The organism is Achromobacter sp. D7-1 (assembly GCF_059760445.1).
Window position 1 is genome coordinate 1 of the sequence record NZ_JCBAMT010000062.1, and the last position, 42,964, is coordinate 42,964.

Sequence of the window (42,964 nt, forward strand, 5' to 3'; positions counted from 1 at the left end):
CCTAAGCGCGCCAGCCGGCCATGCGCGTGACGCCAGGTCCGCGCATGGCCGCGCCGCTTACTTCCTGCGGCGCAGCAGGGCGTACAGGATGATGGCGCCGAAGGTGGCGGTGCCGATGCCGCCCAGCGTGAAATTGCCCAGCTTGACCGTGAAGTCGCCTGCGCCCAGCACCAGCGTGACCGCGGCCACGATCAGGTTGCGGTTGTCGCTGAAGTCCACCTGGTTGACCACCCAGATGCGGGCGCCGGCGATGGCGATCAGACCGAACACCACCACCGACATGCCGCCCAGCACGGGCGCGGGGATCATCTGGATCAGCGCGCCGAACTTGGGCGAGAAGCCCAGCACGATGGCGATCAGGGCCGCCACCACGAACACCAGCGTCGAGTAGATACGTGTGACTGCCATCACGCCGATGTTCTCGGCATAGGTGGTGACGCCCGTGCCGCCCACCGCGCCGGACACCATGGTGGCGACCCCGTCGCCGACGAAGGCGCGGCCCAGGTAGCGGTCCAGGTCCTGGCCGGTCATGGCGCTGACCGCCTTCACGTGGCCCAGGTTCTCGGCCACCAGGATGATGGCGACGGGCACGATCAGGCCCATGGCCTCGGCCTTGAACACCGGCGCGGCGAAGTGCGGCAGGCCGAACCAGGCCGCGGCGGCCACGCCGGAGAAATCGATGGGCTTGCCCAGGCCCATGCCGTTGGCGAGGATGCCGTACAACACGCAGGCCAGGATCATGCCGACCAGGATCAGCAGGCGCTGCACCATGCCCTTGGTGAACACGGCGATGCCGCCCACGCAAAGGATGGTCACCATGGACATCACGCTGTCGAAGCCCGACGCGCCCATCGCGCCCTTGGCGGCGATAGGGGCCAGGTTCAGGCCGATGACCGCGACCACCGCGCCGGTGACCACGGGCGGCATCAGGGTGTCGATCCAGTTCGCGCCGCCCCCGGCCCTCGCGTTGACGAACCAGACGATCAGGCCGATCAGCGTGTAGGCCAGGCCGCAGGCGATGATGGCGCCCAGGGCCACGCCGATATTGGCGTTGGCGCCGCCGCCGGCATAGCCGGTCACCGCGATCACGCCGCCGATGAAGGCGAAGCTGGAGCCCAGGTAGCTGGGAACGCGGCCGCCGACGAACAGGAAGAAGATCAGGGTGCCGATCCCTGACATCAGGATGGCGACGTTCGGGTCAAAACCCATCAGCAGCGGCGCCAGCACGGTGGAGCCGAACATGGCGACCACGTGCTGCGCGCCCATGGCCACGTTCTTGGGCCAGGACAGTCTTTCGTCGGGCGCGATGATGACGCCAGGCTCGGTGTCGTCGGCCAGGCGCCAGCGCGGAAAGTAGGAATTGGACATGGATATCCCAAAGTAAGTGTTGGGTGTGAGCGGGCGCCAGTGTAAAGGGGGCCGCAAAGGGGCGGCAATGCTTAAGTTCACCGTCAGAATGCCGTACTAGTGAAAACCCCGAAATCCTCATAGGCGGCAGGAGCAATCATGGCGATCGATCCCATCAGCGGCAGTTCCCGAATCAACAGCCTGGCCGACCTCTGGGCCCAGAAGATCCAGGCCAACAAGGAAGCCAAGAGCGCCTCGGACGCGGAAGCGAGTACGGTGTCCGCGGACGGCAAGATCCGCGTCAACGCCCCCGGCGGCCTGAAAATGGGCAACGTGCAGGAAACCAAGGAAACCGAAGACTCCAGCAACGACGACGCCTACACGCGCCAGATCAAGGAACTGCAGAAGCAGCTCAAGCGCGTGATGGACCAGATCGCCAAGGTCAAGGCCAGCGGCATGCCGGCCGAAATGAAGGCCCAGCAACTGATGGCGCTCAATGCCCAGGCAATGCAGATCCAGCAGCAGATCACAGCAGTGATGGACAAGCAGGCCCGGGCCATGCAAGGCGGCGTATCCGCCACCGCCTAGCGGGCAAGGCACGGCGCCCCGCGCGGCCGGGGCGCCCGCATTGATGGCGCGCATCAAAATTTCTGATTGGACGCTGTCCAGGCCGGCCAGTACTGTCTCCGGACAAATCTAAAACCACGGAGACAAACCATGCATGCAATGCGCACAGCCCTTGCAGGTGCGGTGCTGGCCGTTTGCGCGGCCCCTGCCCTGGCAGGCACCGTCACGGTGATCACGTCGTTCCCCAAAGACCTGACCCAGGCCTACAAGACGGCCTTCGAAAAGGCCAACCCCGGCATCACGCTGGAAATCCTGAACAAGAACACCGTGTCGGGCATCGCCTATGTGCGCGAAACGCCCGCCGGCCAGCGTCCCGAGGTGTTCTGGGCCAGCGCGCCCGACGCCTTCGAAGTGCTGGGCCGCGACAAGCTGCTGGCGAACTCCGCCGACGTGGCCAACAAGCAGGTGCCGGACAAGATCGGCAACTACCCCATCAACGATCCGGGCGGCATGTACCTGGGCCAGGCCCTGGCCGGCTACGGCATCATCTACAACACGCGCTACATCGCCGCGCACAAGATCCCCGCGCCGGTCGAATGGAAGGACCTGCTGTCGCCGCAATGGTTCGGCCACGTCGGCATCACTTCGCCGTCGCGCTCGGGCACCATGCACCTGACCGTGGAAACCATCCTCCAGGGCGAGGGCTGGGATGAGGGCTGGAGCACGCTGCTGCGCATGTCGGGCAACAGCAGCGCGGTCACCGAGCGCTCGTTCGGCGTGCCCGATGGCGTGAACAACGGCCAGTTCGGCGCCGGGCCGGTGATCGACTTCTTCGGCCTGTCCAGCAAGTATTCCAAGTTCCCGGTGGAATTCGTCTACCCCTCCGAAACCGCCATCGTGCCGGCCAACATCGCGTTGATCCAGGGCGCGAAGAACACCGAGGAAGGCAAGAAGTTCATCGCCTTCACGCTCAGCCAGGCCGGGCAGGAACTGCTGCTGGAGCCCAAGATCTCGCGCCTGCCGGTGCTGCCCTACACGGCGCTGGCCGGCAAGATTCCCCAGGGCTATCCCGACCCCGCCGAAATCGCCAAGCGCAGCAAGGTGCAATTCAACGCCGACCTGTCGCAGTCGCGCTACTACGTGGTGCAGTCGCTGTATGACCAGACGGTGACGTTCCGCCTGAAGGAACTGCAGGCCGCCACCAAGGCCATCTACGACGCCGAAGCCAAGCTGGGCGACAAGGCCAAGAGTGGCAAGGCTGCCGAGCTGCTGGCACAGGCCCGCAAGCTGACCTGGGCGCCGCTGGTCGACGGCAAGAAGGCCGCGGATCCGGCCTTCCTGGCGATCTTCGCGGGCAACAAGAAGGACGCCGCCGTGAACCAGCAGATCACCCAGCTGGAAGGCGAGTGGAACGGCCGTTCCAAGGCGAACTACGAAGAAGCCGTGAAGCTCGCCAAGCAGGCTGCCGCGCTCTAGGCCGCCACACCCGCAGGACGCGCGCGGGCCGGACGGGACCAGTCCCGTCCGCCGCCGCGGTTTTCCCCTGGCAACGATTTCGGGAATCTCGATGAATTCTTCGGGCCACTCGCGCCTGCCCGTCGGCCCCTTGCTGACGGCGCTATTGGTGTTCGGTTTTCTGCTGCTGTTTTTGGCCGTGCCAGTGGGCACGGTCTTCTACAGCGCCTTCGTGAACGCCGACGGCAGCTTCACCATGGGCCATTTCGGCGCCTTCTTCAACCAGCCGCTGATGAAGGAAGCCTTCTTCAACAGCCTCTACGTGGCGGGCTGGTCGGCGCTGCTGGCATCGCTCATCGCCGTGCCGCTGGCGTACTTCACCGTGCGCTTCGATTTCCGCGGCGCGCTGCTGATCCAGACCTTGGGCGTGCTGCCGCTGATCATGCCGCCCTTCGTGGGCGCGGTCGCGATGCAGCTGATCTTCGGCCGCTCGGGCAGCGTGAACCTGCTGCTCAACGATTGGTTCGGCTTCACCATTCCCTTCATGGAAGGCTTGAACGGCGTCATCTTCGTGGAGTCGCTGCACTACTTCCCGTTCATCCTGATGAACCTGGTGGTGGCGCTGCGCAATATCGACGGTGCCATGGAGGAAGCGGCCTTCAACCTGGGCTCGCGGGGTTTCCGCCTGTTCCGCCGCGTGATCTTTCCGCTGGCCCTGCCCGGTTACGTGGCCGGCGCGTCCCTGGTGTTCGTCAAGGTGTTCGACGACCTGGGCACGCCGCTGGTGCTGGGCACCACCAACATGCTGGCGCCGCAAGCCTATCTGCGCATCACGCAGGTCGGTCTGGAAGACCCGCTGGGGTATGTGATCAGCGTCATCATGGTCGGGTTCTCGATCCTGGCCCTGTGGTTGTCGGCGCGCGTGCTCAAGGGCCGCGACTATTCCACCCTGCAGAAGGGCGGCAGCTCCATCCAGAAGCGCAAGCTGCGGCCGATGGAAAGCGTGCTGGCCTATGGCTGGATCATCCTGGTGCTGCTGCTGGTGCTGTCGCCGCACATGGGCGTGCTGCTGCTGTCGCTGGCCAGCGTCTGGAGCTTCGCGCCGCTACCGGACGGCTATACGCTGGCGCATTACTCGGCGGTGTTCTCCGAATCGCAGGGCATGATTGCCAACACCCTGCTCTATTGCGGCCTGGCCGCGGGCGTGGACGTGATCCTCGGCACCGCCATCGCCTATCTGATGCTGCGTACCCGCCTGCCGGCGCGCCAGTGGCTGGACTTCCTGGCCTCCGCCGCGCTGGCGATCCCGGGCATCGTGCTCGCCATCGGTTTTCTGCGCACCTTCCGCGGCATCGAACTGCCGGGCACCGGCACCCTGCTGACCTCGTCGTGGATCATCATCATGATCGCGTACTCGGTAAGGCGGCTGCCTTACGCGCTACGTTCCTGCGTAGCGTCACTGCAGCAGATCAACATCTCGTTGGAGGAAGCCGCGCAATCGCTGGGGGCGACCCGCATGAGCACGATACGCCGCGTAGTCGTGCCGCTGATGGCCGGCGGCATGCTGGCAGGCTTCGTCACCAGCTTCGTGACGGCGGCGGTAGAGCTTTCCGCCACCATCATGCTGGTGACCAAGGACAGCCAGGCGCCCATGAGCTACGGCATCTATCTGTACATGCAGAGCGCGGCGGGCCGGGGCCCGGGCGCTGCGCTCGGCGTCCTGGCGGTGGCCGCAGTGGCCATCGGCACGTATGTATCGCACCTGCTGGTGGAGCGCGCCCAGTCGCGCCAGCGGCCGGCTCGCAATGAAGGGGAATCCGCATGAAGAAAGTCAGCGTCGAATGCCGCAACATCCGGCTGTCCTACGGCAAGACGGAAGTGCTCAAGGACGTCAACATCAGCATCGAGCCCGGCGAGTTCTTCGCCTTGCTGGGACCGTCTGGCTCGGGCAAGTCCACGCTGCTGCGCCTGATCGCCGGCTTCAACCGGCACAGCGCCGGACAGCTGCTGGTGGACGGCAAGGACATCAGCGGCACGCCGCCCTGGAACCGCAATATCGGCATGGTGTTCCAGAACTACGCCCTGTGGCCGCACATGACGGTGTGGGACAACGTGGCCTTCGGCCTGGTCGAACGCAAGCTGCCGCGCGCCGAGATCCGCGCCAAGGTGGAAGCCGCGCTGGACCTGGTCGGCCTGTCCCAGTACGGCAAGCGCCGGCCCAACCAGCTTTCCGGCGGGCAGCAGCAGCGCGTGGCCCTGGCCCGCACCATCGTCATCGAGCCCCAGGTGCTGCTGCTGGACGAGCCGCTGTCCAACCTGGACAAGAAGCTGCGCGTGCAGATGCGCCAGGACTTGCTCAGCCTGCAGCGCCGGCTCGGCATCACCACCATCTTCGTCACCCACGACCAGGAAGAAGCCATGACCACCGCCGACCGCATGGCGGTGCTGGACCATGGCGTGGTCCAGCAGATCGGGGCGCCCAGCACCTTGTTCGACTATCCGGTCAACCGCTTCGTCGCCAACTTCGTGGGCACGATGAACGTGCTGGAAGGCGATGTGCGCGAACGCACCAGCGGCAGCCTGGTGCTGGCGGTGGAAGGCGTGGGCGACCTGCGCTTGCCGCTTGCCGGAGAAGCGCCGGCCGCGTCGCGGTTGGCGGCCAGCTTCCGTCCGCATACCGTGCAGATCGAAATGGCGGACGGGCTGGGCGACGCGCGCTACGTCTGGCTGCCGGGCATCGTGGAAAGCAGCGAGTTCCTGGGCGAATTTACCCGCTATCAGGTGCAGATCGGCGAACAGCGGCTGACGGCGGACCAGTCGCATCTGGCGGGGCTGTCGCCCTTCCCGATCGGCGCCCCGGTCTCCATCGGGCTGGAACCTACCCAAGTGCGGCTGCTGGCGGCCTAAACTCTGGCCCATGGAAATCTATCAGATCCGCGCCTTCGTCACGGTCGCCCGGCTGGGCAACCTGACGAAGGCGGCCGAGGCGCTGTCGCTGACCCAGCCTGCCGTGACCGCCCAGATCAAGGCGCTGGAGCAAAGCCTGGGCGTGGCGCTGTTCGACCGCAGCGGCGGCCGGCTGGCCCTGGCCAAGGCCGGCGAGGTGTTGCTGCCCACCGCCGAATCGCTGCTGGTGCTGGGCGCGCAGTTCAAATCCGAGGCCCAGCAGCTGCAGGGCAGCCTGCATGGCGCGGTCGAACTTGGCGTGCCCAGCGAGAAGCCGGACTTCCTGCGCCTGGGTGAACTGGCCTCGGCCGTCACCCAGCGCCTGCCGCTGGTCGAACTCAAGACCCAGACCCTGCCCGCCGCCGCGCTGGCCGAGCAAGTCAGCACCGGCCGCCTGCCGGCGGCGCTGATCATCGCCGCCAATCCGCCGCGCGGCGTGCTCTGGCAGCCGCTGCGCAGCGTGCGCTACCGCATCGCCATGCCCCGCGAGCACGCCGCGGTGCTCAAGCGCGGCGGCTGGCGCGAGGTGGCGCAATTGCCCTGGCTGGACGGCCCCGCTGGCAGCCACACGCACCTGCTGCTACGCGATATGTTCGAACGCCATGGCCTGTCGCCGCGCATCGTGATGCAGAACGACGACCAGGCCAACCTGGACGCGCTGGTGCGCGCGGGCGCCGGTTGCGCCCTGCTGCGCGAGGAAGCGGCGCTGGCGGGCGCGGCCTCGAACGACTTCATCGTCTGGGGCCAGGCGCGCGTCGACGCCATGCTCGGATTCATCCTGCCCTACGAGCGCGCTAGCGAGCCCGCGCTGGTCGCGTTAAGCTCGATCATTCAAACCATCTGGAAACCGCGCGCGCCCATCGCGCCGGCCCAGCTTTAATTCTGCATCAAGATCGTAATGACTGAAATCTGGTTCATCCGCCACGGCGAAACCGACTGGAACCGCCAGCGGCGCCTGCAAGGCTGGCAAGACATCCCCCTGAACGAATTCGGCGTCAACCAGGCCAGCCTGCTGGCCGCGCGCATGCGCGAGGAAGCCCGCCACACGCCCATCCACGCCATCTACAGCAGCGATCTGCAGCGCGCCCACGCCACCGCCGTACCCGTGTCCGAACAGCTCGGCCTGCGCGTGCGCGTGGAGCCGGGCATCCGCGAGCGCGGCTTCGGCGTACTGGAGGGCCTGGACCACGAACGCATCGACGTGCTGGCCCCCGAAGCTGCGGCCGCCTGGAAAAGCCGCGATCCGCTGCGCCCGCTGGACGGCGGCGAAACGCTGGGCCAGTTCCAGTCCCGCGTCATCTCCACCGTGGACGACATTGCCAGCCGCCACGACGACGAGCGCATCCTGATGTTCACGCACGGCGGCGTGCTGGACATCATCTGGCGCCATGCCTCGGGCGTGCCACTGAACGGGCCGCGCGACGCCTCGCTGCTGAATGTCAGCATCAACCGCGTCGGCGTACAGGGCCGCAAGTGGCAGGTGCTGGACTGGGGCGACGTGGGCCACGTGACCGACGAGGTCGGCAACGACGTGGTGCCCTGAGACTTCAGCGCGCGCGGCGCGGCTTGCGCGGCGCGTTGCGCGCCAGCCTGTCGTAGACGGCGTTGGGCAGAAGCCGCATCAGCTTGGCCACGATGCCCATCTGCCACGGAATCACCACATAGGACGCGCCCCGCCCGATCGCGCTGCGCGCGCGGCGGGCGAAGGCATCCGCCTCCATCAGGAACGGCATGGAATACGGATTGTGCGCCGTCATCGCCGTCTTGATGTAACCGGGCGCTATGGTCACCACGTCCACGCCTTCGGCGGCCAGTTCCAGCCGCAGGCTTTCGCAGTAGGTCACCACCGCCGATTTGGACGCGCTGTAGGCGCCCGCTCCCGGCAGCCCCCGCACCCCCGCCACGCTGGCGATGCCCACCAGGCGGCCTGATCTGGCCGCGCGCATGGACGCGATGAAGGGTTCGAAAGTCGCCACGGTGGCCAGCAGATTGGTATCGACGATAGCCTTGAACACGTCGTAGTCCTCGCCATGCTCGGTCAAGGTGCCTGCGCTGATGCCGGCGCTGGCGATGACCACGTCCACCCGCCCCTGGCAGAAAGCAATGAAATCCTGGGCCGCGGCATGCAGGGCCTGGCGATCGCGCACGTCCACCGCATAGCAGCGGTGCTCGCCCGGCAGGCTGTCGGCCAATTCCCGCAAGGCGTCCTCGCGCCGGCCCAGCAGGCCCAGGGTGGCGCCGGTAGAGGCGTACTGCTGCGCCAGGGCGCGTCCCAGGCCGCTGCTGGCGCCGGTGATGAAGACTCTTTCCATGTGTGCCTGATGCCTGTAGTGGCGTTGCGGAATCGCGTTGCAAAAAAATAGGGCACGCTCTCGCGTGCCCTATTGTGTCGCTTGCCGGCTTAGCCTTGCAAGGAAGCGTGCAGCTCCTGCAGCGGATACACCTGCAGGCCCAGGCCTTGGCGCAGATACTGCATGCCTTCGACCGCGGCGCGGGCGCCGGCGATGGTCGTGAAGAAGGTCACGCGGGCGGCCAGCGCCTGGGTGCGGATGGTGCGCGAATCAGCGATGGCGTTGCGGCGCTCTTCGACGGTGTTGATGACCAGCGCGATCTCGCCGTTCTTCACCATGTCGACGATGTGCGGACGGCCTTCGTTGACCTTGTTCACCAACTGCACCGGGATGCCGGCGGATTCAATCTCGGCAGCCGTGCCGCGCGTAGCGACCAGCTTGAAGCCGAGCGCGTGCAGGCCGCGCGCCACTTCCACCGCCAGGGGCTTGTCCTGGTTCTTGACGCTGATGAACACCGTGCCGGATTCCGGCAGGCGCACGCCCGCGGCCAATTGCGACTTGACGAAGGCTTCACCGAAGCTCGTGCCCACGCCCATCACTTCGCCGGTCGACTTCATTTCCGGACCCAGGATGGTGTCCACGCCCGGGAACTTCACGAACGGGAACACGGCTTCCTTGACCGAGAAGTAAGGCGGCACGACTTCCTTGGTGATGCCCTGGGCGGCCAGGGTCTGGCCTGCCATGGCGCGCGCGGCGATCTTGGCCAGCTGCAGGCCGGTGGCCTTGGAAACGTAAGGCACCGTGCGCGAAGCGCGCGGGTTCACTTCCAGCACGTAGACGTCGCCGCCCTGGATCGCGAACTGCACGTTCATCAGGCCGCTGACGTTCAGCGCCTTGGCCATCATCGTGGTCTGGCGCTTGATCTCGGCGATGACTTCCGCCGACAGCGAGTACGGCGGCAGGCTGCAAGCCGAGTCGCCCGAGTGCACGCCTGCCTGCTCGATGTGTTCCATGACGCCGCCGATGAAGACGGTTTCGCCGTCGGCCAGGCAGTCCACGTCCACTTCGGTGGCGTTGTTCAGGAAGCGGTCCAGCAGCACGGGCGAGTCATTGCTGACCTTCACGGCCTCGCGCATGTAGCGCTCGAGGTCTTGCTGCTCGTGCACGATTTCCATGGCACGGCCGCCCAGCACGTAGCTGGGGCGGACCACCAGCGGATAGCCGATTTCGGCGGCGTGGGCCAGGGCCTCGCCTTCCGTGCGCGCGGTGCGGTTGGGCGGCTGGCGCAGGCCGAGCTTGTTGAGCAGCTTCTGGAAGCGCTCGCGGTCTTCGGCCACGTCGATGGATTCGGGGCTGGTGCCGATGATGGGCACGCCGTTCGCTTCCAGGGCGCGCGCCAGCTTCAGCGGGGTCTGGCCGCCGTACTGGACGATCATGCCGACCGGGTTTTCCTTGTGGACGATTTCCAGCACGTCTTCGAGCGTCAGCGGCTCGAAGTACAGGCGGTCGGAAGTGTCGTAGTCGGTGGACACGGTTTCCGGGTTGCAGTTGACCATGATGGTCTCGTACCCGTCGTCGCGCAGCGCCAGCGCGGCATGCACGCAGCAGTAGTCGAACTCAATGCCCTGGCCGATGCGGTTCGGACCGCCACCCAGCACCACGATCTTCTTGCGGTCGGTGGGCGCGGCTTCGCACTCTTCCTCGTAGGTCGAGTACATGTAGGCCGTGCGGGTGGCGAATTCAGCGGCGCAGGTATCGACGCGCTTGTAGACCGGACGCACATTCAACTGGTGGCGCAGCTTGCGCACTTCGGATTCCGAGGAATCCAGCAGGAAAGCCAGGCGGCGGTCGGAGAAACCGCGGCGCTTGAGTTCCCACAGCGTGGCGTAGTCCAGGTCGGCCAGCGTCTTCTGTTCCAGCGCCAGTTCGATGTCGACGATTTCCTTGATCTGCGACAGGAACCACGGGTCGATGTGCGTGATGTTGTGCACTTCGTCCAGCGTGAAGCCCTGCGCGAAGGCGTCGCCCACGTACCAGATGCGTTCCGGACCGGGTTCGCCCAGTTCGACCTGCAGCTTCTCGCGGTCGGTGGTCTTCTGGTTCAGGCCGTCGACGCCCACTTCCAGACCGCGCAGCGCCTTCTGGAACGATTCCTGGAAGGTGCGGCCAATGGCCATGACTTCACCCACGGACTTCATCTGGGTAGTCAGGCGCGCGTCGGCGGTGGGGAATTTCTCGAAGGCGAAACGCGGCACCTTGGTGACGACGTAGTCGATCGAGGGTTCGAACGAGGCGGGCGTGGCGCCGCCGGTGATTTCGTTCTTGAGTTCGTCCAGCGTGTAGCCCACGGCCAGGCGCGCGGCGACCTTGGCGATGGGGAAGCCGGTGGCCTTGGAGGCCAGCGCCGACGAACGCGACACGCGCGGGTTCATCTCGATGACGATCATGCGGCCGTCGCGGGGGTTGACCGCGAACTGCACGTTCGAGCCGCCCGTATCCACGCCGATCTCGCGCAATACCGCGATCGATGCGTTACGCATGATCTGGTATTCCTTGTCGGTCAGCGTCTGAGCCGGCGCCACGGTAATGGAGTCGCCCGTGTGCACGCCCATCGGGTCCAGGTTTTCGATGGAGCAGACGATGATGCAGTTGTCCGCCTTGTCGCGGACCACTTCCATCTCGAATTCCTTCCAGCCCAGCAGCGACTCTTCGATCAGCAGTTCGCTGGTGGGCGAAGCTTCCAGGCCGCGGCGGCAGATGGTTTCGAATTCTTCGGCGTTGTAGGCGATGCCGCCGCCCGAACCGCCCATGGTGAAGCTGGGGCGGATCACGGCGGGGAAACCGGAAGTGCCGACTTCGGCCGCGATGCGGCGCTGCACTTCCCAGGCTTCGTCCATGCTGTGGGCCACGCCCGACTTGGCCGATTCCAGGCCGATGTCGGTCATGGCCTGCTTGAACTTCTGGCGGTCCTCGGCCTTTTCGATGGCGTGCTCGTTGGCGCCGATCAGTTCCACGTTGTGCTTCTTCAGCACGCCGTGGTGGGCCAGGTCCAACGCGCAGTTCAGCGCGGTCTGGCCGCCCATCGTGGGCAGCAGCGCATCGGGCTTTTCACGCTCGATGATCTTTTCGACGGCTTGCCAGGTGATGGGCTCGATGTAGGTGACGTCGGCCGTTTCCGGATCCGTCATGATCGTGGCCGGGTTGCTGTTCACCAGGATGGTGCGATAGCCCTCGGCCTTGAGCGCCTTGCACGCCTGTGCGCCGGAATAGTCGAATTCGCAGGCCTGCCCGATGATGATGGGGCCGGCGCCGATGATGAGTATGCTTTTTAGGTCTGTACGCTTGGGCATGATGCAATCTTTACTTTTGGCCGGACATCAGGTCGATGAACTTGTCGAACAGTTCAAGGATGTCGTGCGGACCCGGGCTGGCTTCGGGGTGACCCTGGAAGCAGAAGGCCGGGCGGTCGGTGAGCTCGAAGCCCTGCAGCGTGCCGTCGAACAGCGAGACATGCGTCACGCGCGCCGTGGCCGGCAGGCTGGCCGCGTCGACCGCGAAGCCATGGTTCTGGCTGGTGATGAACACGCGCTTGGACTGGAGGTCCTGCACGGGGTGGTTGGCGCCATGGTGGCCGGTCTTCATCTTGAGCGTCTTGCCGCCCAGCGCCAGGCCCATGATCTGGTGGCCCAGGCAGATGCCGAACACCGGCAGCTTCTTGTCCAGGAAGGCGCGCGTGGCCTCGATGGCGTAGTCGCAGGGCTCGGGGTCGCCGGGGCCGTTGGACAGGAACACGCCGTCGGGGTTGAGCTTGAAGACTTCCTCGGCGCTGGTCTGGGCCGGCACCACCGTCAGGCGGCAGCCGCGGTCAGCCAGCAGGCGCAGGATGTTGGTCTTGATGCCGAAGTCGTAGGCCACGACGTGGAACTTGGACTGGTCGGGCTTGGAGAAGCCCTTGCCCAATTGCCAGGTGCCTTCGGTCCATTCGGCGCTGTCCTTGATCGACACCACCTTGGCCAGGTCCTGGCCGGCCATGCCGGCAAAACCGCGGGCCAGTTCGACGGCGCGCTCGGCGTCGGCGCCGACGAAGATGCAGGCGCCCTGGGCGCCCTTTTCGCGAAGGATACGGGTGAGCTTGCGGGTGTCGATGCCGGAAATGGCGACGACGCCTTGCTCGGCGAGGTACTCAGGCAACGATTGCGTGGAACGGAAGTTCGACACGCGGGCGGGACAGTCACGGACCACCAGGCCGGCGGCGAAGACGCGCTTGGCTTCCACGTCTTCGGCGTTGACGCCAGTATTGCCAATATGCGGATAGGTCAGCGTAACGATCTGGCCGCTATAGCTGGGATCGGTGAGAATTTCCTGGTACCCGGTCATCGCGGTGTTGAACACCACTTCGGCAACGGTATGCCCAGGCGCACCGATCGACACGCCTCGAAAAATGGTACCGTCCGCCAGAGCCAGAATTGCAGGAGGGAAGCGGTTGATCCCCTCGGGAAAGAGTTGCGGCAGCACAGTAAACCCCGGTTTTAGAATCGATAATCAAACCTTCGGATTATACCCTGAGCGGGCGTTTTCCCTGGCGAACCGCGCCAAATAAGGCCGGAAACGGCGTTTTGGCCTGTTTTTCCGCGTCCCGCCGTCCCCCTCCCTCATCCAGCCGACAGCGGCCTGGCGGCCTCAGTGATACGCTAGGACACCTTCAACCCTAGCCTGCTGCGAGCCGTACCGTCCATGTCCAGCCAACTTGACGCCCTGCGCAACCACACCACCGTCGTCGCCGACACGGGGGATTTCGAAGCCATGAAGGCGCTGCGTCCCACCGACGCCACGACCAACCCGTCCCTTATTCTCAAGGCCGTCCAGCAGGACGCCTACCGCCCCCTGCTGGAAAAGACCGCGCGCGAGCACCGCGGCGCGCCCACCGCCGAACTCATGGACCGCCTGCTGGTCGCCTTCGGCCGCGCCATCCTGGACATCGTGCCCGGCCGCGTCTCGACCGAGGTCGATGCCCGCCTGTCGTTCGACACCCGCGCCACCATCGAGCGGGCCCGCAGCCTGATCGCCCTGTACGAAGCCGCCGGCGTGCCGCGCGAGCGCGTGCTGATCAAGATCGCCTCGACCTGGGAAGGCATCCAGGCCGCCCGCGCCCTGCAATCGGAAGGCGTGCGCTGCAACCTGACCCTGCTGTTCTCGCTGCCGCAGGCCGTGGCCTGCGCCGACGCCCACGTGCAGCTGATCTCGCCCTTCGTCGGCCGCATCTACGACTGGCACAAGAAATCCGCCGGCGCCAATTGGGTCGAAGCCGATAACGCCGGCGCGCGCGATCCGGGCGTGCTGTCCGTGACCCGGATCTACCAGTACTACAAGCACTTCGACATCCCCACGGAAATCATGGGCGCGAGCTTCCGCAACGTCGGCCAGATCCTGGCGCTGTCGGGCTGCGACCTGCTGACCATCAGCCCGGAGCTGCTGACCAAGCTGGCCGGTACCGAGGGCGACGCGCCGGCGCAATTGCGCGCGGACGACGTCCCCGCCAACATCGCCCGCATCGGCGCGGACGAAGTCACGTTCCGTACCCTGCTCAATGAAGACGCGATGGGCAGCGAGAAGTTGTCGGAAGGCATCCGCCTGTTCGTGGCGGACGCGGTCAAGCTGGATGCGCTGATCGAGGCGCAGCGGACCTGAACCGGGCGGGCGCCGCGGCGCCCGTCTTCATGTCGAGCAGGTAGCACGCGCGGCCGCAGGCCGCACGCATGCATCAGCGATGATCGTGCGAATGCACCTGCAACGCTTCCAGGAAGCGCGACACCATGTTGTAGGCGGCCACTGTCGCGGTCAGCTCCACGATAAGCTTTTCGGAACCCATCGCCGCCTTTGCCGCCTGGAATACGGGTTCCGGCACCTGCACCTGGCGCGTCATGGCGTCGGTATAGGCCAGCACCGCCCTCTCGCGTTCATCGAACAGGCCGGAGGCTTCCCAGTTATTCAGCTCGTCCAACTGAGCCTGCGACACGCCTTCCTTCAGCGCGATCGGCGCATGCTGGTCGGCCTCGTAAGGCGCGCCGTTGATGGCCGCCACGCGCATGATCACCAGTTCCCGCAGGTCGCCCGGCAAGGTGCTGAGCTGGCGGATGGAAGTCAGGTAATTGAGCCAGCCGCCCGCCACGGCGGGGCTGTGCAGCAGCATCTGGTACAGGTGCAGCACGCTGCCGCGCTCGGCGACGATGCGGTCGACCAGCGGCTTGGCTTCGGGATGGGTCAGGTCGGCATAGGGCAGACGGGCCATGGGAACTCCTTCAGATTTTTTCGGTTTCGCCGGACCGGGGCTGCCATTTCATCAGGCGTTTCTCACCTATGCCGACGACAGCGTCCAGCACCAGCGCGAACGCCGTCAGCACGATGATGCCCGCGAACACGGTGTTCACATCGAAGGTGCCTTCGGCCTGCAGAATCAAGTAGCCCACGCCGCTGGCCGAGCCCAGGTACTCGCCCACCACCGCGCCCACGAAAGCCAGGCCCACCGAAGTATGCAGGCTGGAGAACACCCAACTGGTGGCCGACGGCAAGTACACGTGCCGCAGCAGCTGGCGCCGGCGCGCGCCCAGCATGCGGGCATTGTCCAGCAAGGTGGGGCTGACTTCGCGCACGCCCTGGTAGACGTTGAAGAACACGATGAAGAACACCAGCGTCACCGCCAGCGCCACCTTGGACCAGATGCCCAGGCCGAACCACATGCCGAAGATGGGCGCCAGGATGACGCGCGGCATCGAGTTGGCGGCCTTGATGTACGGGTCCAGGATCGCGCTGGCGCCCGGCGACAGGCCCAGCCACAAGCCGAACGCCAGCCCGGCAATGGTGCCGATGAAGAAGGCCAGCACGGTCTCGGTCAGCGTCACGCCCAGATGGGTGTAGATGTCCGCATTGGTGACGAACCAGGCCCAGATTCGGCCCCACACCTTCAGCGGTTCGCCGAAGAAGAACGCCACCTTGGGATCGCGCGAGGCGAAATGCCAGACCAGCAAAATGATGACGAGCAGCAGCAACTGCCAGAAGCGCAGGCTGGCCGAACCGGGTTTGATCAGTTTGGGCATGGCCTAGGCTCGCTTCTGTTGGGCGTAGCCCTTTAGTACTTCCTCGCGCAGCACGCCCCAAATGGCGGCGTGCAGTTCCACGAAGCGTGGATGCGTGCGGACTTCGGCCACGTCGCGCGGACGCGGCAGGTCGATGACGAATTCGCCGATGGGGTGCGTGCCCGGCCCCGCCGACAGCACCACCACGCGGTCGCTCATGGCGATGGCCTCGTCCAGGTCGTGCGTGATGAAGAGCACGGCCTTGCGCTTGGCCATCCAGAGGTCCAGGACCTCGTTCTCCATGAGCTGGCGGGTCTGGATGTCCAGCGCCGAGAACGGTTCGTCCATCAGGATGATGTCGGGGTCGCGGATCAGCGTCTGCGCCAGCATCGCGCGCTTGCGCATGCCGCCCGACATCTGGTGCGGATAACGGCTTTCAAAACCGCCCAGGCCGACGCGGCGCATCCATTCGCGGCCGCGTTCCAGCGCCTGCGAACGCGGCACGCCGGCGAAGTCCAGGCCGGCCACCACGTTGTCCAGCGCGCTGCGCCAGGGCAGCAGGGCCTCGCCCTGGAACATGTAGCCGGCCCGCTCATTGATGCCGGACAAAGGCTGCCCGAACACCTTCACGCTGCCCGACGACGGCGCCAGCAGCCCGGCGCCGACGTTGAGCAGGGTGGACTTGCCGCAGCCGGTCGGGCCCACCACCGACACGAACTCGCCCGGCTCGATGGCCAGGGTGGTGTCGCTGACGGCGGTGTAGCGCTGCGACCGGTCGTCGCGGGAGACAAAGGTGCAGCTGATGTTTTCCAGCGACAGCGCGGCTTCAGCCATTGGGGTACTTCTCGTTGGCGCGGCGGGCGTAGTCGTTGGTCCAGACCTTGGACGGATCGATCTTGGAACCGTCGAAGTCCGCCTGGTAGGCCGCCAGCGCCTTGAGCGCGGTGGCGGCGCCGTCCTCGGGGATCAGGCCGTCCGGCGACAGGCCTTCCAGGCTCTTGGCGATGGCAGCCTTGTAGACGGCCGGATCGCCCAGCAGATAGGTTTCCGGCACGACCTTGGCGATTTCGTCGGCGCCGGCCTTCTGGATCCACTTGTCGGCGCGCACCAGGGCATTGGCCAGGGCCTGGGTGGTGTTGGGATTGGCGTCGATGAAGGCTTGCGGCGCGTACAGGCAGCCCGCCGGCATATTGCCGCCGAAAATGTCCTTGGTGTCCTTGAGCGTGCGGGTGTCGACGATGATCTGGATGTCGCCCGGCATTTCCAGCATCGACACCACGGGGTCGGTGTTGGAGATGGCGTCGATCTGGCCGCTGCGCAGCGCGGTCACCGCGCCGGCGCCGGCGCCCACGCCGATGATGGACACGTCCGAGGCCTTCAGGCCGTGCTTGGCCAGGAAGAAGCTGACCACCATGTTGGTGGACGAGCCCGGCGCGGTCACGCCGATCTTCTTGCCCTTCAGGTCGGCGGGGCCCTTGTAGTTGGGCAGGTTCTTCTTGGACACGCCCACGCCTATCATGGGCGCGCGGCCCTGCAGCACGAAGGCGCGATAGGCCTGGCCTTTGGACTGCATGGACAAGGTGTGTTCGAACGCGCCCGACACGATGTCGGCGCTGCCGCCCACCACGGCCTGCAAGGCCTTGGAGCCACCCGCGAAGTCGGCGATGCTGACATCCAGCCCTTCGTCCTTGAAGTAGCCGCGGGCTTCCGCGATGGACAGGGGGAGATAGTAGATCAGCGGCTTGCCGCCGACTGCGATCTGGACCTTGGTCTTCTCCAGCTTCTGCGCGCGCACGATGGCGGGCGCCATGCCCATGACGCCGGCGGCGCCGGCCATCTTGAGCAGATCACGGCGAGTGACTGACATGTGGTTGTCTCCTAGTTGTCGGGCAGACCGATGGCGCCGGTCTTTGCCAGCTCTTCTATAGCCGCTGAATCATACCCCAGCGATTTCAGGACTTCCTCGGTATGTTCCCCTAATACCGGGCCCACCCAACGCGTCTCGCCGGGCGTCTCCGACAGCTTGGGCACCACCGCGGGCAGCTTGACCGGCGCGCCGTCGGGGAAGCGATGCTGCTCTATCATGCGGCGCGCCAGGAATTGCGGATCGCCGAACATGTCGGCCACGCTGTAGATCTTGCCCACGGGCACGTCGGCGCCCTTCAGGACGCCCAGCGCCTCTTCGATGCCGCGCGCGCCGCACCACTGCTGGATGGCGCCGTCGATCTCTTCCACGCGTTTGGCGCGGCCGTCGTTGCGCACCAGGCCAGGGTCCGTGGCCAGATCATCGCGGCCGATGGCGCGCATCAGCCGGTGGAAGATTGCGTCGCCGTTGCCGGCGATGACGATGTTCTGGCCGTCGCGGGTGGTGTAGGTATTCGATGGCACGATGCCGGGCAGCGCGCCGCCCGTGCGCTCGCGCACCACGCCGGCCACGTCATATTCCGGCACCAGGCTTTCCATCATGTTGAACACGGCCTCGTACAGCGCCACGTCCACCATCTGCCCCTGCCCCGCCTGGCTATCCACGCCCTGCTTGCCGTTCCAGCGTCCGCCGGTGGCATCGCGGTGGCGCAGCGCCATCATCGCGCCGATCACGCCGTGCAGCGCGGCGATGGAATCGCCGATGGAGATGCCGACGCGCAGGGGCGGCCGGTCCGGATGGCCCGACACATAGCGCAGCCCACCCATGGATTCGCCGATGGCGCCGAAGCCCGGCTGGTCCTTCATGGGACCGGTCTGCCCATAACCGGACAGGCGCACCATGATGAGCGCGGGATTGATCGCGCGTAGCTGCTCGTAGCCCAGGCCCCACTTCTCCAGCACGCCTGGCCGGTAGTTCTCGACCACCACGTCGGCGTCCAGCGCCAGCTTGCGGGCGATCTCCCGCGCGCGCGGATCTTTCAGGTTGAGTGCGATGGATTGCTTGTTGCGGGCCTGCACCGTCCACCAAAGGGAGTTGCCCTCGTGCAGATGGCGCCAACTGCGGATGGGATCGCCGCCGCCCGTGCCGTCAGGCCCGTGGGGCGTTTCCACCTTGATGACGTCGGCGCCGAATTCGCCGAAGATGCGCGCGGCGAACGGGCCGGCAATGAGCGTGCCGAGTTCCAGGACCTTCAGTCCGGTCAGCGCTGACATGGTTTGTCTACCTCACTGTTTTGCCGTTGCCGATACATTGCCGGCAAGGCGTTCTGGTACTGCGGAATCAGGTGGTCTTGCGCTCCATCAGCGCCCACGCGATGGTGCCGGCGTCTACGTATTCCAGCTCGCTGCCGGCAGGCACGCCGCGCGCCAACCGCGTGACGCGCAGCCCGCGTTCGCCCAACGCTTCGCCCAGGAAATGGGCGGTGGTTTCGCCTTCGGCGGTGAAGTTGGTGGCCAGGATGACTTCCTGCACCACGCCGTCGGTCGCGCGCTTGATCACCCGCTCGAAATCCAGTTCGCGCGGACCGATCCCTTCGAGCGGCGCGACGCGGCCCATCAGCACGTAGTACAGGCCACGGTAGCCGTGGCTGGACTCGATCATGTTCTGGTCGGCCGGCGTCTCGACGATGCACAGCAACGAGGGATCGCGCTTGGGGTTGACGCAGGTGCCGCAGACCTCATCTTCCGAGAAGCTGTTGCAGCGGGCGCAATGCTTCAGGTCCTGGACCGCGCCCGCCAGCGCCCGCCCCAGCATGTCCGCGCCTTGCGGGTCATGCTGCAGCAGGTGATAGGCCATGCGCCGGGCAGAACGCACGCCCACGCCGGGCAGGCGCCGCAGCGCCTCGATCAGCGAGACGAGCGGCTCGGGTTCGGGCAGTAACGGATCCATTGCGGCCTTGGGACTGCGCTCAGAACGGCAGCTTCATGCCCGGGGGCAGCGGCATGCCGGCGGTGACCGATGCCATCTTTTCCTGCGAGGTGGCTTCGGCCTTGCGCAGCGCGTCGTTGAACGCGGCGGCAACCAGGTCTTCCAGCATCTCCTTGTCGTCGCCCAGCAGCGACGGGTCGATGGCCACGCGCTTGACGTCGTGGCGGCAGGTCATGGTGACCTTGACCAGGCCGCCGCCGGAAGCGCCTTCGACCTGGATGTCGGCCAGCGCGTCCTGCGCCTTCTTCATGTTTTCCTGCATTTGCTGCGCCTGGCGCATCAGGCCGGCCAGTTGTCCTTTCATCATGATCGATGCTTCCTTGAATGAGGGGAATGAGAGATGGCCGCCGCTTCAGGCAGCGGCGGCGGGGGAATCGACGTGGCGGATCGAGCCGGGCACGACCTGGCCGCCGAAATCGGCGACGAGCGCCTGTACAAAAGGATCGACAGCGACCGCGTCTTCAGCGGCCTGCTGACGGGCGGCGCGTTCGGCCTGGGCCACGGCATGCGCCGTCGCCTCGCCCGTTACGCCGACCTCGACGTCCAGCCGTATGCCCTGGCCGAAATGTTCGCACAGCACGGTCTGCAGACGGACGCGGCTTTCGCTTTCGGCCAGTGTCTTGACGGCCACGCGCAGAATGATGGCGTCGCCTTGCACGCCGGCCCATGCGCTCTGGCGCGCCAACTCCGCCGCCAGGCCGGTGACCGGCAGGCGCGCGGCCAGTTCGGGCCAGGTCTCGGAAGTCATGTCCGCCATGCGGGCGCGCGACGATTGCCGCTTGCGCGCGGGCGCAGGGCCTTCGCGCCGGACGGGCGCGGCGGCGGGCGGCGCAGCCGAAGGCGCGCTGGCCAGGGTTTCGAAATCATCATCGTCCGGGTCCGACGTAAAACCGTTGTCCGGCGCGAAACCGCCTTCGGCTTCGAACGGGATTTCTTCGTCGACCCAGGAAGGCGGGCCATCGCCATGGTCGGCTTGCGGCGCGGGCACGGGCGCAATGGCTGCGGCGGTAGCCGGCGTGACCGCCAGCGCCGCCGAACCGGCGGTCTTGCCGGCCTCGGTCTCGGGCGCCGCCGGCGCATCGGCAGGCAGGTCTTCCCAAGGCGGCACGCTGCCGGCCTGGGTAGATTGCAGGGCTTGCGCCGCGGCGACGGGTTCGGGTTCTGCGGCTACCGGTGCCGGCTCGGGAGCCTGTTCGGCGGCAGCGGCGGGAGCGGTGGACTCGACGGGCGCAGGCGCCTGCGGAGCCGCAGCTGGCGCCTCGATTGCGGGTTCCGGGGCCGGTGCGGCAGCCGCCGAGACCGGAGCAGGTGCAGGTGCAGGTGCAGGTGCAGGTGCAGGTGTGGGTGCGGGCTGGGCTTGCGCAGGCGCGGCGACCGGCGCGGGAGCTGCGGCCGCATCGGCCGTCTGGCGGGCCGGCGCGGCAGGCGCTTCGAGCGCGGTCTGCGGGCCAGCGTCGCCATTGAGCGCCAGCATGCGCAGGCAGGCCATGATGAAGCCTGCGTACTCATCGGGCGCCAGGGTCAGTTCGCTGCGGCTATGCACCGCAACCGAATAGAACAGCTGCACCGCATCGGGATGCAACACCTGCGCCAGCCGGGCGATATCGCCGGCCAGGGGATCTTCGGCCGGCGTCACGCCGCGCACACGCTGCTCGATGGCCACCCGCGACAAGAGCACGGCCAGGTCGGCCAGGGCGCCGGCATAGGACAGGCCGCGGATCGCCAATTCATCCGCCACCGCCAGCACGCTCTTGGCGTCACCGGCGGACAGCGCGTCCAGCAGGCGCACCAGGTGCCGCTGGTCGATGGTGCCGAGCATGCCGCGCACGGCATCCTCGGTCAGGTTGCCGGCGCTGTAGGCGATGGCCTGGTCGGTCAGCGACAGGGCATCGCGCATGGAACCCGAAGCCGCTTGCCCGATCAACCGCAGGGCGGGGACCTCGAAGCCCACGTCTTCCTGGCCGAGCACGGCCTGCAGGTGGCCGACGATGGAATCGGCCGGCATCTGCTTCAGGTTGAACTGCAGGCAGCGCGACAGCACCGTCACCGGAATCTTCTGCGGGTCGGTGGTGGCGAGTATGAATTTGACGTGGGGCGGTGGCTCTTCCAGCGTCTTGAGCATGGCGTTGAACGCGTGCCCGGTCAGCATGTGGACTTCGTCGATCATGTAGACCTTGAAGCGCCCCGCGCCCGGCGCGTACACCGCCTGCTCCAGCAGCTGCGTCATTTCCTCGACGCCGCGGTTCGAGGCCGCGTCCAGTTCGAGGTAGTCGACGAAACGCCCGGAATCGATTTCCGTACACGCGCGGCACACGCCGCAAGGCTTGGAAGTGATGCCTGTTTCGCAGTTGAGCGACTTGGCCAGGATGCGCGAAAGCGTGGTCTTGCCCACCCCCCGAGTTCCTGTGAACAGCCAGGCGTGGTGCAGGCGTTGGGTGTCGAGCGCATGCGTCAGCGCGCGCACCACGTGATCCTGTCCCACGAGGGTATCGAACGATCGCGGCCGCCACTTGCGGGCCAGTACCAGATAAGTCATGGGTGGATTGTAGAGCCTGTTTCGGAAGCTGGCCTGAAACGCAAAGGGGACGGGTTTATTCCCGTGGAAGATATCCTTGGAAAATAACCCCGTCCCCCTTGAAAACAAACGCGTCATGGGTTTGGCATGACGCGTTGCTTTGAAGAATCCGGTTGGCGAGCCTTACTCCGGCACTGACCCTAAACGACTATGGCTGCTTCGTTCCCGACCTGACCAGGTTCACCGCCGAACCATGCGGAGGGGCCCGCCAGCCGAGATTCTAGCAGAGCTGCGCTTCGCTTGCTTGCTAGAACCTCGGCCGGCGGGCCCCAGGGGGCAGTATGTGGGCCCCATCCCCAGCCCTCCCCCCGAGGGGGAGGGAGTTTGGGACTTCGCTTCGCTGGTCCTTTCGCCTCGCTTCGCTTTGCCTTGCGGGGTCTTCGAACTGCGCTGGGGCGGGGCGTTGTTCACTGGACGCTTGGTTCTTCGCTTGGTTCTCCGTCTAACTGGCGGGTGCCAGGACGTAGAGCTTTCGGACGGGGGTGCGGATATCCCAGACGCCTTGGGTATTGGGGGGCATGGCCAGGGTGTCGCCTGCGCGGAATTGCAGCGGGGGCTGGCCGTCGGGGGTGAAGGAGCCTTCGCCGGCCAGGATGTGCATGATTTCGCCTTCCAGGACCTGGCGGCGGAATTGGCCGGGGGAGCATTCCCAGATGCCGGCGCTGGTGGCTTCGGCGCCGGGGACCACTATTTTCCTGGCGCGCAATGCGCAGGCGGGTTCGCTGAGCGGGATGCCGACCGGGCCGAGGTCATCCAGCGGGGCGGTGTCGCGGGTCTGGGGGATGTGTTGGATGGTCATGGTGTACTCAGGAGGATGGAGGCGCGCTTCTACGAGAGCTTGTCGCACAGGCCGTAGTAGGCGACGCCGAGCGCGATGTAGAAACGCTTGAGGCCGTGGAACGGCAGCGGCCTGATGGGGGTGACGGGGTATGGCATGGACTCGCCCGCAGCGATGGTCCGGGCGAGGTAGCGGCCCATCTGCGTGGCGAGAGCGACTCCGCGTCCGTTGTAGCCCAGCAGGATATGCAGGTTGGGCGATGGCTGATGGACATGCGGCACGAAATCGCGTGTCAAAGCGATCCGGCCGGCCCAGCGATAGGTGAAGGGGATCCGGGCCAGTTCCGGAAACAGCATGCGCGCGCCACGCACCAGGTGGTCCCAATCCTGTTCCGATGCGGGGTCGGCGAAATGGCCCCGGCCTCCCAGCACGAAACGGCCCTCGTGGTCGCGGCGGAAGTACAGCAGCAGGCGGCGGGAGTCCGAGGCCACCACGCCGCCGGGCATGATGTGGCCGCAGGCCTTCGGATCCAGCGGTCCGGTGGCGACGATGAAGCTGTTGGCGGCGATGACGCTGCGCTGCAGACCGGGCCATAGCCCGTTGGTGTAGCCATTGGTCGCGATCAGCGCGTGCTCGGCGCGGACAGTGACGCCCTGCTCCGTGCGCGCCAGCCATTGCTGGCCTGATCGTTCCAGCGCCGTGACGCGGGTATGGCCATGCACCGACGCGCCAGCCGCTTGCGCCGCCGCCACCAGCCCGCGAGTGTAGGACAGGGGCTGGATGCTGCCGGCGCGCCGGTCGATCCAGCCGCCCAGGAACCGGTCCGTGCCCAGCCTCGCGCTGACGGCGTCCTTGTTCAGCATTTCCACGGCTGCGCCACGATCCAGCCACTGCTGGGCGCGGTCCGACACGGTTTCCAATGCGCGAGCAGAGTGGGCCGGCTGTATCCAGCCGGCCCGCATGGCATGGCAGGCGATGGCATACTTTTCGATAAGCTCGAATACCGCGTCGGAGGCAGACGCCACCATCTGCAATAGCGGTTCTCCCAGCGCTTTGCCGTAGCGCGCCAGGATCGCCTTTGGATCGTGCTTGATGCCCGGAATGACCTGCCCACCGTTGCGGCCGGAGGCGCCCCAGCCCGGTTCCTGGGCATCCAACACGCAAACGCGCAGTCCGAGTTCGCTCAGGTGCAAGGCGGTCGACAAGCCGGTAATGCCGGCGCCGACGATGACGACGTCGCATTGGAGGGAAGCCGCCAAGGCGGGTGCGGCGGGCGCCTGCCCCGCGGTCTGCTGCCACAAGGATTGCGGGGCATCGGCCGAATCTGGTGCGCGCATGGTGTATCTCAGCGTCCGCTGGCCTGGGGGAACACGAAGGGGGTGGCCTCCGCGAATCGGGTCAGCACGTTCGCCGTAATGCGCGACACGTTGTTGTCGTAGCCGTTCCAGGCCAGCGACGCCCCCCACGTGATCGAGCCCGTGGAAAAAACCGCACCACCGTTCAGGCACTCGTAGAACACCAGGTCCGCATAGCAGTGCTTGGCTTCCTCACCGTTGATGGTGGGGTGGTGGTAGGTCGTCTCCTCGGGCACCACGTTGTAGTAGCGCGTATGCTTTTCCGATCGGGCGACGATCAGCGTATGCGGCGGCGTACCCAGCCGGTAGTCGACGCGATCGATCTCGTCGCCAGCCGCGCCGCCTCCGCTGCTGCCGAAATCGCCAATGATTTCATCCGCCACGCCTTCGAACATGAAAGCCACGCGCGGGTCGCGGCTTTCGGGCCGCCGGCGATAGTAGGACGAGGCGTCGAACCCGGTCGCGGTGGTGCCGATGCCGGTCAGCGTCTGCGGTGCCAGCCCGATGCGGCGCCAAGTGCCGCCATATTCGCCGGTATAGCTGTGGTAGCTCTCCCCGGCCGGCGTCTCGCTGTAGCGGGCGCCGGTCTCGGTGCGGCGCAGTTCCATCAACCAGGGCTTTTCGGGATGGTAGGCGCAGCGCCAGTAGAAGCCGTTGCCGCCCATGTACATGAGGCGGCCGCCCTGCCCCTGGTACGCCACCATTGCCTGCCACATGCGCGTGGTCCAGTACTCGGGATGCGCCCCGGTCATGACCACGCTGTAGCCCTCCAGGGCCTGCAAGCCTTCGGCGTGCAGCATGTCGTCCGTGATGACGTCGTAGTCAAAGCCCTTTTCGTCCAGCCAGTCCAGGAAGTGGGTATCGCCGTTCAACGACCAGGTACGGCATTGCAGATGCATGCTGAAGACCGGCCGCAAGCGCGAGGCGTAGTAGACGCCATAGCCGTCCGAATGCGTGTCGTACATGGAAAGGCTCAACTCGCGGTGTTCGCCCAGGTAAGTCTCCCAGGGATACAGGACCATGAAGTTGCCCGACTTCATTTCCATGCCTTCTTCATCCAGGCGGTAGTGCGAGTTCGAATACGCCATATAGGTGGCCGTCGACGCGAGGAATGCGATCCGCTTGCGCGGTCCGCCCGCCTTCGGCCGCACGATGAAGGTAATGCGTTCCTGCTCTCCCGCTGTGCCGGTCAGGCGCGCCGCATACAGGCCGCTGGGCAGGTCGTCAGGCACGGTCAGGCTGAAATCGGTCTCCCAGCGCGCGTCCTCCAGGGTGTCGTCATGGAAGTGCAGCGCGGCGAAATGGTCGGGACATTCGCGCCAGAACATGACGCTGGAATCCCAGCGCAGGCCGGGCACGCCGCGCGCGGGCAGGTTCTCGATGCGCCCCTCCGACCAGGGCCTGGCCGTGTCGACGAGCACATCGCTGTCGATGCGCTGCGAGAAATCCCAGGCCTGCAGTGGCGGCGCGGCATGGCGGCGGCCTTGGGCCTCGACGCGCAATTGCGCCAGGTCTGCATCCCTGGCGCCATACGGCAGCAGCGTGGGCGAATCCAGGCGGCCGTTGAAGTGCTTGGCGTATTGTGGGCGCGGCAGGCCAGTGGCGGCCGCGCCCATCGTCAGCGGAAGCTGCGCCAACGCGACCGGATCGACCGCCGGCAGCCGGCCGCTCGCCTGCGCATGCGAATTCACGGCCAGCAAGGGGTTGGCGGGCACCTGCCGCAGATCGACCGTCCCCGAGTCCAGGTCCAGCGTTACCGCCACCAGATACCACTGGCGCGCGGTCATGGGCAATCCTAGCGTGACGCGCTCGCTCTTGCCGCCGCTGCCCTGTTCCCAGAACAGACAGCCATCCCGATCCAGGCCCAACAGATATCCGACGCGCGCGGCGTCGTCCCAGCGCGACAGGATCGCCTGATCGCCACCGTTGCAAGGCAAAGTCGGCATCACCGCCAGGATCCAGCTCTTGCAGCCCGTGGCAGGCTCGCCGAAAGCGGGCGCCACCGCGCGCGAACCGGTTTCGGTGGCTTGGGGACGCCCGGCGATGGCGGTGGCGATGCCCTGCATCACCACGGTCTCTTTCAAGCCGGGAGCGCCGGGCGTAACGTCGCCGCTGCGGATACGCACCAGGTCGGCGTCATAGCGCAGCGCATGCGCGCAGCTCACTTTGAATTCTATGGTCTCTCCCGGCGCGATCGTCCAGGTGCTGGGGTACCCCAGGATCTCGTACATACAAGCTCCGTCAGTTTGATTCGGGCGACTCGGTGTGGCGGCCTGCGTTCAGTCCAGGTCGGACGGCCAGGGATAAGGCGAGTGGATGGCCCAGCGGATCTTCAGCAGCGCCCACTGGGCGTCGGCCAGCTTGGCATAGCGCTGCGGCGCCAGTTCGACCGGATCGCCCCGCCCCGCGCCGAGCGTGCCGATGGCGTACTCCGAGTAAGGCTGGGTGCAGACGATGACCTGCTTGCCGGCCATGGGCTCCATCCGCAACCGGTTGAGCAGGCGGTTCAGCTTCAGCGGCCGGTTCTTGGTGGTCGTCGTCCTGAAGTGTTTGAGAAGTTCCGCGTCTTCGGGCTGGATCTCGTACATATCGCGCTCCGGGCATGAAAAATCGATTCAGTGGTCGCGCTCTGGCGCGGCGAACATCTCCAGGCCGACCGTGCGTTCCAGCAGCAGCACCAGCGCAAGCGTGAAGACAATCAGGAACGTGGCGATGGCGGCAATCACGGGACTGGCGCTTTCCTGTATCTGCGTGAGGATGCGCACAGGCAAGGTGTTGACGTCCGGCGCGACCAGGAAGACGGTGATCGTCGCCTCGTCGAACGACACGATGAAGCAGAACAGGAAGGCGGTGATCAGCCCCGGTTTGAGCATGGGCAGGGTCACGGTGCGCAAGACCTGCGCCGGCCGCGCGCCCAGGCTCATGCTTGCCTCTCCCAGCGCGGGGTCCAACTTGCGCAGGGAATTCAGGATGGGGCGGTACGCGAACGGCAGCGTGATGATGCAATGCGCCAATACGATGCCCAAATACGAGCCGCTGACGCCGAGCAGGCCGAGCAGCCCCAGGAACGCCACGCCCAGCGCCGCGTTGGGGAATACCAATGGCAACATGATCAGCGCTTCAATAATGCCGCCCCCCCTGATCCGGCTGCGGTCCAGCACGAGCGCGGCCAGCAGAGCCACCGATGTGCTGATGAATGCCACCAGCAAGGCGATGCCGGCGCTGACCGCCAACAGACCCAACCATTGCGGATCGGTGAAGAACTCCAGATACCAACGCCAGGAGAGCGACGCCAGCGGCAAGGTGAAGTACCCGGTGGACGTGAACGACGACACCGCCACCACCAGAATGGGCAAGGGCAGGAAGCCAAACAGCAGAACCAGCAGCAAGCGGTATAGCCAGCGCATATCAGGCTCCCGTTCCGGACACGCGCGCCGCGACGCGGCGTTCGAGCAGTTGCAAGGGAATAACCAGCGAGAACGCCGCGAGCAGCAGCACGATCGCCATGCTGGCTGCCTTCGGATAGTCGAAAACCTGCAGCACGTCCTGGTAGATCTGCGTAGCCAGCATGCCGTCACGCACGCCCCCCAGCAACAGCGGCGTAACGATGGCCCCGGTCGACAGCAGATAGACCAGCATGGCGCCAGTGATGACACCCGGCAGGCTCAGCGGCAGGGTGACATGCAAAAAGGTCTTGAGCGGACCGGCCGCCAGCGTCTGCGAGGCCTCGTCCAGGGCGCGATCCAGATGCAGCAGCACCGCCAGCACCGAGACGATGAAAAACGGACTGAAGACATGCACCAGGCCAATCACCACCCCGGTCATGTTGAAAATCAGGCGCATCGGCGTATCGATGACACCCAGCGACAGCAACAGCGAATTCAGCGTGCCCTTGGGCCCCAGGATCACCACCCAGCCGTAGGTGCGCACCACCACGCTGACCAGCCACGGCGTGATGACCAGCATCATCAGGAAATTGCGGTTGCCGCGATAGCGCGAAATCGCATAGGCGATGGGATAACCGACCAGCACGGAAAAGAACGTGACGACCAGCGCGACCCCTATCGTGCGCAGCAGTACCGCGACGTAATCGGCCCGTTCGAAGAAGCGCACGAAATTGCCCAGGCCAAAGCCGTCCGCGGTGCGCAGCGATTCCACGGCGAGATAGGCGATCCCCGTCAGGAACATCAGGATCAGGATCGCCGGGGGAAGCAGCAGGATCAGCGGCGGCCGGGTCGATTTCATTGCGGCTTCTCCGGGCTTACCGGCCGGCGCCCGCCATCGCGCGTTCGACCAGCTCGATGCGCGACTTGCGGGATTCGGCGATGTAGTTCCAATCCGGCTGATAGAGCTGGTCGCGCAGGGCGGTCAGCGGCTGACCCAGTTCCTTTTCTGTCGCGGGAGACAGTTTGGCCGTGCTGTTCAGCGGCAGGTAGCCGGCAATATCGGCAATGCGCGACTGGCCCTCCGGTTGGGCCACATAGTTCAGCCACTTCAGGTAGCTGGCGCGGCCCTGCGCCTTCTTGGGCACAACCACGATGTATGGAAGAATCAGCGCGCCCTCCTTCGGAATCACCATCTCAATGTTGGTCTGCCCGTCGCGCTTCATCTGCCAGACGCGGGTCGAGTAGTAGGGCGCAGCCGTCACTTCTCCGCGCTGCAGCAGCTGGTTCATCTGCGCCATCGAGCTATACATTGCCAACGAGTTCTTGCCCAAAGCGGTCAGCAACGCCAGGCCCTTGGCGGTGTCGCGCTCGTTGCCGCCTTCGGCTACGGACATGATGGTCAGGTCGTAGGCCGAGCTGTAGACCGGACGGGTGACCGACAGCTTTCCCGCCCACTTGGAATCCCCCAGCGCCTTCCACGAAGAGAAGTCGGAAGATTTCGCAAGATCCTTGTTGACCGCGATGCCGTAGTACGCGAAGTAGGTACTGACGCCTATGAGGCGTCCGGAAGGCGCCTTGAGCAGGTACTTCTCCGGCACGTTCTTCAGCGCGGGAACCTCGCTCATGTCGAAGTCTTCGAGCAGGCCGTCGCTGTACATCTGCGAGGCCTCGAAGAACGACGAAAGCGCCGCATTGAACTTGGGCGCATCCTTCTGCGCGCGCACCTGAGCCTCGGGAGTGGGGACTTCGACGATCTTCACACCGATTCCCGTTTCCTTCGTAAAGGGTTCCGCGTAAGCCTCGCGCCACGCCGCCCCCACGCCACCGCCCCAGGTAGCCATGGTGATTTCCTGCGCGCTAGCGGTGCCGCAAACGGCCATGACCGCCGCGACGGTCCAGTGGGCAAATCGATAGGTGCTCATTGTGCGACTCCAGTGAGAGTGAACAGCGCTAGAGGGAGACGACCGAAATGCGGCTGTCGTCCCAGGTCAGTCCGACGGCTTCGCCCTGCGCCGGCAACGGTTGCCCGTCCTGCGCTGGCCAATCGGCGATCAGGGTCCGGGCGCCGGCCTGCAGCCAGAGGCGCGTGTTCTGTCCGGCGTAGACGCGGCGCTCCACGCGGGCCTGCAAGCGAACGTTGCCGGCGGGCGCCAGTTTCAGGTGTTGCGGCCGCAGCGATATGCCCACTGCGCTGCCTGCCGCGAAGCGCGAGTCCGGCAGATCGAATTCGCAGCCGAGTTCCGGACAGTCGAGACGGACCGCGCCGGCCTGCACCACGCCTTCGAAGAAATTCGTGTCTCCCACGAACTCAGCGACAAAGCGGGTCTGCGGTTTTTCGTAGATGGTGGCGGGGTCGCTGACTTGGTCGATCAGGCCGTTGCGGAACACGGCGACGCGATCGGACATGGTCAACGCCTCTTCCTGGTCGTGCGTCACGAAGATGAAAGTGGTGCCGAGTTTTTCCTGGATCAGCTTCAACTCGGTCTGCATCTGGCGGCGGATCTTCATATCCAGGGCGCCGAGCGGCTCGTCCAGCAGCAGAACCCGGGGCTCCATGACAATGGCGCGCGCCAGCGCCACGCGCTGCTTCTGTCCGCCCGAGATCTGGCCGATGTAGCGGGCGCCGTAGCCTTCCAGGCCGACCATCGCCAGCGACCGCTCCACCTTGCTGCGGATGGCGGCGGGCGGCTCGCGCCGCATTTTCAAGCCGTAGCCGATGTTCTCGGCGACGGTGAGATGCGGAAACAGGGCTAAGTTTTGGAACACCATCCCGAGCGGACGGCGGTACGGCGGCGATGACAGGATCGACTGTCCATCTATCTTCACCTCGCCCGAGGTAGGCGTTTCAAAGCCGGCGATGATCCGGATCAGCGTGGTCTTGCCACAACCGCTGGGGCCCAGCAGCGTCAGAAACTCGCCTTCGCGCACGTCCAGGCTCACGCCCTTCAACGCCGCCGACGCGCCGAACGTCTTGGTGACGTTCTGGATCTGGAGGATCGGCGTCCCCGCTGTTTTCTGACCCTGCCCCATGCTCACACACTCCGGCAAAACCGATGAATGAGCGCAGGATATTGGAGCAGATAAGCTTTGGGCAATAGTAAAATCCCGCACCAAGGTTTATTATTATCGCTAGGCGGTAATTAATACCCAAAATACGGGAAAACGAGGAGCCGAAAATGCTGGAACAGGCCGAACTGGAAGTCGACGAAGGCATGTTCAACCACTCGTTCGCGAGGGGACTGAAAGTTCTGTTCGCGTTCCGTGGTGCGCAGAGCGCAATGTCTCTGTCCGAAGTGGCGCAAGCCGTGGGCACGAGCGTCAGCACAGCCCAGCGCACCGTGTACACGCTGGAAAAGCTGGGGCTCATCAGCAAGTCGCCCAAGACGCGCAAGTTCAGCCCCACTCTGCGGGTCCTGGAGCTGGGCTACAACTACATCGCGGCCGACCCGTTGGTCGAAGCCGCGAATCCCTTCCTGGCCGAGTTGTCCAATATCACGGGGGAAACGGTCAACCTGACCGAACCCCTGGACCACGAGATGGTGTATGTGTCGCGGGTCGTGGCGGCGAAGTTCATTCCCATCCACATGCCCATCGGCAGCCGCATCCCCATGTACTGCACGGCCAGCGGCCGCGCCTACCTCGGCGCGCTGCCGGAGGAACAGGCGCAGGCCATCCTGGACGCCTCTGCGCTGCAGCGCCATACGCAATGGACCGAGACCGATCCGGCGAAGCTGATGGAGATCGTCCGGCAGGCGCGGCGCGAAGGCATCGCGCACAACAAGGAAGAACTGTTCCTCGGCGACATGACGATCGCCGCGCCCATCATGGGCCAGCGCGGCACGCCCGTTGCGTCCGTGCATATCGTGGCGCCGACCAGCCGCTGGACTCTCGAAGAGGCTTTGGCGCGCCTGGGGCCGCTGGTGTTCGATTGCGCCCGCGGCATCAATAACTCGGTGCGCTCGTTCACCTGAGGGCCGCCGGGCAGGCGGCCCGCGCTACAGATCGATCCAGGCGCGAGCCCGCGGGAAGTAAAGCGCGGCGCGCGCCGTGCGGCCGTCCAGCGCCGTGACTTGCGCGCAATAGCGCAGCAACTGGTCGCCGTGCCGCTGCCGCATGCGCGTGGCGAAGGCAGTTGGCGCCTCGCCCGGATGCGGCCGGCCGGTTTTGTAGTCAACGATGAGCCAGCCGTCTTCGGTGCTGAGGGCCAGGTCGATGACGGATACCTTGCCGGCGGCGTCGATCAGGGGCCATTCGCGGCGCGCGCCGGATTGCGACAGCAGCCACAGGCCGCGTTCGTCGGCCAGGGTGGCTTGCAGGGTTTCGAGCACGGCTTCGGATGCGGCGTCCGCCTGGCTGGCGGGGATGCCTGCGCGCGTCAGTTGGCGGCGCATGGCGGGTAGGCGCTGCGCCAGCGCGTCGGCGGACCAAGCGTGCACGCCGTCCTGGCCGATGCGCGCCAGCCAGGCGTGCGACAAGGTGCCGATGGCGGCGTCGTAGCCGGCTTCCAGTTGCCACGCCGGATGCTCGCCGCCATCGCCCCAGGCGCCGCGCGCCGCGGCGCCAAAGCCGGGGCTGACGACCAGGTCCGCCATGCGCGCCAGTTGCGCCAGGCCGGCGCGGTCCACGCGCCGCAGGGGCTCGCCCTGCCACTCGGGGCCGTCGGCCTGCGGCGCCATCGTTTCGCCATCGAGCGACGGCGGCGTCGGCACGGCCAGGCAAGGCCACAAGCGTCCCAGCAGGCTGGCGGACGATGGCGTCTTGACTTGGCCGCTGGCCTCGTCCACCGATACGTGGCCCACCAGGTGCAGGCGCTTGCGCGCCCGCGTCGCCGCCACGTACAGCAGGCGGTCGATTTCGTAGGACGCGCGGCGCGCCTCGCGTGCGCCCAGATAGCGCGACAAGGGATCGGCCTCGGTTTCGGCGCGCGGCTTGACCGGGCCGAACAGCACGCGGCCGCCGCTCTGCTCGAAGCGCACCAGCGGCGCCTGGTCGCCGCGCGGCGCGCGGTGCAGGCCGTACAGGATGACCGTTTCGAACTGCAGGCCCTTGGACTTGTGCATGGTCATGATTTCGACCGCGCCGGTGTCCTCGTCCGCCGCGTCCGGCGCGGCGAACAGCCGCGCGATGCCGGTATCCAGCGCGGCGACATCGATGGCGCCATGCGGCGCCAGGCGCTCGATCAGCTGGAACAGGCTTTCCGCGTCGTTGGCCACGGACAGGCCGGCATACAACGCCGGGCCGCCCAGACGGCGCCACAACGACTCCACCCAGGCCGCGAAGGGCATGGCGCCGGCGGCGTTGCGCTTGTCGAGCAGGATGGCCGCCACCTGGCGCAAGCGCTCGAACTCGTCGGCGCCAAGCACGTTCTGCGCCGCCGGCGTTTCCGGCGTGTCGGGCGCCGCGTCGAACAGGGAGCCCTGCGGCGCGCTCGCGGCCGCCACGGGCGCGGTTTGCGGCGCGATGCGCAGCGCGCGTTCCAGCAGCACCGGCACCGGCGTGATGTGATCGTCGCCGAACAGGCGTTGCAAGGAGGTCAGCGTCAGGCCGCAGTACGGCGCGCGCAACACGGACAGCCAGGCCAGGCGGTCGCCGGGGTGCGACAAGGCCCGCACCAGTTGCACCAGATCCGCCACCACCGGCCGCAAGGCCAGCGGCACCAGATCCACCGCCCGGCAGCGTATGCCTTCCTGCGCCAGGCGGCGGGTCAGATTGCCCAGGTGGCTGCGCGCCCGCACCAGCACGGCGACGGGATGCTTGGCGCCCTTGTGGTCAATCAGCGCCTGACGCACCAGGTCCACCGCGATGTCCTCGGCTTGCGTTTCCGCAGGGGCCGCGCCCTCGCGCGACCAGGCCGGATGGAAGCGTACCGCCGGCTCCGGCAATGCTTCGTGGAAGGCGGTGGACGGACTGTAGGCGATGGCGCCCGCCGCCGCGTCGCTGCGCCGGGGCAGCAATTGCGCGAACGACTGGTTGACCCATTCGACGATGCCTGCCTGCGAACGGAAGTTGTCGGTAAGGTTGAGAAAGTCCGGCAGCAGCTCACCCACGCCGATATCGGCGACCTCCAGGAACAAGCCCACTTCCGCCTTGCGGAAGCGGTAGATGGACTGCATCGGATCGCCCACCAGGAACAGGCTGCGGCCATCGCCCTGCTGCCAGCCCGAGGTCAAGGTGCGCAGCAGGTCCAGCTGGGTCTGGCTGGTGTCCTGGAATTCGTCGATGAGCAGATGGCGGATCGAGGCGTCCAGCTTCAGCAGCAATTCGCCAGGATCGTCGGCGCTGCCCAGCGCGGCCGCGGCGCGCTGCGCGATCTCGATGAAATCCACCTCGCCGGTATCGGCAAAGCGCAGCCGCAGCTGCGCCACCGCCAGCGCCAGGGTCATCAGCTGCGCGCCCAGCACTTCCCATTGCGCATCGGTGAAATGCGGCGCGGGCACGTCACGCACCGCATGCAGGCGGCGCACCCAGGCCGCGTCCGCGTCGGCGGCTTCCAGCCACGCCACGAACGGCTCCTTGTGCGCGCACTTGGCGGGAAAGCCCAAGTTCTTGTTGACTGTCTTGCGCAAGGTGCCGGTGCCGGTCAGCAACAGGTGCGCCACGGCTTGCCATAGTTCCAGCGCCTCGGCGTCAGGCGGAGGTTCTTCCGTCCAGTCCAGCAAGGCCTGCAGTTTGTTCTCCGCTTCCCCATCCTGCAGATTGGCGGCAGCCAGCCGCGCCGGGCCGCATAGCGCTTCGGCCCAACCATAGGGCATGGCCTCGCTGAGCGCGTCCAGGTCTTCGCCTATGGCCTCGGCCAGCATGGCCTCCATGCCCTCGCGGTCGGAGCCGTGGCGCAGCAGCGGCAGCCATTGGTCGCGCTGCCCCAGCATGTCGGCGATGGCCTCTTTGGCCGCCTGCACATCCACGTCCAGGTGCTTGAGCAGGATGCGTACGGCCTCGTAGTCATCGGCCAAGTCCAGGGTGGCGCGCGCGGCGGCCTCGTAGTGGGCGCGCGCGTCGTCGGTGATCTCCGGCATGCCGCCCAGTTCCGACAGCCAGGGCATGCTGCGCACCAGGCCCGCGCAGAACGAGTCGATGGTGCGGATGGCCAGCCGCGCGGGATGGTCCAGCAGATGCCAGCCCTGCGCCTCGTTGCGCGCCAGCGCGGCGCGGGCCAGCTCCCAGCTGCGGCGCTCGTGCATGGCCTCGGGCGGCGCGTCCAGCCCGCGGCGCAGCTTGCTGAGCACGCGCGCATGCATTTCGGACGCGGCCTTGCGCGTGAAGGTGATGGCGACGATTTCTTCCGGGCGGTTCACGGTCGCCAGCAGCGCCAGGATGCGGTCCGTCAGCAGTTCGGTCTTGCCGGAGCCGGCCGGCGCCTGCACCAGGAACGAGCGGGTCGGATCCAGCGCGTCGGCGCGCGCGGCGTGGTCGTGCGGCAAGCGTTCTTGTTCAGCCATGGCTCATGCGTCCTCGTCGTCCAGATGCAAACGCAAGAACGGCAATGCATCGCAGTATTTCAAATCATCGCGGCGATAGGCCACGTTGGCCGCGTAGCCCTCGGCATACTCGTCGGCCAGCGCTTCGATGGCCGTGCGCCAGCGCTGCCGGATTTCGGGCCAGGACAAGCCGTCGAAGTACTTGCTGTCGCTGGCAAGCGTGACGCCAGACACGCCCAGGTCCTCGTCGGCCAGGCCCTGCGCAGCGACCTGCCGCGCGTGGATCTGCGCCAGCACCAGGCCCGCCACTTCGCCGCCCGCGGCGTCCGCCAGCACCGATGCGTAGAACGGCAGCTGCACGTTCACGGGCCGGCTGCGCGACCAGTCCGGTTCGGGCTTGGCCGCCGCCACGCCGGTCTTGTAGTCGACGATGACGTTGCGGCCGTCGCCCAGCGTATCGATGCGGTCCAGCCGCAGCTTCAGGTTGAGCGCGCCGCGCTGCCACTGGTGGTTCTTTTCCACCTGCGCCACCGCGAAGGGCAGGCGCTGCGCCTCCATGTCCAGCCAGGACGTCAGCACCGCCTGGGCGCGCTGGCACTCCAGTGTCTTCAAAGCCGGCGCATAGTCTTTCAATTCCTCGTCCGCGGCCTGCGCCACCGCCTGTTCCAGCAAGGCGGGCAGGCGGCCCGTGGCCATGACCTCGTGCAGCGCGTCCTGGTCGGGCATCATGCCCCACACCAGCTCCAGCGCCTTGTGCAGGAATTGGCCGCGCACGTTGACGGTGGCTGCGTCGGCATAAGGCGCCATTTCGCGTCCGCCCAGGCGATGCCGCACGAAGGCCCACAGCGGATTGCGGGCCTGCGTATCCAGCACGTCCAGGCCGCCGCCGCCCCGGTTGCCGGCCGCCAGGGGCGGACCTTGCGCATCGTCCAGCGATTCCTGCGGCAAGGCCGACAGCGCTTGCGTTGCGGCCGGCGCCCAGTCGGTCAGTGCCGCTGCCGCGATCAGCGGCGACGGGCGCAGCTCGCGCTCGCCGTCCATGTGCGCATGACTGACGATGATCTCGGGCGCGCAGCGGCACAGTGCGGCGTACATGCCTTCGGCCCATTCGCGTTCGCGTTCGGGCGTGGCGCGCGGCGCCTTGGCCTGGCGCAGCACGGCCAGCGGCAACAACGGGTTGGGCTTGGGCGACGCGGGCAGCACGTCGTCAGTCAGGCCCAGCATCCAGACGCCGTCCCAATAGCCGCCCTCGGCCTCCAGCAAACCCAGCACGTCCAGGCGCGCCAAGGGGTCGCGCTGCGGTTGGAACGACGCGGAGCGCGCCACACTTTCCAGCAGGTTCACGGCGGCCACGCCGCCCAGGCGGCCGGCGGCAGGCGCCAGCGCCGAAAAGCTGCCGAGCGCATCGCCCAGCGCGCCCATCACCTGATAGCCGACGCTGTCCAGCACGCCTTCGCCGGGAAAGCCCAGCGCCATCAAAGCGGCCTTCATGCGCAGCATCCACACGTCGCAGGTGGCCTGGCGGCCGCCCTGCGTCCAGATCTCCATGGCCTGGTTCCAGGCCTGCGCCAACAGTGGCAGGTCCGCCAGCAGCTTGCGCCAATCCTGCGGGCTGACGTGCAGTTGCGCCTGGCGCCGCCAGCGCGCATCGATCGAGGCCAGCCGCGCGCGGTCGCGCACATCGCCCGCGCAATGTCCGCCCAGCAGGGCCGCGCCCAGCACCTCGACGCTGCATCCCTTGCCCGGCGCGCACTCGGCCAGCGCGCGCAGCCATGCGAGCGCGGCGCGCGCCATGGGCCATTCGTTCAGCGGCCGCCCCACTGCCACGTTGAAGGCGTATGCGGCTTCACCTCCGCACCCGGCCAGGGCCTGGCTCAGCACCCGCCGCGCGAAAGGCGATTCCGCCTCCAGCTGGGGCGAGACGATGGCATAGCGGCCATGCGGATGCGCCTTCAGATGCTCGGCCGCCCAGGCCGCGGCGGCGCGCCATTCCGCGCCTTGATCCGCTGCTTCGTACCGGCGGGCCGCGGTTTCGACCCGTTGCGCATCGCGCCACTGCGCAACGGCGGCGCCCTGTTCCTCGAAGGCGCTAAGCAGCCGGCGAAAGCGCGGCGATATGTCCGTGAATCCCGCCAACACCAGTTGCTGCGGAATGGGCAGGCGTCCGTCCTCCAGCGCCCGCAGCACGCGCGCATAACCCTGGTTGGCGTCCTCGGCATCGATGCCAGCCAGCGCCTGGCGATAGCGCGCGCGCCATTTCGCGAAGCCGCGGTACTCGTCGGTGTCCGCGCCCGATGGCACTTGCAGTTGCCATTCGTCCATCAGCAGGTCCGCGTCCATCGACAGGCGCGCGGCCTGGCTGGCGTCCAGCAGCACGCGCTCGGCCTCTTCCGCGCGGATCGCCTCGGTCCACACCAATTGTGTCGCGAAGCTGTCCAGCCGGTAGGCGGGCACATCATCGTCGGTCTCGAACGCGAGCTCATCGGCGGCATCGGCCAGCCATGCGGACAGCGGCAGGATGCGCGGCAATTCGCTGACCTGGCGCTCCTGGCGCAGCAGCCCGGCCAGTTCCAGCGTGAGACGGCGCGACAGGCGGTTGTTCACCGTGAGCACCAGCGTGTCGGCGGCGGGCATGCCGCCGATGTCCGGCAGCGATAGATCGGGATAGGAAGGCAAAGAGTCCTGCATGGGTATCCGGAGCGCCCGCCGGAAGCGGCGCGCGATGAGGGAAGAAATACCGCCGTAGGATACCGCGAGGCCGAGCGGAAAACGCGCCTAGAAGCCGCAGAGCGCGGCCAGGTTTTCCCAGTGGATCTGCATTTCCGGCGTGGTGTAGCCCCAGAAAGCCAGGCCCATGACCGCAACCAGGGCCAGCGCACCCGCGATGCGCCAGCCGCGATGGCGGCGGGCGGCGGGTCCGGAATGGGTCGAGGGCGTCATAACGTTCCTGGCAAGCCCGGCCTCAGGCCGGGGCCGGCTGGGCCACCGGCTGTTCGCGCACCGGCAGGCACAGCAATGCGGCGAGGATGGCGAGCGCCACGCCGAGCCACCAGACGGCATCGTAGTTGCCGGTCTTGGCGTAGGCGTATCCGCCCAGCCATACGCCGATGAAACTGCCTAGTTGATGGCCCAGGAAGACGATGCCGGACAAGGTGGCCGCGTAGCGCAGGCCGTAGATCTGGCCGATCAGCCCCTGCGTGAGCGGCACGGTCCCCAGCCAGAACAGCCCCATCCACGCGGCAAAGGCGTACAGCACCCATGGCGACAAGGGCATCCACAACAGCAGCAGGATGCCAAAGGCGCGCATGCCGTACACCACGGCCAAAAGGCGCTTCTTGCTGTACTTGCCGCCCAGCTTGCCGGCATAGAACGAGCCCAGCACATTGAACAAACCGATCAGCGCGATGGCGGTCGCGCCCTGCCCCGCGCTCAGGCCGCCATCGCTGACGTAGGCCGGCAGATGCAGCGTGATGAAGGCGGTATGGAAGCCGCAGACGAAGTAGCTCCAGAACAGGAAGTGGAACGAGGGGTGGCGCACCGCCTGCTTGACCGCCGAGGCCAGCGATTGCTGCGGCCCGGTGTGGGCCTGCGGACGGCCGCGCAGGAAGTAGGCCAGCGGCGCGCCGCAGGCGACGAACAGCGACAACACCCACAATGCGCCCGGCCAATCCAGGCCGCTGATCAGCACCTGGCCCGTGGGCACCACGGCGAACTGGCCCAGGGAGCCGCCGGCGCTGGCGATACCCATGGCCGTGCTGCGATAAGCGGGCGGTACCGCGCGGGCCACCACCGGCAGGATCACCGGAAAGGTCGTGCCGGCCTGGCCCAGCCCGACCAGCACGCCGGCCGTCAGGTAGAGCGTGGCTTCATCGGTGGCGAAGCGCGTGCCTATCATGCCCAGCATGTACAGCAGCGCGCCCAGGGCGATGGTGCGGCCCGAACCGTAGCGGTCGGCCATGATGCCCATGAAGATACAGGCCACGCCCCACACCAGGTTCTGTAGCGCGAAGGCCATGGAGAACACTTCGCGGCCCCAGCCCTGCGCCAGGCCCATTGGCTGCATGAAGAGGCCAAAGGTGGCGCGCACCCCCATGGCGAGCAGCACGACCAGCGTGCCCACGATCAGGGTGCGGGTGAATTTCGTATCGGTTTGGCTAGACATGAAACCTGTTCTTCGTTGTTTTGGTTCGCCGCCCCCTCCTCGGGACGGTCCGGCGCGCCGCGCGGGACTCGGACATCATATACAAATAGCTTCCGGGCCCAGGCAATAGCCACGTCGAGCGCCGGGTCCGCGGCGCGAGGCTGCGGGCCGCGGATTTGGGGCTTGCGCCGCCTGCTGATAGACTTGCGTCCTGCGCCGAAGCCCGTGTCCCCGGTGATAAACTCAGGACCGGAAGAATCGTAGCGATATCAAGGCCTTAGTGAGCAAGCACGGTCCCTTCGACCGACCCTGCCGCCTGATCGGAAATAGTCTCGCCGTAGTTAAATGGATATAACCGGCCCCTCCTAAGGGTCAATTGGTGGTTCGATTCCACCCGGCGAGGCCAACTTTGGCGTCGGTTCCGACGCCTTCCTTCCCCAGCATGTTCCCCGTCCGCCTGATGCGACAGCTCTCTTCTGAGCACGTATTGCGCTGCGCCGGCAGAGACAAAAACCGCACATTCAGCCAGATGAGGGTTAATCCGGGCTACGCTCACGCGCCGCCTGCCGTTAGCTTCTCGGACTTGTCTTGTGACGAATTGAAGCGAGCGTCAATACGTCACTATTATTTTTTTCGACGATGATAGCGAATCGTCTTGCGCGCAACTTGAAATTGCTGTTTAAATTCGACGCGTAAGCCTCTAATTCATCTGGACTTTTTCTGACCCGACGAAACGCCGGCTTAAGAAATATTTACTCACAGACTGACAAGCCAGCTCAAACCATGGCATTTTCCTGGAAACGTGCGATTGCGAACGCGATAGCGCCTGTGGCGCTGGCGGTGTGCGCGCTCCTGCCCCCCGCCGCGCAAGCCGCGAAGAATACGGACCCTTGCAAGACCAACGCCAAGTCGTCGGCCTGCAAGGCGCAACAAGCGAAGAAGGCCCCGGCCCCCAAGGCCAGCTCCGGCAAGAGCGCCTCGGGCAAACAGGCCGCCTCCTCCGCCAAGAAAGCTCCTCCCAAATCCTCCGCCGGCAAGAAAGCCGCCGCCCCCAAGGGCGGCAAACAGGTCGCCGCCAAGGGCACGCCGCCCAAGAAGGGCGCGGCCGCCGGCAAGAACGGCAAGCCCAACAAACCTTCCCGCGCGCAACGCGCCGCCGCTGCCGCAGCGCTGGGTTCGGCCGCCATGCCGCCGCCCGCCTCCTCGGTGCGCGCCGAAGCCGCCGCCCTGCGCTCGACCACCGCTTACGTGCAGGACCTGGAAACCTCCACGGTCATCTTCGCCAAGAACGAAAACGTGGTGCGCCCCATCGCTTCCATCTCGAAGCTGATGACCGCCGTCGTCGTGGTCGACGCCAACCTGCCCATGGATGAAATGCTGGAGATCACCGACGAAGACGTCGACGGCCTCAAGCACACTACCTCGCGCCTGCGCGTGGGCACCAAGCTGACGCGCGGCGACATGCTGCACCTGGCGCTGATGTCGTCCGAGAACCGCGCCGCCAACGCGCTGGGCCGCCACTATCCGGGCGGCCTGCCCGCGTTCGTGGCCGCCATGAACGCCAAGGCGCAGGCGCTGGGCATGACCAGCACCCGCTTCATCGAACCCACCGGCCTGTCCAGCGACAACGTCTCGTCGCCGCACGACCTGGCCCGCCTGCTGCGCGCCGCCTCCCAGCGCCCGCTGATCCATCGCTACTCCACCGATACCGAGTACGACGTCGAGGTCAACAACCGCACGCAGACCTTCCGCAATACCAACCTGCTGGTGCGCAAGCCCGACTGGGACATCAAGGTATCGAAGACGGGCTACATCAACGAAGCCGGCGAATGCCTGGTCATGCTGGCCCGCATCAACGGCCGCGACCTGGCCATCGTGCTGCTGGATTCGCAAGGCAAGCTCTCGCGCATCGGCGATGCGGTCCGCATCCGCCGCATCGTGCAGAACGAAGTGGCGATGGCGTCGATCCAACCCGGCGGCTGAACGCCAGCCGCGTTACGCGGCAATAAGAACAAAGGGCCCGATAGTTCGGGCCCTTGTTTTTTGGCGCTGCGGCAGCGCCACCGCGGATGCGTTACGCGGCCTTGCGTTTGGGACGCAGGGGCTGGGCGTCGTACAGCGTGGGCGGCAGGCCTTCCAATACGGCTTGGGGGTTGAGCGAGCCGATCGGCACGGCCGCGTCCAACGGAATGCGGCCCTCGGCCTGCAGCAGTTGGTAGCGCAGGCAACACACCCGCAGGAATGAGGTGAAGTTGGCGGCCTCGCCCCGGTACTCGATCAGTTCGTCGTACAAACGTTCGATCAGCTGCGTCACGCGCATGCCGTCGCGGCCGGCGATTTCTTCCAATACCCGCCAGAACAGTTGTTCCAGCCGCAGGCTGGTGGCCACGCCATGCAACCGCAGCGAACGGGTTTCGGGCGCGTAGGACTGCTCGCTGGCGCGGATGAAGATTTCACACATGGGAACTCCTGGTACTCGGGTCTGGGCCTTGGGCCTGGGCCGGGATGCCTACGGCTGACTGTACGCCGTTTGCCGCGGCGGCGGCAAGACGCGGCCGCGGGTCGGATTCGTCCCCAGACACCGGCCTCTTTCTGCAACCACACGTTTCCTGCATCAGCGGGCAACCGCCTCGGTTGATATAAATCATGGTCGGGAAAGCGTCCACGTTCGAGCATAAGGAATCTTGATCAGACTTCGGAGGCAGTGATGGATAAAACCATGAAAGCAGCGGTTGCACGAGCATTCGGCAAGCCCCTGACAATCGAAGAAGTCGCGGTGCCGCGCCCGGGTCCGGGCGAATTGCTGGTGAAGATCGAGGCCTGCGGGGTATGCCATACCGACCTGCACGCGGTCGAAGGCGACTGGCCCGTCAAGCCCAATCCGCCCTTCATTCCCGGCCACGAAGGCGTGGGCCACGTGGTGGCGGTGGGCGCCGGCGTGACCCATGTGAAAGAAGGCGACCGCGTCGGCATTCCCTGGCTGTACTCTGCCTGCGGGCATTGCGAGCATTGCCTGGGCGGCTGGGAAACCCTGTGCGAGCAACAACAGAACGCCGGCTACTCGGTGAACGGCGGCTTCGCCGAATATGCGCTGGCCGCAGCCGACTATGTGGGCCTGCTGCCCAAGAACGTCAGTTTCGTGGACATCGCGCCCGTGCTGTGCGCCGGCGTCACGGTCTACAAGGGCCTGAAAATGACGGATACCCGTCCGGGCAACTGGGTGGTCATTTCCGGCATCGGCGGGCTGGGCCACATGGCGGTGCAATACGCCAAGGCCATGGGGTTGAACGTGGCTGCGGTGGACATCGACGACGCCAAGCTCGACTTCGCCCGCCGCCTGGGCGCCGAAGTCACGGTCAACGCCAAGACCACCGATCCCGCCGCCTACCTGAAGCGCGAGATCGGCGGCGCGCATGGCGCATTGATCACGGCGGTTTCGCCCAAGGCCTTCGAGCAGGCGCTGGGCATGGTGCGCCGCGGCGGCACCGTGGCGCTCAACGGACTGCCGCCGGGCGACTTCCCGCTGTCGATCTTCGACATGGTGCTCAATGGCGTCACCGTGCGCGGCTCCATCGTGGGTTCGCGCCTGGACCTGCAGGAATCGCTGCAGTTCGCCGAAGAGGGCAAGGTGCATGCGACCGTGGCCACTGAAAGCCTGGAGAACATCAACGACGTGTTCGACCGCATGCGCCGCGGCCAGATCGAAGGCCGCATCGTGCTCGATTTCGCCTGACCGGCGCGCAGTAACGTAAAAGCGCCAGGGGCGGCAAGGTTGCCGC

At 66.4% G+C, this 42,964-nt stretch carries 35 protein-coding genes, 1 tRNA gene and 1 other RNA gene; 11 read left to right on the plus strand and 26 right to left on the minus strand.

Going from position 1 to position 42,964, the window contains the following annotated elements; genetic code table 11:
• Positions 1 to 57: 57 nt before the first annotated feature.
• A complete protein-coding gene (locus AC6LKD_RS22910) occupies positions 58 to 1,368 on the minus strand; it encodes a solute carrier family 23 protein (protein WP_447067746.1) in 1,311 nt (436 codons plus the stop codon).
• A gap of 138 nt (positions 1,369 to 1,506) precedes the next feature.
• Between AC6LKD_RS22910 and AC6LKD_RS22915 the strand changes: the two genes are divergently transcribed.
• From AC6LKD_RS22915 to AC6LKD_RS22940, 6 genes are all read left to right on the plus strand, one after another.
• Complete coding sequence (locus AC6LKD_RS22915) at positions 1,507 to 1,935, plus strand: FlxA-like family protein (protein ID WP_013395596.1); 429 nt, start codon at positions 1,507 to 1,509, stop codon at positions 1,933 to 1,935.
• A gap of 129 nt (positions 1,936 to 2,064) precedes the next feature.
• The gene (locus tag AC6LKD_RS22920) at positions 2,065 to 3,390 is read left to right on the plus strand and encodes an ABC transporter substrate-binding protein (RefSeq protein WP_492276518.1); all 1,326 of its coding nucleotides are present in this window, start codon (positions 2,065 to 2,067) and stop codon (positions 3,388 to 3,390) included.
• A gap of 91 nt (positions 3,391 to 3,481) precedes the next feature.
• Positions 3,482 to 5,194 carry an ABC transporter permease gene (locus AC6LKD_RS22925; RefSeq protein ID WP_013395598.1) on the plus strand — a complete coding sequence of 571 codons (1,713 nt, stop codon included), beginning with the start codon at positions 3,482 to 3,484 and terminating at the stop codon, positions 5,192 to 5,194.
• Positions 5,191 to 6,276: an ABC transporter ATP-binding protein gene (locus AC6LKD_RS22930; RefSeq protein WP_492276517.1), complete on the plus strand. Its 1,086-nt coding sequence runs from the start codon at positions 5,191 to 5,193 to the stop codon at positions 6,274 to 6,276. The genes AC6LKD_RS22925 and AC6LKD_RS22930 overlap by 4 nt, the downstream gene beginning before the upstream one ends.
• Before the next feature lie 10 nt (positions 6,277 to 6,286).
• Positions 6,287 to 7,195: a LysR family transcriptional regulator gene (locus AC6LKD_RS22935; protein ID WP_492276516.1), complete on the plus strand. Its 909-nt coding sequence runs from the start codon at positions 6,287 to 6,289 to the stop codon at positions 7,193 to 7,195.
• A gap of 18 nt (positions 7,196 to 7,213) precedes the next feature.
• The gene (locus AC6LKD_RS22940) at positions 7,214 to 7,858 is read left to right on the plus strand and encodes a histidine phosphatase family protein (RefSeq protein WP_013395601.1); all 645 of its coding nucleotides are present in this window, start codon (positions 7,214 to 7,216) and stop codon (positions 7,856 to 7,858) included.
• Between the two features lie 4 nt (positions 7,859 to 7,862).
• Here AC6LKD_RS22940 and AC6LKD_RS22945 read toward each other — a convergent pair whose 3' ends face one another.
• From AC6LKD_RS22945 to carA, 3 genes are all read right to left on the minus strand, one after another.
• Complete coding sequence (locus tag AC6LKD_RS22945; protein WP_013395602.1) at positions 7,863 to 8,627, minus strand: SDR family oxidoreductase; 765 nt, start codon at positions 8,625 to 8,627, stop codon at positions 7,863 to 7,865.
• Between the two features lie 89 nt (positions 8,628 to 8,716).
• Positions 8,717 to 11,956, minus strand: a complete 3,240-nt coding sequence (gene carB / locus AC6LKD_RS22950) for a carbamoyl-phosphate synthase large subunit (protein WP_013395603.1) — start codon at positions 11,954 to 11,956, stop codon at positions 8,717 to 8,719.
• Positions 11,957 to 11,966: 10 nt separating this feature from the next.
• Positions 11,967 to 13,121: a glutamine-hydrolyzing carbamoyl-phosphate synthase small subunit gene (carA, locus tag AC6LKD_RS22955; RefSeq protein WP_498117553.1), complete on the minus strand. Its 1,155-nt coding sequence runs from the start codon at positions 13,119 to 13,121 to the stop codon at positions 11,967 to 11,969.
• A 219-nt stretch (positions 13,122 to 13,340) separates the two neighbouring features.
• Between carA and tal the strand changes: the two genes are divergently transcribed.
• Positions 13,341 to 14,294 carry a transaldolase gene (tal, locus tag AC6LKD_RS22960; protein WP_498117554.1) on the plus strand — a complete coding sequence of 318 codons (954 nt, stop codon included), beginning with the start codon at positions 13,341 to 13,343 and terminating at the stop codon, positions 14,292 to 14,294.
• Between the two features lie 73 nt (positions 14,295 to 14,367).
• Here the strand turns inward: tal and AC6LKD_RS22965 are convergent, their stop codons facing one another.
• The 17 genes from AC6LKD_RS22965 to AC6LKD_RS23045 form a co-directional block, all read right to left on the minus strand.
• Positions 14,368 to 14,895: a carboxymuconolactone decarboxylase family protein gene (locus tag AC6LKD_RS22965; RefSeq protein WP_498117555.1), complete on the minus strand. Its 528-nt coding sequence runs from the start codon at positions 14,893 to 14,895 to the stop codon at positions 14,368 to 14,370.
• Between the two features lie 10 nt (positions 14,896 to 14,905).
• Positions 14,906 to 15,700 carry an ABC transporter permease gene (locus AC6LKD_RS22970; RefSeq protein ID WP_013395607.1) on the minus strand — a complete coding sequence of 265 codons (795 nt, stop codon included), beginning with the start codon at positions 15,698 to 15,700 and terminating at the stop codon, positions 14,906 to 14,908.
• A gap of 3 nt (positions 15,701 to 15,703) precedes the next feature.
• A complete protein-coding gene (locus AC6LKD_RS22975; RefSeq protein WP_013395608.1) occupies positions 15,704 to 16,513 on the minus strand; it encodes an ABC transporter ATP-binding protein in 810 nt (269 codons plus the stop codon).
• On the minus strand, positions 16,506 to 17,546 hold the full coding sequence (locus AC6LKD_RS22980; RefSeq protein ID WP_013395609.1) for an ABC transporter substrate-binding protein: 1,041 nt from the start codon (positions 17,544 to 17,546) through the stop codon (positions 16,506 to 16,508). The genes AC6LKD_RS22975 and AC6LKD_RS22980 overlap by 8 nt, the downstream gene beginning before the upstream one ends.
• Positions 17,547 to 17,557: 11 nt before the next feature.
• Complete coding sequence (locus tag AC6LKD_RS22985) at positions 17,558 to 18,817, minus strand: CaiB/BaiF CoA transferase family protein (protein WP_498117556.1); 1,260 nt, start codon at positions 18,815 to 18,817, stop codon at positions 17,558 to 17,560.
• A gap of 67 nt (positions 18,818 to 18,884) precedes the next feature.
• The gene (gene recR / locus AC6LKD_RS22990; RefSeq protein ID WP_013395611.1) at positions 18,885 to 19,493 is read right to left on the minus strand and encodes a recombination mediator RecR; all 609 of its coding nucleotides are present in this window, start codon (positions 19,491 to 19,493) and stop codon (positions 18,885 to 18,887) included.
• 19 nt (positions 19,494 to 19,512) lie between these two features.
• The gene (locus AC6LKD_RS22995) at positions 19,513 to 19,839 is read right to left on the minus strand and encodes a YbaB/EbfC family nucleoid-associated protein (RefSeq protein WP_498117557.1); all 327 of its coding nucleotides are present in this window, start codon (positions 19,837 to 19,839) and stop codon (positions 19,513 to 19,515) included.
• 45 nt (positions 19,840 to 19,884) lie between these two features.
• The gene (locus tag AC6LKD_RS23000) at positions 19,885 to 22,068 is read right to left on the minus strand and encodes a DNA polymerase III subunit gamma/tau (protein WP_498117558.1); all 2,184 of its coding nucleotides are present in this window, start codon (positions 22,066 to 22,068) and stop codon (positions 19,885 to 19,887) included.
• Between the two features lie 151 nt (positions 22,069 to 22,219).
• Positions 22,220 to 22,317, minus strand: an RNA gene (ffs, locus tag AC6LKD_RS23005) — signal recognition particle sRNA small type.
• 232 nt (positions 22,318 to 22,549) lie between these two features.
• The gene (locus AC6LKD_RS23010; RefSeq protein ID WP_498117559.1) at positions 22,550 to 22,906 is read right to left on the minus strand and encodes a cupin domain-containing protein; all 357 of its coding nucleotides are present in this window, start codon (positions 22,904 to 22,906) and stop codon (positions 22,550 to 22,552) included.
• Between the two features lie 29 nt (positions 22,907 to 22,935).
• Positions 22,936 to 24,222 carry an NAD(P)/FAD-dependent oxidoreductase gene (locus tag AC6LKD_RS23015; protein ID WP_498117560.1) on the minus strand — a complete coding sequence of 429 codons (1,287 nt, stop codon included), beginning with the start codon at positions 24,220 to 24,222 and terminating at the stop codon, positions 22,936 to 22,938.
• An 8-nt stretch (positions 24,223 to 24,230) separates the two neighbouring features.
• A complete protein-coding gene (locus AC6LKD_RS23020) occupies positions 24,231 to 26,471 on the minus strand; it encodes a N,N-dimethylformamidase beta subunit family domain-containing protein (RefSeq protein ID WP_498117561.1) in 2,241 nt (746 codons plus the stop codon).
• A 48-nt stretch (positions 26,472 to 26,519) separates the two neighbouring features.
• Positions 26,520 to 26,828 (minus strand): N,N-dimethylformamidase alpha subunit family protein, encoded by a 309-nt coding sequence (locus tag AC6LKD_RS23025; RefSeq protein ID WP_013395617.1) that lies wholly within the window; start codon positions 26,826 to 26,828, stop codon positions 26,520 to 26,522.
• Between the two features lie 27 nt (positions 26,829 to 26,855).
• Entirely contained in the window at positions 26,856 to 27,647 is a 792-nt protein-coding gene (locus tag AC6LKD_RS23030) for an ABC transporter permease (protein WP_013395618.1), read from the minus strand.
• Position 27,648: 1 nt separating this feature from the next.
• On the minus strand, positions 27,649 to 28,485 hold the full coding sequence (locus AC6LKD_RS23035) for an ABC transporter permease (RefSeq protein WP_332011503.1): 837 nt from the start codon (positions 28,483 to 28,485) through the stop codon (positions 27,649 to 27,651).
• Positions 28,486 to 28,501: 16 nt separating this feature from the next.
• On the minus strand, positions 28,502 to 29,548 hold the full coding sequence (locus AC6LKD_RS23040) for an extracellular solute-binding protein (protein ID WP_498117562.1): 1,047 nt from the start codon (positions 29,546 to 29,548) through the stop codon (positions 28,502 to 28,504).
• A 28-nt stretch (positions 29,549 to 29,576) separates the two neighbouring features.
• Positions 29,577 to 30,656: an ABC transporter ATP-binding protein gene (locus tag AC6LKD_RS23045; protein ID WP_498117563.1), complete on the minus strand. Its 1,080-nt coding sequence runs from the start codon at positions 30,654 to 30,656 to the stop codon at positions 29,577 to 29,579.
• Positions 30,657 to 30,802: 146 nt separating this feature from the next.
• Between AC6LKD_RS23045 and AC6LKD_RS23050 the strand changes: the two genes are divergently transcribed.
• Complete coding sequence (locus AC6LKD_RS23050) at positions 30,803 to 31,597, plus strand: IclR family transcriptional regulator (RefSeq protein ID WP_013395622.1); 795 nt, start codon at positions 30,803 to 30,805, stop codon at positions 31,595 to 31,597.
• A gap of 24 nt (positions 31,598 to 31,621) precedes the next feature.
• On the opposite strand, the gene AC6LKD_RS23055 is transcribed toward AC6LKD_RS23050, so the two are convergent.
• The 4 genes from AC6LKD_RS23055 to AC6LKD_RS23070 form a co-directional block, all read right to left on the minus strand.
• Entirely contained in the window at positions 31,622 to 35,065 is a 3,444-nt protein-coding gene (locus AC6LKD_RS23055; protein WP_498117564.1) for a UvrD-helicase domain-containing protein, read from the minus strand.
• A gap of 3 nt (positions 35,066 to 35,068) precedes the next feature.
• On the minus strand, positions 35,069 to 37,732 hold the full coding sequence (locus AC6LKD_RS23060; RefSeq protein WP_498117565.1) for a PD-(D/E)XK nuclease family protein: 2,664 nt from the start codon (positions 37,730 to 37,732) through the stop codon (positions 35,069 to 35,071).
• A gap of 87 nt (positions 37,733 to 37,819) precedes the next feature.
• Positions 37,820 to 37,984 carry a hypothetical protein gene (locus tag AC6LKD_RS23065; protein ID WP_498117566.1) on the minus strand — a complete coding sequence of 55 codons (165 nt, stop codon included), beginning with the start codon at positions 37,982 to 37,984 and terminating at the stop codon, positions 37,820 to 37,822.
• Between the two features lie 22 nt (positions 37,985 to 38,006).
• Entirely contained in the window at positions 38,007 to 39,206 is a 1,200-nt protein-coding gene (locus AC6LKD_RS23070; protein ID WP_013395626.1) for an MFS transporter, read from the minus strand.
• Between the two features lie 310 nt (positions 39,207 to 39,516).
• Here AC6LKD_RS23070 and AC6LKD_RS23075 point away from each other — a divergent pair.
• Together AC6LKD_RS23075 and pbpG are read left to right on the plus strand one after the other, a co-directional pair.
• Positions 39,517 to 39,591 (plus strand) — tRNA-Arg (locus tag AC6LKD_RS23075).
• A gap of 377 nt (positions 39,592 to 39,968) precedes the next feature.
• The gene (pbpG, locus tag AC6LKD_RS23080; RefSeq protein WP_492276505.1) at positions 39,969 to 41,168 is read left to right on the plus strand and encodes a D-alanyl-D-alanine endopeptidase; all 1,200 of its coding nucleotides are present in this window, start codon (positions 39,969 to 39,971) and stop codon (positions 41,166 to 41,168) included.
• A gap of 91 nt (positions 41,169 to 41,259) precedes the next feature.
• Here pbpG and AC6LKD_RS23085 read toward each other — a convergent pair whose 3' ends face one another.
• Positions 41,260 to 41,646: a ribbon-helix-helix domain-containing protein gene (locus AC6LKD_RS23085; protein WP_013395628.1), complete on the minus strand. Its 387-nt coding sequence runs from the start codon at positions 41,644 to 41,646 to the stop codon at positions 41,260 to 41,262.
• Between the two features lie 246 nt (positions 41,647 to 41,892).
• On the opposite strand from AC6LKD_RS23085, the gene adhP reads away from it, so the two are divergent.
• Positions 41,893 to 42,918 (plus strand): alcohol dehydrogenase AdhP, encoded by a 1,026-nt coding sequence (adhP, locus tag AC6LKD_RS23090; protein WP_498117567.1) that lies wholly within the window; start codon positions 41,893 to 41,895, stop codon positions 42,916 to 42,918.
• The last annotated feature ends 46 nt before the right edge of the window (positions 42,919 to 42,964 follow it).

Bases quoted from the DNA above. Each gene is read 5' to 3' on its own strand.
- AC6LKD_RS22910 (WP_447067746.1), bottom strand. From the start codon at position 1,368: ATGTCCAATTCCTACTTTCCGCGCTGGCGCCTGGCCGACGACACCGAG.
- AC6LKD_RS22915 (WP_013395596.1), top strand. From the start codon at position 1,507: ATGGCGATCGATCCCATCAGCGGCAGTTCCCGAATCAACAGCCTGGCC.
- AC6LKD_RS22920 (WP_492276518.1), top strand. From the start codon at position 2,065: ATGCATGCAATGCGCACAGCCCTTGCAGGTGCGGTGCTGGCCGTTTGC.
- AC6LKD_RS22925 (WP_013395598.1), top strand. From the start codon at position 3,482: ATGAATTCTTCGGGCCACTCGCGCCTGCCCGTCGGCCCCTTGCTGACG.
- AC6LKD_RS22930 (WP_492276517.1), top strand. From the start codon at position 5,191: ATGAAGAAAGTCAGCGTCGAATGCCGCAACATCCGGCTGTCCTACGGC.
- AC6LKD_RS22935 (WP_492276516.1), top strand. From the start codon at position 6,287: ATGGAAATCTATCAGATCCGCGCCTTCGTCACGGTCGCCCGGCTGGGC.
- AC6LKD_RS22940 (WP_013395601.1), top strand. From the start codon at position 7,214: ATGACTGAAATCTGGTTCATCCGCCACGGCGAAACCGACTGGAACCGC.
- AC6LKD_RS22945 (WP_013395602.1), bottom strand. From the start codon at position 8,627: ATGGAAAGAGTCTTCATCACCGGCGCCAGCAGCGGCCTGGGACGCGCC.
- carB (WP_013395603.1), bottom strand. From the start codon at position 11,956: ATGCCCAAGCGTACAGACCTAAAAAGCATACTCATCATCGGCGCCGGC.
- tal (WP_498117554.1), top strand. From the start codon at position 13,341: ATGTCCAGCCAACTTGACGCCCTGCGCAACCACACCACCGTCGTCGCC.
- AC6LKD_RS22965 (WP_498117555.1), bottom strand. From the start codon at position 14,895: ATGGCCCGTCTGCCCTATGCCGACCTGACCCATCCCGAAGCCAAGCCG.
- AC6LKD_RS22970 (WP_013395607.1), bottom strand. From the start codon at position 15,700: ATGCCCAAACTGATCAAACCCGGTTCGGCCAGCCTGCGCTTCTGGCAG.
- AC6LKD_RS22975 (WP_013395608.1), bottom strand. From the start codon at position 16,513: ATGGCTGAAGCCGCGCTGTCGCTGGAAAACATCAGCTGCACCTTTGTC.
- AC6LKD_RS22980 (WP_013395609.1), bottom strand. From the start codon at position 17,546: ATGTCAGTCACTCGCCGTGATCTGCTCAAGATGGCCGGCGCCGCCGGC.
- AC6LKD_RS22985 (WP_498117556.1), bottom strand. From the start codon at position 18,817: ATGTCAGCGCTGACCGGACTGAAGGTCCTGGAACTCGGCACGCTCATT.
- recR (WP_013395611.1), bottom strand. From the start codon at position 19,493: ATGGATCCGTTACTGCCCGAACCCGAGCCGCTCGTCTCGCTGATCGAG.
- AC6LKD_RS22995 (WP_498117557.1), bottom strand. From the start codon at position 19,839: ATGATGAAAGGACAACTGGCCGGCCTGATGCGCCAGGCGCAGCAAATG.
- AC6LKD_RS23000 (WP_498117558.1), bottom strand. From the start codon at position 22,068: ATGACTTATCTGGTACTGGCCCGCAAGTGGCGGCCGCGATCGTTCGAT.
- AC6LKD_RS23010 (WP_498117559.1), bottom strand. From the start codon at position 22,906: ATGACCATCCAACACATCCCCCAGACCCGCGACACCGCCCCGCTGGAT.
- AC6LKD_RS23015 (WP_498117560.1), bottom strand. From the start codon at position 24,222: ATGCGCGCACCAGATTCGGCCGATGCCCCGCAATCCTTGTGGCAGCAG.
- AC6LKD_RS23020 (WP_498117561.1), bottom strand. From the start codon at position 26,471: ATGTACGAGATCCTGGGGTACCCCAGCACCTGGACGATCGCGCCGGGA.
- AC6LKD_RS23025 (WP_013395617.1), bottom strand. From the start codon at position 26,828: ATGTACGAGATCCAGCCCGAAGACGCGGAACTTCTCAAACACTTCAGG.
- AC6LKD_RS23030 (WP_013395618.1), bottom strand. From the start codon at position 27,647: ATGCGCTGGCTATACCGCTTGCTGCTGGTTCTGCTGTTTGGCTTCCTG.
- AC6LKD_RS23035 (WP_332011503.1), bottom strand. From the start codon at position 28,485: ATGAAATCGACCCGGCCGCCGCTGATCCTGCTGCTTCCCCCGGCGATC.
- AC6LKD_RS23040 (WP_498117562.1), bottom strand. From the start codon at position 29,548: ATGAGCACCTATCGATTTGCCCACTGGACCGTCGCGGCGGTCATGGCC.
- AC6LKD_RS23045 (WP_498117563.1), bottom strand. From the start codon at position 30,656: ATGGGGCAGGGTCAGAAAACAGCGGGGACGCCGATCCTCCAGATCCAG.
- AC6LKD_RS23050 (WP_013395622.1), top strand. From the start codon at position 30,803: ATGCTGGAACAGGCCGAACTGGAAGTCGACGAAGGCATGTTCAACCAC.
- AC6LKD_RS23055 (WP_498117564.1), bottom strand. From the start codon at position 35,065: ATGGCTGAACAAGAACGCTTGCCGCACGACCACGCCGCGCGCGCCGAC.
- AC6LKD_RS23060 (WP_498117565.1), bottom strand. From the start codon at position 37,732: ATGCAGGACTCTTTGCCTTCCTATCCCGATCTATCGCTGCCGGACATC.
- AC6LKD_RS23065 (WP_498117566.1), bottom strand. From the start codon at position 37,984: ATGACGCCCTCGACCCATTCCGGACCCGCCGCCCGCCGCCATCGCGGC.
- AC6LKD_RS23070 (WP_013395626.1), bottom strand. From the start codon at position 39,206: ATGTCTAGCCAAACCGATACGAAATTCACCCGCACCCTGATCGTGGGC.
- pbpG (WP_492276505.1), top strand. From the start codon at position 39,969: ATGGCATTTTCCTGGAAACGTGCGATTGCGAACGCGATAGCGCCTGTG.
- AC6LKD_RS23085 (WP_013395628.1), bottom strand. From the start codon at position 41,646: ATGTGTGAAATCTTCATCCGCGCCAGCGAGCAGTCCTACGCGCCCGAA.
- adhP (WP_498117567.1), top strand. From the start codon at position 41,893: ATGGATAAAACCATGAAAGCAGCGGTTGCACGAGCATTCGGCAAGCCC.